Origin of the sequence: Nonomuraea sp. NPDC049709 (assembly GCF_040674815.1) — a bacterium.
Taxonomy (GTDB): Bacteria; Actinomycetota; Actinomycetes; order Streptosporangiales; family Streptosporangiaceae; genus Nonomuraea.
On record NZ_JBFANM010000080.1, the window covers coordinates 1 to 50,531 of the forward strand.

The 50,531-nt window shown below is 72.6% G+C and carries 49 protein-coding genes and 1 pseudogene; 29 read left to right on the forward strand and 21 right to left on the reverse strand.

The features are described 5' to 3' along the window. Nucleotides 1–306 (forward strand): annotated as a pseudogene (locus AB0J69_RS49570) (transcriptional regulator); the annotation flags it as partial. Nucleotides 307–439: 133 nt separating this feature from the next. On the opposite strand, the gene AB0J69_RS49575 reads toward AB0J69_RS49570, so the two are convergent. Genes AB0J69_RS49575 through AB0J69_RS49590 form a run of 4 tightly spaced genes read right to left on the reverse strand, consistent with a single transcriptional unit; the run spans nt 440 to nt 2,785 of the window. Then, nucleotides 440–1,090, reverse strand: a complete 651-nt coding sequence (locus tag AB0J69_RS49575; RefSeq protein WP_364133083.1) for an ABC transporter permease subunit — start codon at nt 1,088–1,090, stop codon at nt 440–442. Then, nucleotides 1,087–1,782, reverse strand: coding sequence for an ATP-binding cassette domain-containing protein (locus tag AB0J69_RS49580; protein ID WP_364133086.1), 696 nt, complete (start codon nt 1,780–1,782; stop codon nt 1,087–1,089). The genes AB0J69_RS49575 and AB0J69_RS49580 overlap by 4 nt, the downstream gene beginning before the upstream one ends. Then, nucleotides 1,779–2,264: a hypothetical protein gene (locus AB0J69_RS49585; protein WP_364133089.1), complete on the reverse strand. Its 486-nt coding sequence runs from the start codon at nt 2,262–2,264 to the stop codon at nt 1,779–1,781. Before AB0J69_RS49585 ends, AB0J69_RS49580 begins: the two co-directional genes overlap by 4 nt. Further along, a complete protein-coding gene (locus AB0J69_RS49590; RefSeq protein WP_364133091.1) occupies nt 2,261–2,785 on the reverse strand; it encodes a sigma-70 family RNA polymerase sigma factor in 525 nt (174 codons plus the stop codon). The genes AB0J69_RS49585 and AB0J69_RS49590 overlap by 4 nt, the downstream gene beginning before the upstream one ends. Nucleotides 2,786–2,975: 190 nt before the next feature. Here AB0J69_RS49590 and AB0J69_RS49595 point away from each other — a divergent pair, with 190 nt between their 5' ends. Next, the gene (locus tag AB0J69_RS49595) at nt 2,976–3,632 is read left to right on the forward strand and encodes a dihydrofolate reductase family protein (RefSeq protein WP_364133094.1); all 657 of its coding nucleotides are present in this window, start codon (nt 2,976–2,978) and stop codon (nt 3,630–3,632) included. A 19-nt stretch (nt 3,633–3,651) separates the two neighbouring features. Here AB0J69_RS49595 and AB0J69_RS49600 read toward each other — a convergent pair whose 3' ends face one another. Continuing rightward, nucleotides 3,652–4,407: a ZIP family zinc transporter gene (locus tag AB0J69_RS49600; RefSeq protein ID WP_364133096.1), complete on the reverse strand. Its 756-nt coding sequence runs from the start codon at nt 4,405–4,407 to the stop codon at nt 3,652–3,654. A 203-nt stretch (nt 4,408–4,610) separates the two neighbouring features. Here AB0J69_RS49600 and AB0J69_RS49605 point away from each other — a divergent pair, with 203 nt between their 5' ends. Together AB0J69_RS49605 and AB0J69_RS49610 are read left to right on the forward strand one after the other, a co-directional pair. Then, on the forward strand, nt 4,611–5,807 hold the full coding sequence (locus AB0J69_RS49605; protein ID WP_364133099.1) for an MFS transporter: 1,197 nt from the start codon (nt 4,611–4,613) through the stop codon (nt 5,805–5,807). 292 nt (nt 5,808–6,099) lie between these two features. Beyond that, nucleotides 6,100–9,243 (forward strand): BTAD domain-containing putative transcriptional regulator, encoded by a 3,144-nt coding sequence (locus AB0J69_RS49610; protein ID WP_364133102.1) that lies wholly within the window; start codon nt 6,100–6,102, stop codon nt 9,241–9,243. Nucleotides 9,244–9,332: 89 nt separating this feature from the next. On the opposite strand, the gene AB0J69_RS49615 is transcribed toward AB0J69_RS49610, so the two are convergent. From AB0J69_RS49615 to AB0J69_RS49625, 3 genes are all read right to left on the reverse strand, one after another. Next, nucleotides 9,333–10,286, reverse strand: coding sequence for an alpha/beta hydrolase (locus tag AB0J69_RS49615; RefSeq protein WP_364133104.1), 954 nt, complete (start codon nt 10,284–10,286; stop codon nt 9,333–9,335). Nucleotides 10,287–10,532: 246 nt separating this feature from the next. Next, entirely contained in the window at nt 10,533–11,576 is a 1,044-nt protein-coding gene (locus tag AB0J69_RS49620; RefSeq protein WP_364133197.1) for a helix-turn-helix domain-containing protein, read from the reverse strand. Between the two features lie 233 nt (nt 11,577–11,809). Next, on the reverse strand, nt 11,810–14,614 hold the full coding sequence (locus AB0J69_RS49625) for a BTAD domain-containing putative transcriptional regulator (protein ID WP_364133106.1): 2,805 nt from the start codon (nt 14,612–14,614) through the stop codon (nt 11,810–11,812). A 244-nt stretch (nt 14,615–14,858) separates the two neighbouring features. Here AB0J69_RS49625 and AB0J69_RS49630 point away from each other — a divergent pair, with 244 nt between their 5' ends. Then, the gene (locus AB0J69_RS49630; RefSeq protein WP_364133109.1) at nt 14,859–15,584 is read left to right on the forward strand and encodes an alpha/beta hydrolase; all 726 of its coding nucleotides are present in this window, start codon (nt 14,859–14,861) and stop codon (nt 15,582–15,584) included. A gap of 11 nt (nt 15,585–15,595) precedes the next feature. On the opposite strand, the gene AB0J69_RS49635 is transcribed toward AB0J69_RS49630, so the two are convergent. Further along, complete coding sequence (locus AB0J69_RS49635; protein WP_364133112.1) at nt 15,596–16,456, reverse strand: TIGR03619 family F420-dependent LLM class oxidoreductase; 861 nt, start codon at nt 16,454–16,456, stop codon at nt 15,596–15,598. A gap of 292 nt (nt 16,457–16,748) precedes the next feature. On the opposite strand from AB0J69_RS49635, the gene AB0J69_RS49640 reads away from it, so the two are divergent. Then, a complete protein-coding gene (locus AB0J69_RS49640) occupies nt 16,749–17,207 on the forward strand; it encodes a LuxR C-terminal-related transcriptional regulator (protein ID WP_364133199.1) in 459 nt (152 codons plus the stop codon). Nucleotides 17,208–17,280: 73 nt separating this feature from the next. On the opposite strand, the gene AB0J69_RS49645 is transcribed toward AB0J69_RS49640, so the two are convergent. Beyond that, nucleotides 17,281–20,727 (reverse strand): phosphodiester glycosidase family protein, encoded by a 3,447-nt coding sequence (locus AB0J69_RS49645; RefSeq protein ID WP_364133114.1) that lies wholly within the window; start codon nt 20,725–20,727, stop codon nt 17,281–17,283. Nucleotides 20,728–20,965: 238 nt separating this feature from the next. On the opposite strand from AB0J69_RS49645, the gene AB0J69_RS49650 reads away from it, so the two are divergent. The 3 genes from AB0J69_RS49650 (at nt 20,966) to AB0J69_RS49660 (ending at nt 23,769) form a co-directional block, all read left to right on the forward strand. Next, complete coding sequence (locus AB0J69_RS49650; RefSeq protein WP_364133117.1) at nt 20,966–21,949, forward strand: AraC family transcriptional regulator; 984 nt, start codon at nt 20,966–20,968, stop codon at nt 21,947–21,949. Nucleotides 21,950–22,051: 102 nt separating this feature from the next. After that, nucleotides 22,052–23,275: a styrene monooxygenase/indole monooxygenase family protein gene (locus tag AB0J69_RS49655; protein ID WP_364133120.1), complete on the forward strand. Its 1,224-nt coding sequence runs from the start codon at nt 22,052–22,054 to the stop codon at nt 23,273–23,275. Beyond that, nucleotides 23,272–23,769, forward strand: a complete 498-nt coding sequence (locus tag AB0J69_RS49660) for a flavin reductase family protein (protein ID WP_364133123.1) — start codon at nt 23,272–23,274, stop codon at nt 23,767–23,769. The genes AB0J69_RS49655 and AB0J69_RS49660 overlap by 4 nt, the downstream gene beginning before the upstream one ends. A gap of 243 nt (nt 23,770–24,012) precedes the next feature. On the opposite strand, the gene AB0J69_RS49665 is transcribed toward AB0J69_RS49660, so the two are convergent. Next, the gene (locus AB0J69_RS49665) at nt 24,013–24,867 is read right to left on the reverse strand and encodes an NAD(P)-dependent oxidoreductase (RefSeq protein ID WP_364133125.1); all 855 of its coding nucleotides are present in this window, start codon (nt 24,865–24,867) and stop codon (nt 24,013–24,015) included. 55 nt (nt 24,868–24,922) lie between these two features. Next, nucleotides 24,923–25,381, reverse strand: a complete 459-nt coding sequence (locus AB0J69_RS49670) for a hypothetical protein (protein WP_364133128.1) — start codon at nt 25,379–25,381, stop codon at nt 24,923–24,925. A gap of 485 nt (nt 25,382–25,866) precedes the next feature. On the opposite strand from AB0J69_RS49670, the gene AB0J69_RS49675 reads away from it, so the two are divergent. Next, entirely contained in the window at nt 25,867–26,496 is a 630-nt protein-coding gene (locus AB0J69_RS49675; RefSeq protein WP_364133131.1) for a TetR/AcrR family transcriptional regulator, read from the forward strand. A gap of 75 nt (nt 26,497–26,571) precedes the next feature. Here AB0J69_RS49675 and AB0J69_RS49680 read toward each other — a convergent pair whose 3' ends face one another. The 7 genes from AB0J69_RS49680 to paaA all read right to left on the reverse strand — a co-directional run bounded on the left by AB0J69_RS49680 (nt 26,572) and on the right by paaA (nt 32,124). After that, nucleotides 26,572–27,420 (reverse strand): 3-hydroxyacyl-CoA dehydrogenase family protein, encoded by an 849-nt coding sequence (locus AB0J69_RS49680; protein ID WP_364133133.1) that lies wholly within the window; start codon nt 27,418–27,420, stop codon nt 26,572–26,574. After that, nucleotides 27,417–28,208, reverse strand: a complete 792-nt coding sequence (locus AB0J69_RS49685) for an enoyl-CoA hydratase/isomerase family protein (protein WP_364133136.1) — start codon at nt 28,206–28,208, stop codon at nt 27,417–27,419. Before AB0J69_RS49685 ends, AB0J69_RS49680 begins: the two co-directional genes overlap by 4 nt. 82 nt (nt 28,209–28,290) lie before the next feature. Continuing rightward, entirely contained in the window at nt 28,291–29,376 is a 1,086-nt protein-coding gene (paaE, locus tag AB0J69_RS49690; RefSeq protein WP_364133138.1) for a 1,2-phenylacetyl-CoA epoxidase subunit PaaE, read from the reverse strand. Between the two features lie 2 nt (nt 29,377–29,378). Continuing rightward, a complete protein-coding gene (gene paaD, locus AB0J69_RS49695; protein WP_364133201.1) occupies nt 29,379–29,852 on the reverse strand; it encodes a 1,2-phenylacetyl-CoA epoxidase subunit PaaD in 474 nt (157 codons plus the stop codon). A gap of 86 nt (nt 29,853–29,938) precedes the next feature. Then, a complete protein-coding gene (gene paaC / locus AB0J69_RS49700; protein WP_364133141.1) occupies nt 29,939–30,856 on the reverse strand; it encodes a 1,2-phenylacetyl-CoA epoxidase subunit PaaC in 918 nt (305 codons plus the stop codon). Nucleotides 30,857–30,871: 15 nt separating this feature from the next. Further along, the gene (gene paaB, locus AB0J69_RS49705) at nt 30,872–31,165 is read right to left on the reverse strand and encodes a 1,2-phenylacetyl-CoA epoxidase subunit PaaB (protein ID WP_364133144.1); all 294 of its coding nucleotides are present in this window, start codon (nt 31,163–31,165) and stop codon (nt 30,872–30,874) included. Beyond that, a complete protein-coding gene (gene paaA, locus AB0J69_RS49710) occupies nt 31,162–32,124 on the reverse strand; it encodes a 1,2-phenylacetyl-CoA epoxidase subunit PaaA (RefSeq protein ID WP_364133146.1) in 963 nt (320 codons plus the stop codon). Before paaA ends, paaB begins: the two co-directional genes overlap by 4 nt. Before the next feature lie 106 nt (nt 32,125–32,230). Here paaA and paaZ point away from each other — a divergent pair, with 106 nt between their 5' ends. From paaZ to AB0J69_RS49755, 9 genes are all read left to right on the forward strand, one after another. Further along, nucleotides 32,231–34,270 carry a phenylacetic acid degradation bifunctional protein PaaZ gene (gene paaZ / locus AB0J69_RS49715; RefSeq protein ID WP_364133148.1) on the forward strand — a complete coding sequence of 680 codons (2,040 nt, stop codon included), beginning with the start codon at nt 32,231–32,233 and terminating at the stop codon, nt 34,268–34,270. Continuing rightward, nucleotides 34,267–35,058, forward strand: a complete 792-nt coding sequence (locus tag AB0J69_RS49720) for an enoyl-CoA hydratase-related protein (protein ID WP_364133151.1) — start codon at nt 34,267–34,269, stop codon at nt 35,056–35,058. The genes paaZ and AB0J69_RS49720 overlap by 4 nt, the downstream gene beginning before the upstream one ends. 147 nt (nt 35,059–35,205) lie before the next feature. Then, nucleotides 35,206–35,715, forward strand: coding sequence for an Lrp/AsnC family transcriptional regulator (locus AB0J69_RS49725; protein WP_364133153.1), 510 nt, complete (start codon nt 35,206–35,208; stop codon nt 35,713–35,715). Nucleotides 35,716–35,905: 190 nt separating this feature from the next. After that, the gene (gene pdhA / locus AB0J69_RS49730; protein WP_364133156.1) at nt 35,906–37,003 is read left to right on the forward strand and encodes a pyruvate dehydrogenase (acetyl-transferring) E1 component subunit alpha; all 1,098 of its coding nucleotides are present in this window, start codon (nt 35,906–35,908) and stop codon (nt 37,001–37,003) included. A gap of 10 nt (nt 37,004–37,013) precedes the next feature. Continuing rightward, a complete protein-coding gene (locus tag AB0J69_RS49735) occupies nt 37,014–38,075 on the forward strand; it encodes an alpha-ketoacid dehydrogenase subunit beta (protein WP_364133203.1) in 1,062 nt (353 codons plus the stop codon). Beyond that, the gene (locus AB0J69_RS49740; protein ID WP_364133159.1) at nt 38,072–39,460 is read left to right on the forward strand and encodes a dihydrolipoamide acetyltransferase family protein; all 1,389 of its coding nucleotides are present in this window, start codon (nt 38,072–38,074) and stop codon (nt 39,458–39,460) included. The genes AB0J69_RS49735 and AB0J69_RS49740 overlap by 4 nt, the downstream gene beginning before the upstream one ends. Before the next feature lie 73 nt (nt 39,461–39,533). After that, entirely contained in the window at nt 39,534–39,794 is a 261-nt protein-coding gene (locus tag AB0J69_RS49745) for a hypothetical protein (RefSeq protein ID WP_364133162.1), read from the forward strand. Between the two features lie 69 nt (nt 39,795–39,863). Next, the gene (locus tag AB0J69_RS49750; RefSeq protein ID WP_364133165.1) at nt 39,864–40,229 is read left to right on the forward strand and encodes a YciI family protein; all 366 of its coding nucleotides are present in this window, start codon (nt 39,864–39,866) and stop codon (nt 40,227–40,229) included. Nucleotides 40,230–40,233: 4 nt separating this feature from the next. Then, entirely contained in the window at nt 40,234–41,508 is a 1,275-nt protein-coding gene (locus AB0J69_RS49755; RefSeq protein WP_364133167.1) for a sigma-70 family RNA polymerase sigma factor, read from the forward strand. A gap of 13 nt (nt 41,509–41,521) precedes the next feature. Here AB0J69_RS49755 and AB0J69_RS49760 read toward each other — a convergent pair whose 3' ends face one another. Next, a complete protein-coding gene (locus AB0J69_RS49760; RefSeq protein WP_364133170.1) occupies nt 41,522–42,274 on the reverse strand; it encodes a glucose 1-dehydrogenase in 753 nt (250 codons plus the stop codon). A gap of 76 nt (nt 42,275–42,350) precedes the next feature. On the opposite strand from AB0J69_RS49760, the gene AB0J69_RS49765 reads away from it, so the two are divergent. Further along, nucleotides 42,351–42,479, forward strand: coding sequence for a hypothetical protein (locus tag AB0J69_RS49765; protein WP_364133171.1), 129 nt, complete (start codon nt 42,351–42,353; stop codon nt 42,477–42,479). A 40-nt stretch (nt 42,480–42,519) separates the two neighbouring features. On the opposite strand, the gene AB0J69_RS49770 is transcribed toward AB0J69_RS49765, so the two are convergent. Next, complete coding sequence (locus AB0J69_RS49770) at nt 42,520–43,581, reverse strand: FAD-dependent oxidoreductase (protein WP_364133173.1); 1,062 nt, start codon at nt 43,579–43,581, stop codon at nt 42,520–42,522. A gap of 70 nt (nt 43,582–43,651) precedes the next feature. On the opposite strand from AB0J69_RS49770, the gene AB0J69_RS49775 reads away from it, so the two are divergent. The 9 genes from AB0J69_RS49775 to AB0J69_RS49815 form a co-directional block, all read left to right on the forward strand. Further along, nucleotides 43,652–44,083 carry a metalloregulator ArsR/SmtB family transcription factor gene (locus AB0J69_RS49775; protein WP_364133176.1) on the forward strand — a complete coding sequence of 144 codons (432 nt, stop codon included), beginning with the start codon at nt 43,652–43,654 and terminating at the stop codon, nt 44,081–44,083. Between the two features lie 11 nt (nt 44,084–44,094). After that, nucleotides 44,095–45,324, forward strand: a complete 1,230-nt coding sequence (locus AB0J69_RS49780; RefSeq protein ID WP_364133178.1) for a GNAT family N-acetyltransferase — start codon at nt 44,095–44,097, stop codon at nt 45,322–45,324. 161 nt (nt 45,325–45,485) lie between these two features. Further along, a complete protein-coding gene (locus tag AB0J69_RS49785; protein ID WP_364133180.1) occupies nt 45,486–45,623 on the forward strand; it encodes a hypothetical protein in 138 nt (45 codons plus the stop codon). Nucleotides 45,624–45,675: 52 nt separating this feature from the next. Next, entirely contained in the window at nt 45,676–47,133 is a 1,458-nt protein-coding gene (locus tag AB0J69_RS49790) for an FAD-dependent oxidoreductase (protein ID WP_364133182.1), read from the forward strand. 14 nt (nt 47,134–47,147) lie between these two features. Then, nucleotides 47,148–47,411 (forward strand): hypothetical protein, encoded by a 264-nt coding sequence (locus tag AB0J69_RS49795; protein ID WP_364133184.1) that lies wholly within the window; start codon nt 47,148–47,150, stop codon nt 47,409–47,411. Then, complete coding sequence (locus tag AB0J69_RS49800) at nt 47,408–48,646, forward strand: MFS transporter (RefSeq protein WP_364133187.1); 1,239 nt, start codon at nt 47,408–47,410, stop codon at nt 48,644–48,646. The genes AB0J69_RS49795 and AB0J69_RS49800 overlap by 4 nt, the downstream gene beginning before the upstream one ends. Before the next feature lie 31 nt (nt 48,647–48,677). Beyond that, nucleotides 48,678–49,055 carry a metalloregulator ArsR/SmtB family transcription factor gene (locus AB0J69_RS49805; protein ID WP_364133190.1) on the forward strand — a complete coding sequence of 126 codons (378 nt, stop codon included), beginning with the start codon at nt 48,678–48,680 and terminating at the stop codon, nt 49,053–49,055. Further along, entirely contained in the window at nt 49,052–50,083 is a 1,032-nt protein-coding gene (locus AB0J69_RS49810) for an ArsO family NAD(P)H-dependent flavin-containing monooxygenase (RefSeq protein ID WP_364133192.1), read from the forward strand. Before AB0J69_RS49805 ends, AB0J69_RS49810 begins: the two co-directional genes overlap by 4 nt. A 229-nt stretch (nt 50,084–50,312) precedes the next feature. Continuing rightward, the coding region (locus AB0J69_RS49815) for a hypothetical protein (protein WP_364133194.1) at nt 50,313–50,531 on the forward strand (219 nt) is incomplete at its 3' end.

The following is a 50,531-nucleotide window of genomic DNA, read 5'->3' on the forward strand; positions in this document are numbered from 1 at the left end:
CTGCGCGCCGCCGCCGCCCGCTACCCCGACGCCGCCGAAGTGGCCGGACTGGTGGCCGAGCTCCGGGCCGGCAGCGCGGAGTTCGCCCGGCTGTGGGCCTCGCACGACGTCTCCCCCGCGCCGAGCCTGCGCAAGACCCTGCACCACCCGCTGGTGGGGCCGATCACCCTCAACTGCAACGGGTTGGACGTCTCCGACCGGGACCAGCACGTGGTGATCTACACAGCCGACCCGGGCTCCCCGGCCGAGGAGGCGCTGCGGCTGCTCTCGGTGATCGGCACCCAGCGGATGAACGCGCCCGGCTGACCTGGCTACGACAGCATGGCCACGCCGACGAGGAGCACCGCGGCAACAAGCACGACGACCGCGAGCAGAGCCGCCCGGCCGAATCTGCGTCGAATGAATCGGGGGTTGTGGGCCATGCTCAGGTCCCTTCGCTTCAGGCGCGCCGTCGGATCGCCAGGTAGGCGACCCCGGTCAGGATCAGTGTGAGGACGAGGTAGGAGGCTGTTTCGATCCACTGTGTGGGCCAATAGGGCAGCTCGAGGTGGCCGCGCAACGCCCGGCCGGCGAGCTGGCTGATGCCGGCCAGCAGGACGGACAGCGGCATGGCGATACGGGTGTGCCTGGTCACGGCGCCGAGCGCCACGCCGAGTGCCAGGGCGAACAGCACTCGGGCGAACGGCACCGGGCCGTGGCTCTCGTAGTACGGCCAGGCCATCGGATCTCCCCCGGCGGGGGGCAGCGCCCAGGCCAGCAGCGCGGCGAGCACCGCCGCCGCGGCCAGAGCGCCGGTGGCCGCGGTGGCCAGGACCGCGGCCAGCCAGCGTCCGCGCGTCAGGCTCTGGGTCCAGGCCAGCCTGTGCGTGCCCGTCTCGATCTCGCGGGCGATCAGCGGTGCGCCCCACACCAGGCAGATCGCCCCGGGCAGGAAGCCGGCCAGCTGCCGGGTGAGCCCGGACAGGTCGGGCTCCAGGCGCTCCACGACAACGGTCACGCCGTACATCAGCACCACGCCGGCGACGGCGGCGGCCTGGGCGCGCTGGCCGCGCCAGGCCGCCCACAGCGGCCCTGCGACCGGCCCGGTCATCGGGCCGGCTCGGGGTTGCGCAGGTGATCCAGTACGAGGTCCTCCATGGTGGTGGCCGGGTGGGCGGCCAGCAGATCGGTGAAGCCGCCGCACAGCCGGACCTGGCCGGCGCCGAGCAGGATCAGGTGATCGCACACCCCGGTCAGGTCGGCCAGGATGTGCGACGACAGCAGGACGGTGATCTCCAGCTCCCGCACCGCGTCCATCGCCTGGATGCGGGCCAGCGGATCCAGCTCGGCCAGCGGCTCGTCCAGCACCAGCAGGTCGGCCCGCTTGCCGACCGCCAGGGCGAGGGCCACCAGGGTGCGTTGGCCACCGGACAGGCGGTCTGCCCGCTGCCGGAGGGGGATGTCGTAGGCGAGCAGGAACGAGGTGGCGGCGTGCCGGTCCCAGCGGGGGTTGGTCGCGGCGCCGAAACGCAGCAGATCCGCGACGCTCCACCGCCGGTAGAGCGGCTTGTCCTGCGCCACGAAGGCCACCCTGGACACCTCCAGCGGCCTGCCGAAGACGCGCACCCGGCCGGTGGTGGGCGCCAGCAGCCCGGTCACCAGGTTCAGCAGCGTGGTCTTGCCCGCCCCGTTCGGCCCGACCAGCGCGCACCGGGCCCCGGCGGGCAGCTCGAAGGTGGCCTCCCGGAGCGCCCAGCGCTTGCCGTACCGTTTGCCCAGCTCGTCGGCTTCCAGCGCGTTCACGCCCGCTCCCCGCCGCTCAGCTCGCGCTTGCGGCGCAGCAGCTCGGCCCGGCGCGCGTGCGCCCGCACGACCAGCACCAGCGACGCCGCGACGAACCCGCCCCCCACCGCCAGCGCGGCACCCAGGCCGGTGCCGCGCTGCGCGGCGATGCCCGCCACACCCACGGTCGTGACCAGCGACGCGATCAGCGCGATCCAGGCGGCGATCACCCGGTCGGTGGCGAACAGCACCACCCTGCGCGTCAGCAGCCAGCCGCCGTAGCCGGCCCAGGCCAGGCAGAACACGGTGAACAGCGCGAACGCCAGATGGGTACGGCCCGGCAGCGGACCCGGCTCGCTCCACCACAGCGCTGCCACGAACACCACGCCGGCCAGCCCGGCCAGCAGCGCCGCCACGGCGCGCACCCGCCGCCACGGTGAAAGCGACGGCTCGAGCCGCTCGATCATCTCCTGCGCCGACAGGCGCGGCTCCTCCTCGATCATGCCCGGTATCCCCTTTCCTCCAGGTGCTCCCGCAGCATCCGGCGAGCCCGATTGAGCCTGGACTTGACCGTGCCGACCGGGACGAGGCAGATCTGCGCGCACTCCCCCACCGACAGGTCCTCCAGGTAAAACAGGACGAGAATCTCCCGCTCCAGAACCGGGAGCCCGGCCAGGGCGGCGATGAGCTCGGCACGATCCACCATGGCTTCGACAGGGTCCTCGATCGGCAGCTCGCCGGCCGCCGCGTGCTCGTCGGCCCGGGCGTACTCACCGCGCAGGCGGTCGGTCACCGAGCGGCGGGCGATCGTGAACAGCCAGGGCGCGAACCGGCCGGGCTCCCGCAGCCGGGGCAGGCCGCGGACCACGGCCAGCCAGATCTCCTGGGTCACATCGTCGGCCCGCTCGGCATCCAGCATCCGCCGCACATAAGTCCACACCGGCACCCGCCATCGGGCCACCAGCTCCGCCCAGGCGGCCCGCTCACCCAGCTGGGCACGGACCACCAGCAGCTCATCGGTCATCTCATCCCTTCCGTCACCCTGCACAGTCGGGCGAGAGGCCACCGAGGTTCACGGGCACCCACATCATCGTGCGGACCGCCGCCAGCCCCGGGGGCAGAGAAGACGTGCCGCTGTGCCGGTCGCTGTCCGATCCGGGGCGGCGGCTCCGACGTCCCGGGAAAGTCGGGTATCCGGAAGGGAGCCACCGGCCATGGGCAAGGTCATCGCGAGCGCGACGGTCTCGTTGGACGGGTTCATCGCCGACGAGTCGGACCGGGTAGGTCCGCTCTTCGACTGGTACGGCAACGGGGACGTCCCCTTCAACGGCGGCGACCCGGAGCGGGTCTTCCACGTCTCGGCCGCCAGCGCCGCCTACCTGGAGGACACCTGGTCGCGGATCGGGACGGCGGTGATCGGCCGTCGCCTGTTCGACCTCACCAACGGCTGGAGCGGCCGCCCCGCCGCCGGCGACGCCGTCTTCGTGGTGACCCACGAACCGCCGACGGACTGGCCCTACCCCGACGCGCCGTTCACGTTCGTCACCGACGGCCTGGCCGGCGCGATCACCCGGGCCAAGGCCGCCGCCGGGGACAAGGACGTGTCTCTGACCGGCGGTGACCTGCTGGGCCAGGCCCTGACCGCCGGCCTGGTGGACGAACTGCAGGTCGACCTGGTCCCGGTGGTGTTCGGCAAGGGCATCCGGTTCTTCGGCGGGTACGGCGGCCCGCCCGCGCTCCTCGGCAACCCGGAGATCGTCCAGGGCGACCGCGTCACCCATCTGCGCTACCACGTCCACCGTGACGCTGATCGCGTCGCAGGTGGCGCCCTCGGCGAGCGCCCGGCGTACGGCGGCGTCGACCTGGCCTGATCGCCGGGCGGAGGGGGCTTCAACCACCGGCCTTCGACACCGCGAACGCGAGCAGGAACCCGGCCAGCGTGATGAGGCCGGTCATCTGGTGCGCGTCCTCGAACGCCTCGGGGATCATGGTGTCGGCGATCATGGCGAGGATCGCGCCGCCGGCCAGCGCGATGATGCCCGCCAGCACGGCCGCCGGCGCCTGCCCGAGGAGCGTGTACCCCGCCAGCGACGACAGACCGCTGATCAGGGCGATCCCGCTCCACAGCCCGAACACGTACGCCTTGGACCGCCCGGCCCCGCGCATGCCGGCCGCGCTGGACAGACCCTCGGGCACGTTGCTGATGAACACCGCCGCCACCGTCACCGTGCTCACCACACCCCCGCCGAGCAGGCTCGCCCCGATCACCAGCGACTCCGGAACGCCGTCCAGCACCGCGCCCAGCGCGATCGCCGAGCCGGACCCCTCCTGCTCCCGCTCCGACGGCTGCCGATCACCGGAGCGCTTGCGGTGCCTGGCTCCATGGCGGGCCAGCAGGAGGTTGCAGACGGTGTAGAGGACCGCGCCGGACACGGCCCCGGCCACCGTGGGCACCAGTCCCGCCCGCTGGTGCGCCTCGTCGATCAGCTCGAAGGACACGGCGGACAGCAGCACGCCGGCACCGAACGCCATCACCGACGCGATCAGCCGCTGCGGCATTCGCACCGCGTACCCGGCCAGCGCGCCGAGCACCAGCGCGAACCCGGCCAGCAGCCCCCACCCACCCGCCTGCAACCATTCCGGCATGATCAGGCGGTTGCCCTCGCGCCGCCCACTCCAAACCGCGCCATCTCTCGCCTCCGGACATACGCAGGAACTCGCCTGATTTGTCAGACACGATCTATTTCATCACCTATCTCCCTACTAACATTCATCTGTACGCCTGTATCGCTCGGTGAGGGTCGATGCCCAGATCTGCCGACCATCTGCACCTTACGGAGACCCTCTGCATGGACCTCGCCACGCGCCGTCGCCGGCAGGCACTGTTCCTGTTCTTCTTCCTTCCGGGCATCGCGATGTCGTCGTGGGTGACCCGCACCCCCGACATCCGCGACCGCCTGGAGGCCTCCACCGGCCAGATGGGGTGGATCCTGTTCGGCCTGTCGCTCGGCTCCATGATCGGCATTCTCTGCTCCGGACGTCTCACCTCGCGGTACGGGACCAGACCCGTCATCGGCGCCGGCACCGCGCTGGTCGTCGTGAGCCTGGCCGTCATCAGCGCCGGCGCTCTCGTGTCGTCCGTGCCGCTGGTCATGGCGGGCCTGTGCGCGTTCGGCGCGGGCATGGGAGCCGGTGACGTCGCCGTCAACGTCGATGCCACCGACGTCGAGCGCATCACCGGCAGGACGACGCTGCCCACCTTGCACGGCTGCTTCAGCCTGGGCACCGTGGTGGGCGCCGGCACCGGCATCGCGGCCACCACCGCCGGCCTGCCGGTGCACTGGCATCTGGCCGCGATCACCCTGATCTCCGCCGGGATCTTCCTGTACGCCGTCCGCTTCGTCCCCGCGGGCACCGGCGCCCTCACTCCCGGCCCGGCCGGGCCGGGCACCGGCCACTCGAGGCCGAAGGTCTGGAAGGACACCAGGCTCCTCCTGATCGGCGCGATCGTCCTGGCGATGGCCCTGGCCGAGGGGGCCGCCAACGACTGGCTGCCGCTGCTCATGGTGGACGGGCACGGCCTGACCACCGCGTCCGGTTCCCTCGTCTACACGGGTTTCGCCGCCGCCATGACCCTGGGTCGCTTCGGCGGGACGTTCTTCCTCGACCGCTTCGGCCGCACCCTCGTCGTACGCGCCAGCGCCGTGTCGGGGGCGCTCGGCCTGCTCCTGGTGATCTTCTCGGACAACGCCGTGCTGGCCGGGGCGGCCGTGCTGTTCTGGGGGCTCGGCGCGTCGCTGGGCTTCCCCGTCGCGCTGTCGGCCGCGGGAGAGACCGGACCGGACGAGACCGCCCGGGTCAGCCTGGTGGCCACGATCGGCTACGTCGCCTTCCTCGTCGGCCCGCCCGGCCTCGGCTTCCTCGGCGACCACTGGGGCCTGCGCCCGGCCATGCTCGTCGTGCTCGCCTTCGTCGCCTCCGCCGCCTTCCTGGCCTCCGCCGTCGACACCCGGAGCCGCGTCCAGGCCGCCGGTCAGCGCGCGTAGGCGAAGGGGTACGCGCCCGTCACGCGATCGGCGACCGGCTCGGGGCTGAGGCGGACGTTGCCGACGGTCGTCGGCGAGACCCCGGCCTCCCGCGTGAGCTGGCGCATACCGGGACGGCGGCGGCCCGGTCGAAGCGTCCCCGTTCACCGCGGCACCGTGTCCGGCCCGCAACCGACCGTGCCCCTGGTGAGATCGCGCCCCGGAGGAGCGGCGGCCGAACTCATGAGCAGGTAAAAGGGACGGAGACAGTGGCGATTAGTCGTTGACGCCACTGTTCGGCACAATTGCCGATGTGCGAGTCGAACTGCTGGGACCCTTCGAGGTCCGGAACCGCGATGGGGCCATGGTGGAGGTGCCTGGGATTCGGCTGCGCGCGCTGCTGGCCGCCCTCGCCCTCGAACCCGGCCGGATCGTCACGCGTGCCAGGCTGGTGGACTGGATCTGGGGCGAACGCCCGCCCGCGGACGAGGTGAACGCCCTGCAGGCCCTGGTGTCCAGGCTGCGCAGGGTGTTGCCCGACGGTGTGATCGAGGCGGATTCCGGCGGGTACCGGCTGGCCGTGGCTCCTGACGCCGTGGACGTGAGCCGGTTCGAACGCCTGATCGGCCAGGCCCGTGCCGCCGACCCCGCGGAGCGGGCGGAGCTGCTGCACTCGGCCCTGGCCCTGTGGCGCGGCACGGCCATGGCGGACATCGCCCTGCAGGACAGCGAGGCGTTCGACGCCGTGGTCGCGCGTCTGAACGACCTCTACGTCGCCGCGCTCGGGGATCGGGTGGACGCCGACATCCGCCTCGGCCGTGGCTCGGAGCTGATCTCCGAGCTGACCGACCTGGTTGCCACATATCCGCTGCGAGAGGGGTTCGTGGCGGCCTTGATGCGGGCGCTCGCCGAGGCGGGGCGCGGCAACGAGGCGCTGACCGTGTACCAGCGGACGCGCGAGCGGCTCGCCGAGGAGCTGGGCGCCGATCCGTCGGCCGAGCTGTCCGCGCTGCACACCGCGTTGCTGCGCGGCGAGCTGGGCGAGCGGGCGGAGAGCCGCCGGACGAACCTGCGCGCCGGGCTGACGAGCTTCGTCGGCAAGGACGACGACGTCTCGACGGTCGCCGGCCTGGCCATCAAGCACCGGCTGGTCACCTTGACGGGAGCGGGTGGCTCCGGCAAGACAAGGCTGGCCACGGAGACCGCGCGGACGATGCTCGCACAGCTACCGGACGGGGCGTGGCTGGTCGAGCTGGCCTCGGTACGGGCGGGCGGCGAGCTGGCGCAGGCCGCCCTCACCACGATCGGCCTGCGTGACCAGGCGGTGCTCGGTGGTGCGCGGGGCGGGGAACCGATCGACCGGCTCATCGCCGCGCTCCGGGAGCGCACCATCCTGCTGATCCTGGACAACTGCGAGCACGTGATCGACGAGGCCGCGGCTTTCGTGGATCGGCTTCTGGGCGAATGCCAGCGGCTGCGGATCCTGGCCACGAGCAGGGAACCGCTCGGGATCACCGGGGAGGTGCTCTGGCAGGTCGAGCCGCTCGCGCTGCCCGCGACGGGAGCGGACCCCGCCGAGGCCGGCTCCTCGCCCGCGGTGCGGCTGCTGCGGGACCGCGCGGACCTGGTGCGCAAGGACATCGGCTCCGACGCGGGCACCCTGGCGACCATGGCGCGTATCTGCCGGGCGCTCGACGGGATGCCGCTGGCGATCGAGCTGGCCGCGGCACGGCTGCGTACGATGTCCGTCGATCAGCTGGCCCATCGGCTCGACGACCGGTTCCGCCTGCTGACCGGCGGCAGCCGTACGGCGCTTCCCCGGCACAAGACGCTGCGCGCGGTCGTGGACTGGAGCTGGGATCTGCTGACCGAGGCCGAACGTGGCGTGCTGCGGCGGTTCTCGGTGTTCTCCGGCGGGGCGAGCCTCGAAGCGGCCGAACGGGTGTGCGGGGACGCGGCGTTCGGCGGGGAGCAGGTGCTCGACGTGCTGACCGCGTTGATCGAGAAGTCGCTGCTGCTCGCCGACGAGGAGGGCATGCCGCGCTACCGGATGCTCAACACCATCAGGGAGTACGCGGCCCACCGGCTCGACGAAGCCGGCGAGACCGAGCCGGTGCGCCGGGCGCATCTCGCGTACTTCACCGAGCTGGCCGAGACGGCCGATCCGCACCTGCGTACGGCCGAGCAGCTGACCTGGCTGGCCACGCTCGATGCCGAGCACGACAACATCAACGCGGCCCTGCGCGGGGCGATCGCCGAGGGATGGGCCCAGGAGGCGATGCGGCTGGTCGGGGCCGTGGGCTGGTACTACTTCCTCAGCGGGCACCGGGCCGAGGGCACCGAGCTGAGCATCGCGGCGACCTCGCTGCCCGGTGAGGTGTCCGATGAGGTGCGGGCGATGGCGTACGGCATCGCGGCCGTGTTCGTGACCTCCGGGCCCGGCCGCGATCAGTATCAGGCGCGAGAGTGGATCCACGAGGCGCACCGGCTCATCGAGCGCGGCGGGTATCGCCACCAGATGCTCGTGTTCGTCCGGCCGCTGGAGCGGATGCTGCAGGGGCCGGCGGAGTTCCTGCCCGCGTTCGAGTCGCTCATCGACGACGACGATCCCTGGGTGCGGGCGCAGGCCAGGCTCACCCGTGGCCGGTTGCGGCTCACGCTCAGCGCCGACGAGACCGACGTGGACGTCGACATCGAGACCGCCCTCGCCGAGTTCCGCACGCTGGGTGACCGGTGGGGGATCTCGACGGCGCTGACCTTCCTGGCCGATCGGGTCGCCATGCGCGGCGAGTTCGCACGCGCGTGCGAGCACTACGAGGAGGCGGCTACGGCGCTGACCGAGGTGGGCGCGACCGAGGACGTGGTCAGCGCGCGGTCGCGGCAGGCCCAGCTGTACTGGCTGCTCGGCGATGAGCGCTCCAGCACCGCCGCCATGGCCGAAGCGCAGCGGTGCGCGGGCTGGATCGCCTGGCCGGAGGTGCTCACCGACCTGGCGTTCTCGAAGGCGCAGCTGGCGCGCTGGCGCGGCGAGCCGGACGAGGCGCACCGGCACCTGGCGACGGTGGAGACGCTGATGGGCGACGAGGAACAGTGGCTGTTCTTCCGCGCCAAGTTCCACGACCTGAACGGCTACCTCAGCGAGGATCTCGAGAAGGCCGGCGTTCATCGGAGCGAGGCGTTGAGCGCGGCCACGGCGACGACGTACCCGCCGCTGATCGCCGAGGTGTTGATCGGGATCGCGGATCTCGCGGTGCGCCGAGGACAGTACGAGCAGGCCGTACGTTTGCTCGCGGCGAGCGACGGCGTGCGCGGTATGCCGGATCGTTCGCATCCGGACGCTTCCAGGATCGCCGCGGACGCGCGGAGCCGCCTCGGTGAAACCGGGTTCACCGAGGCGACCCGTGCCGGACAGCAGCGGGATTGGCGCGAGCTGGCCGAGACCACCCTCGCTGGGTGAGCGCCGCGCGCCCCCGCCGGTGCCGCTGACCCGGGCGGCCTCCGCGCGAGGTCAGCCGGGTGAGGTGGACGGGGCCCGCGGGTCCCGTCTCAGCTCTCGGCGAGGGCGCGGCGCAGCGTGCCGATGGCCAGCTCGATCGCCGACTCGGCCGCATGCGTCTCGCGCAGCGCGTTGAGCATCACGAAGTCGTGGATGATGCCCAGGTAGCGCACGGCGGTCACCGGCACTCCCGCGGTGCGCAGCCTGTTGGCGTACGCCTCACCCTCGTCGCGCAGCACGTCGGCCTCGGCGGTGATGATCAGTGCTGGGGGCAGCCCTGCCAGCTCCTCCAGCGAGGCCCGCAGCGGGGAGGCGGTGATCTCGGCGCGCTGGGCCTCGTCGGTGGTGTACTGGTCCCAGAACCACTGCATGCCGTCGCGGCGCAGGAAGTAGCCCTCGGCGAACTGGTGGTAGGAGCCGGTGCCGAAGGACGCGTCGGTCACCGGGTAGAACAGCACCTGCTGCCGCAACGGCAGCCCGCCGCGCCGCTTGGCCATCAGCGTCAGGGCGGCGCTCATGTTGCCGCCGACCGAGTCGCCGGCCACCGCGATCCTGGAGGCGTCCAGGCCCTTGGCGGCGCCTTCGGTGACGATCCACTGCGCCACGGTCCAGTTCTGCTCGATCGCCACCGGGTAGCGGTGCTCGGGCGACGGGTCGTACTCGGGGAAGACCACGGCGGCGCCGGCTCCGGTGGCGAGCTCGCGCACCAGCCGGTCGTGGGTGTGGGCGTTGCCGAACACCCAGCCGGCGCCGTGGATGTAGATGATCACGGGCAGGTCGCCCGTCCGGCCGGCGGGCCGGACGATGCGGGCCTTGACCTGGCCGGTGGGGCCGCCGGGGATCGTCACCCACTCTTCGTCCACGGCGGGCTTGGCGATGGGCCCGGACTGCACGTCGTCGACGGCCTTGCGGCCCTCGGCCGGCGGGATCTGGAACAGGAAGGGCGGCCGTGCGGTGGCCTCGGCGAAGGCACGCGCGGCAGGTTCGAGGACAGGCTGGTTCATGGATCGCTCCAAAGGTGAGAAGGGGTGTCGTGAGACGCGGCGTACGGACGTGCTGCCGCGTCACTTGATGAAGCCGAGCAGGGCCCTGATCGACCTCGGTGGCGTGGGTCCGCAGCAGGCCGTGCGGGGCGCCCTCGATCTCCACGACCGTCGCGGCCGGCGACAGGCGGTGGAAGCCGCGGGCGGTGGGCTCGATGGGGCAGGATGCGGCCGGGCGTTCGTGACCTGCGCCGCCCGGGATGCCCCTCACGTTATGGGCGATCCCTTGCCGTCTGTTGTCCTGGAACGCCCTGCTTGTTGCCCGGAAATGCCACGAGGGACCGGCCCCGGCCCGCCGTCTCCATCGGCGACACGAAGGCTGCGCCACTCCCGAGGGGAAACCCCGTACACCGCGCGGAAGGCACGGCTGAAGTGGGCGGGGCTGACGAACCCCCATCGCTGCGCCACGACCGACACCGTGGGCGCCCTCCTGCCGCGGCGGGCCAGCTCGCGCCCGCACTCCTCCAGGCGCCGGTGCTGGATGAGCCGGCCGACCGTGATCCCCTCGGCCTCGAAGACCCGGTGCAGGTGGCGGATGGAGATCCGGAGTGCCCGCGCGATGCTCTCCGGCGACAGATCGGGATCGCCCAGATGCTGGTTGATGTGCTTGCGAACCCGCAGGACGAGGTGGGCACGGGCGGTGTCCGCCTCCGGGGTGGGCCGGCCGGTCCGCTCGGCCACCAGCGTGGAGAACAGGTCGACCACGTTGCCCGCCAATCGATCCGCCACGGCCGGCGGGTAGGCGTGGGCCGAGGCGGCCAGCGCGGCCAGGAAGGGCACCAGCATCGAGCCGAAGCCGTCCGCGGTGCCGATGGCGGTGCCGGTGACCTGCCGGATGTCGGCCTCCACCACGCCCAGCACGCGGCGGGGCAGCTGGAAGACATGCGTGGCGAACCGTTGCGGATAGCTGATGGAGTACGGCCTCGCTGTGTCGTACACCACCAGATCGCCCGCGCCCACCTCGGCCCGCCGGCCATCCTGGATCACCGTTGCCGTGCCCGACACCTGGACCCCGATCCCCACGAACGCCTCCTCCGACGAGCGCGCGATCAGCCTCGGCGTGCGGCTTATCCGCTTGGCGTCGGCCTCCATGGTCGAGACCCGGAGATACCCGAGGCGGTCGGTCGCGATCCGGCCGTCGAACGGCCCGTCGCCCTGCGGGACGACGGCCATCGGCACCAGTGCCCTGCTCACCGCGTCGTTCCAGTAGGCGGCCTTGTCACGGTCGGGGACGGAGGCGGTGGTCACCACCCTGCTCAACCCGCTCTCCCCTCACCAGGAGCGACACGCACCCGCGACCGGCCCGGCGGCGTGACGAGCGCACACGGCGAAAGGCGGATGGGCAAGATGGGCGAGGGCGGCTTGGCGCTCCGTATCCCGGCACGACTCATCGCACGAGCAGACATGAAGTAGGTCCTTCCTAGGCATGCCGAGCCTAGGAAGGACCCTGTGGACGAACTGTGCGAGATCTGTGACCGGGCTGTTCAGAGAGCCGCCAGCTTGGTCCTGATCTCCTCTGCGGCGGAATGGCGCAGGTCGGTGAGAATCGTCAGGGCGGCCTGCCACGCCTCACGTGCGGCCTCCGGCTCTCCGGCATCCAGATGCACATCCCCCAGTCGCCCGAGCGACGATGCCTCGGGGTAACGGGTGCCCGTGCTGTTGCGCAGCTCCACAGCGCACCGATAGGCGATGATCGCCTGCTGGAACTGGCCGAGCCGGTGCCGGCCGTAACCGACGCTGTCCCAGGCCGCGGCCTCGCCCCGGCGAAATCCCAGTCGCGCCAGTCGCTCGACCGCGCTCGTGCAGTGTTCCAGGCCCTGCTGGTAGTGACCGAGCTGCATGTGGTACCAGCCGACGTCGTTGAGCGTGGTCGCCTGCCCGCGAGCGTCGCCGGTGACGGTGAACAGCTCAAGCGCCTGCTCAGTGAGGGCCAATGCCTCCGCGGTCCGTCCCTGCCGGTGGAGTTCGTACGAGACGCTGCGCATGGCCTGCGCCTGCTTGTCGAGATCGCCCACTTTGCCGAACAGTTCAAGGGCGCGGGAGGCGTAATCGAGCGCCTCGTGCGTGCGCCCCAGATCCCTCGCCGCCCCGCCCAGGTTGTGATACCCGTGAGCCTGCGCGCCGGGGTCCCCCAGCCGTTCGGCGGCCTGGACCGCCGTCCGATGAGTGGCCAGCGCCTCCTCCCGGTATCCCCTCCGCTCAAGGAACTCCGTCAGTGCCCAGGCGAGTTGCCAGGCGTGCCTGTCGAACCCCGACCGCGCCGCCGTCTGGATGGCGGCCACCAGCACGCGATGCTCAGTACGCAGCCAGGTCTCCGCCCGCTCCTCATCAGTGAAGCGGGTCTCCGGTACGCCCCGCACGGGCGGCTCCACCGTGATCCCCTTCATCAGTGGCGCGATCGCTCGGTGGGCGGCATGGGCCGTGTGCAGGTAGTGGTCCAGCACCCGCCGCAGGGCCTCCCGGCCCTCGCCCTCCTCGGTGAGTTCGGCGGCGTAGGCGTGCAGGAGGTCGTGGAAGGCGTACCGCCCGGGCGAGGTCTCGGCGAGGAGGTTGGCCGCGACCAGCTCGGCCAGGAGCGGCTGCGCCGGAGCGCCGGCGAGCGCGGCGGCCGCGTGGAGGCCCACCTCGCCGCGGCCGGGGTGCACGGCGAGCAGCCGGAACAGCCGGGCCGCGCCCTGGCTGAGCGTCCTGTAGGACCAGGAGAAGACGGTCCTGGCGTCGATCGCCGCGTCGGGGCCGGCGAACGCGTGCAGGCTGCCGTCCGCGTGGCGCAGCTCGGCCGCGATGGACGACAGCGTGAACGCGCGGTTCCCGGCCGCGCGGGCCGCCACGATCGCCAGCGCCAGCGGCAGCCGCGCGCACCGGGCGATGATCTCCTCGGCCGCGTCCGGCTCGGCCGCCACCCGGGCCTCGCCCACCCGCCGGGCCAGGAAGTCGCGTGCCTCATCGACCGGCAGCACGTCCAGCACAAGCGCATGCGCGCCGTGCATGGCGACCAGCCCGAGCAGGTGGCTTCTGCTGGTGACCAGCACGAGTGCGCCCGGCGTGCCCGGCAGCAGTGGGGTCACCTGCGCGGTGTCGCGCGCGTTGTCGAGCAGGATCAGCATCCGCCGCCCGGCCAGCGAGCTGCGGAACAGCGCCGCGCGCGCGTCCAGGCCCGACGGCACGCGCTCGGGCGGCACGTCGAGGGCTTCCAGGAATCCGCGCAGCACGTCGGCCGGGGCGAGGGGCGCCTCATCCGGGTCGAAACCGCGCAAGTTGCTGTAGAGCTGGCCGTCGGGGAACCGGCCGGCGAGCCGGTGCGCGACGTGGATCGCCAGCGTGGTCTTGCCGATCCCGGCCATGCCGCCGATCGCGCTGATGAGGACGGTCCGATGCGCGTCGGACACCCGTTCGAGCAGCTCCGCGACCTGGTCGCGGCGCCCGCTGAAGGTCGCCAGGTCCACGGGCAACTGCGCCGGCACCACCGCGGGAAGCCTCGGCGCGGCGGGCTGGGCAGGCTGCGCGGGAGGAGCGGCGGACTCGGACAGGACGGATTCGTGCGCCGCTCGCACCTCCGCACCGGGGTCGACGCCCAGCTCGTCCGAGAGCCGGTCGCGGAGGGCGTGGAAGGCCGTGAACGCGGCCGCCTGCTGCCCGGTGGCCGCGAGCATCCGGATCAGCCTGGCCTGCAACGACTCGTCCAGCGGATACGCCTCAGCCGCCCGCTGCACCGCCACCAGTGCCCGCTCCCCCGCACCGGCGCGCAGCGCCACGTCCGCGGCCTGGCGCACCGCGCTCACGTACTCCCGCTCCAGCGCGACGAACGCCGGATGGGTGCGAACGTCCACCTCCACGTTGGCCGCCACCGGCCCTCGCCACAGGTCGAGCGCCTCCACCAGCAGCCGCACGCACAGCTCGGCGTCTCCCGCCGCGTCCGCGCGCCGGGCCTGCTCCACACCGCGCCGGAAGACCAGCAGGTCCACGCTGCCGGATGCCGCCTCCAACCGGTATCCGCCCCCGCTGCGCACCAGCAGGGTGCCCTCCGAACGCGGCGGCAGCTCCGGGTCGAGCAGCCTGCGCAGCCTGCCGACGTACCGCTGGACGATGTTGACCGCGCTAGCGGGGGAATCGGCCCGCCAGAGCACGTCCACGATCTCCTCGACGGTCACCGCCCGGTCCGAGCCTGCCAGCAGCAGGGCCAGCAGGGCTCGTTGTTGTGGGGGGCCGAGCTCGAGTTCCGACCCGTTCCGCCAGGCCCGTACGGGCCCGAGCAGTGCGAAACGAAGATCACAACTGGACCGCTCCATACCACCCCGCCCCGCGATGCGGCCACCGCCTCCCGAACACCGCACCACAGGGTACAGCCGCACATAACCGGAGGTGGGCACGGGTGTCGCGGCAACGAATCCTTCCGAAGAGCTCCCAAGGGCACTGACCGGCCAGAAGTGAGGCACTGGCGGGCAAGGCGCCCCGGTCGATCACCTCTACTGTTCCGTCCACCCTTCCCGCACGAGCTGCCCCCAGGGAAAGCCGTCAACAGAGAGAGTTCTCATGTCCCGTCCTGACAGCCCGACCGTCGTCCTGGTCCACGGCGCGTTCGCCGACGCGTCCAGCTTCGCCCGCGTCATCCCCGGGCTGATCGCCCGCGGCCTCGACGTGGTGGCCCCCGCAGTGCCCAACCGCAGCCTGCTCGGCGACTCCGCCTACATCGCCTCGATCGTCCGCCGGCTGCCCGGCCCGGTCATCCTGGTCGGCCACTCCTACGGCGGCGCGGTCATCACCGTCGCCGGCATGGAGGACAACGTCAGGGCACTGGTCTTCCTGGCCGGCTACGCCCTGGAGGAAGGCGAGAGCCTGGGCGAGCTGCAGGGCCGCTTCCCCGACTCCGACCTCGGCGGTGCCCTCGTCTACACCCCGTTCCCGATCGAGGGGTCCACCGAGCCGGGCACCGACGTGTCGGTCCGGATCGACAGGTTCCCGGCGATCTTCGCCGCCGACGTCGACCCCGCCCTCGCCTCTGTCCTCGCCGTCTCCCAGCGCCCGCTGGCCGCGCGGGCCTTCGCCGAGCAGGCCCCGGCAGCCGCCTGGAAGACCAAGCCCTCCTGGGGCCTGGTCGCCACGGCCGACCGCACCATCAACCCCGACGTCGAGCGTTACGGCTACGAACGGGCCGGCATGACCACCGTCGACGTGCGGTCCTCACACCTGGTGATGCTCGCTCACCCCGACCGCGTCACCGACCTGATCCTCGACGCCGTCCACGCCACCGCTCCCTGATCCACCCGGGGTCAGCCGGCGCCGGGCAGAGCGAACCGTTCGGCGAACGCCGACATCTCATCACGCTGGTGTTCCGGTTCCGCCGAGGTGGGGCTGACCACGATGCGGGTCACGCCTTGCGCGGCGAACTGCTCGACCCGTTCGGCGGACATGTCGATCGACCCCCACCGGGTGTACTCCAGCCGGCCGGGGTCACGGCCCGCCTCCGCGGCGGCGGCTCGGGCCAGCTCCCATTGGATCGCGCGTTCCTCCGGGGTGAGCGCGCCGCCCGGGAAATAGCCGTCGCCGCGCCGCCCGGCGCGTCGTGCGGCCGCCCGGCTCGACCCGCCGACGTGGATCGGCAGGCGCGTGGCCGCGTACGGCTTCGGGTAGCTGGTCACGTCGTCGAAGCCGAAGAACTCGCCGTCGAAGCTGACGCCCTTCTCATCGCCTTCCCACAGCAGCCGGAGCACGTCGATGGCCTCGTCGGTACGGCGGCCGCGGCTGCTGAAGTCGACCCCGGTCGCCCTGGCCTCGCCGGGCAGCGTGCCCAGCCCCACGGTGAGCAGCCGCATCCGCCCCTTGGACAGCACGTCGATGGTCGCCAGACGCTTGGCCAGGACCACGGGGTGGTGGTACGGCAACAGCAGCACGGCCGTGCCGAGCAGGATGCGCCGGGTGGCGGCCGCGACGAAGGCCAGGCAGTCGAGCGGATCGGGATAGGGCAGGGACGGCGGAAACTCGAAGGGGCCGAGCGTGGCGCCGGGATACAGCGCGATGTGCTCGGGCAGGTACAGCCCGTCAAAGCCGCAGTCCTCAGCATGCCGGGCACAGGCCACGAACCGGTCGGGGTCGAGCCCGTCGGCTGTCGAGTAGCTGATGGCAAATTTCATCGTCATCCTCGGAGATCAGAGTTCGCGGTCACGGTACATCCCTGACATAAGCGTCAAGGCAAACGCCGACCGCCCATCACGGCCTTCGCCACCTCGATGCCTCCGCCGGTGCTGAACGAGCGGGGGCTCGTCGACGCCGTCCGCGCCCTCGCCCTGGACAGCCCGCTCGAGACCACCGTCAGCGCCGGCGTCGAGCTACGCCTGGACCCCGCCGATCGAGTCCGCCGCGTACTTCGGGGTGGCCGAGCTGCTGACCAACGCGGTCAAGCACGCCCGGGCCGGCCGGGCGCGGATCTCCATCTCCCGCGACGGCACCGGTGTCTCCGTCGAGGTCGAGGACGACGGCGCGGGAGGGGCCGGCGTGCGAGCCGGCGGCGGGCTTGAGGGGCCGCGCCGCCGGCTCGCGACCTTCGACGGCACCGCGGAATCACCAGCCCCGCGGGCGGTCCGACCCGGGCGCGGATGGCGGTGCCATGCGCATCGTCGTAGCCGGAGACCTGTACCTCCTGCGCGACGGGATGATCCGCCTCCTGCGGGCGTACGGGCACGAGGTGGTGGCGACGGCGAGCACGAGGTGCTCGCCCTCATGGCCGAGGGATTGTCGAATCAGGCCGTCGGCCGGCGGCTGTTCCCCAGTGAGAGCGCCATCGCCAAGCACACCACCTCCATGTTCGGCGAACTCGGCATCACCGACGACGACCACACCAACCGCCGCGTCCTCGCCGTCCTCACCTACCTGAACGGGCCCTGACGCCGGGGACGGGAAACCGCTCGGCTCCACACCGCGTCGGCGTGTCCCGGCGAGGCGCCGGTGCCGGCGACGGTCACTTCCCGCCGCGTACGACCTGGATGGTCTTCGAGGTCGTGACCGGCGCGAGCGAGCTGTCGTCGGTGTAGGCGCGCATCGACTCGTTCGTCACCGATACGGTCACCGTGCCACGGTTCAGCGCGGTGAGCGTCCGGGTCCGGGGGTCGAGGATCGCGACCTTGCCCTTGCGGCGGGCCGCGTCGACGGCCGCCTTCCCGCTGCCGATCGCCAGGTTGGACGAGCCGCTCCAGTCGACCGACATCGGATACCGCAGCGGCACCACACGCGTGCCCGCCGACACGCCCTCCGGCTGCACGATGCTGCCCGAGAGCTGCGCCGTCCCGCTCACCTCGACCGAGTCCGGGGCGTCGAGCGTGATGGACTGCGCGAAGGCGCGCACCTCCGCCTCGATCCACTGCTGGTCCGCGTTCCGCCGGGGGTCGACGGACCAGTCGACCCACCCGGTGAAACCGCCGCGGTCCGGCGTGCCGTACGGGTTCTTGCCGGACGACGGCAGCACCATGTACGGGACGCCCTCCAGGCGGTGGACGTCGGCGATCTGGGCGTGGGACCCGACCATCGCGGCACCCTTGCCCGAGGAGCCACGGAAGTCCGTGAGCAGGTTCTCGATGAGCGCGACCTCGTCGCGGTCACCGAGCTGGCTGGACTTCGCCTCGGCGGGGTCGTCCACCGGGTGATGGGCGAACACCAGGACGTTGCGCACCGACCGGTCCTTCTTGGCGTCGGCAAGCGCTTGCTGCACCATCGGGAGCTGGTCCCACGCCGTCCCGCGCAGCGACCCGAGGGAGCTGGCGAGCAGGATGAACCGGGTGCCCTTGTGGTCGAACGTCCGGTACGGCTGTCCGAACTCGTTGCTGAAGTTCGTCAGGTCGGACTGGGTGTTGTTGAGGCCGTAGGACTCGTGGTTGCCCGGCACGTAGTAGCACGGGATCGAGCCCGCCTTCGGGTCCGGCGTGCTGTCCTCCGGCGGCTCCTGGCCGACCGGGACGAGAGCGCACCCGGCGTCGGTGAGCACCTGGCGGGCGAGCGCGAGGTCCTGCGGCAGGCCACGGTCGGTGATGTCGCCGTTGAGGACGATCAGGTCGGGCCCGGTCTGGCGGATCCGCTTGATGGCGGCCGTCGCGACCTGGGACAGCGCCGGGTTGTCGGCGGTGAACTGCACGTCCGACAGCGTGGCGAACTGCCACGTGCCGGGGCCCTGGAGCAGCGAGCCGTCGTCGGAGACGAGCGGGTCGGGCCGCAGGTCGGGCTGGGCGGGCAGGTCGATCGCCGTCGGGACGTCGGCCTCGATGCGGTCCAGGACGAACGTGCCCGCCTTCTGCTGGGCGACGCTCGTGTTGATGCCCTGGAAGCCCGAGATCGAGATCGGGAACGCCGCGCTCGCCGGCAGCGTGAACGTCGCGTACTGCCAGTCGTCGCTCGCGGTCAGGGCGGTGCCGTAGACACCGGTGCTCTTGCCGTTCGCGTCGTAGTAGGCCAGGTACGTCAGGCCGTTCGGCACGCTGATGCTCGACCTGATCCGCGTCCGCAGGCGCAGCGGCTGGCCGGGCACCGGGACGCGCCGGGCCGCCGACACCGCCGCGATGCCCACGTTGCGCATCGCGGTGAAGTCGACCCGCAGCCCGTCGGGGTCCGCCGAGAACGTCGTGGCCGCGGTGCTGTTGTTGCGCCAGCGGGCGAGCACGTCGTCGTCGAAGTCGTAGACCGTCGTGGTCTGGACGCCGACCGAGATCGGCAGCTGGACCGACCTGCCGCCGGCCGAGACCGTGAGGATCGTGCCCGCGGCGCTGAGCGGGGTGATCTTCAGCTTGCCGTCCGCCGGCTGGATGTCGACGACGCCGCGGTCGTAGTCGAGCGAGAGGTCCTGCGGGTCGATCGGGGCCGTGTAGCCCTGGTCGTCGCGGCCGGTCACGGAGACGGTGACCGCGTTGGCGGGGGTCGCGTCGGCGATCGACAGGCGCTGGGACGACAGCTCGACGCTGTCGACCGGGTTGAGGACGGTGACCTCCGCGCGCGCCTTCTGATGGCCCACCCGCGCCTCGACCTTGATGGAACCCTTCGGCTCGGCCGGGGCCGCGAGCGTGCCGCCGCTGACGGACGCTCCCCGAGCGGACCACCGCACGGACTTCGGGTCGACCTCCACCGGCGTCTGGTGGTCGTCGACGCCCTCCGCGAGGAGCGTACGGTGCAGCCCCGGGAAGACCTTCACGCCACCGTCGGCAGACGCCGCACCCGGCGCCGGCTTGACGAGGAGCTCGTGCAGCTTGCCGTCGCCCTTCGCGACGAACACCCCCACGCCGTTCGGGTCGTTGCGCTCGTGGCCGTCGGACGGGACGTTGCGGACGGTCGCGCCGTCCTCGCCGAGCGCGCGGGCCACCATCGTGGTCGAGCCGCCGCCGTCGAGGTTGACCGCGGTCTCCACGCCCATCGCGACGAGGTCGCGCGCTTCCTTGTCGATCCCGACGCCGCCCTTGCCGGTGCCGCCCGGGCCGTCCCAGGTGGCGAGCACGAGCGTGCGGCCGCCGTCCTTGAAGCCGAGCGCGGTGCGCGGGGCGATCGAGGGGTCGAGGCCGCCTACGGCCTGGCCGCCGGAGACGATGGTGCCGCCGTGGCCGAGCGCGAACTTCATCTGCTTGGCCACGTCGTCGGCGAGCTCGTAGCTGAGCGCCACCGGGTCGCCGGGCCGCAGCGCGCGGATCGCGACCGCCGCCGCGTCGCGCCCGACGAGCACGAAGCCGCCGTCCGGGATCGTGCCCGAGCCCGCGGGACCGTTCGGCGTGACCGACACGACCGAGCCGTTCTCGACCAGCACCTCGGCGATCTGATCGGTGCCCACGCCCCCCAGGCCGCGGTTGCGGCTGTAGTCGCCCCACGCGGAGGTGAACGCGATCAGGCCGTCCGCGGGGACCCCGCCGCCGTTCGCCGCGTTGATCGACAGGACCCGATGGTCCGCGCCCGCGAAGTTCGCGGTCGCGTCGACCGTGAGGTCCACGAGCCGGGCTATGCCGTCGCCGCCGACGCCGACGTGCTGGCGGCCGCCGATGTCGGCGGTCTTGCGGAGCTGCCCGTTCTGGACCTCGCCGCCGAGCGCCGCGTTGGAGTTGCCGATGTCGAAGAACTCGCCGTTGACGCCCGCGACGGCGCCGGCCTTGTTGGCGGCCACGCTGAGCGGCCCGCCGAACGCGACCGGTCCGGCGGTCAGCAGGTCCGTGCCGACCGCGCTGTTGGACAGGTCCACCGACAGGAAGTGCGCGTCGTACCAGCCTTTCTGGTCGAGCGCCTTCACGTGCTGCAGGTCGATCCCCGGACCGATCCGCTCGGCCGTGTTGATCAACGGGATTCCGCCGGTGACCGGCGCGGGCCGGCTGTCGTCCGCGTACGCGGCGGCAGGTAAGGCCGCCAGCGTGGTCGCCGCGGCGAGCGCCACGATCAGTGGCGTCATATGACGATGGTTCAAGACCATCAATTTCATGGGAACCTCGGGTCAAAGGATGATGCGGAGGCGACGCCCCCGCCTACGCCCCAGTTCGATCAAGGGCAGCACACGATTCAAGAGATCGTCCGAGACGCGCGGATGACGCCACCGCGAGCATGCGATGAACCCTGCCGGAAGAGGCGGGGCGCTCTGCTGTGCGTCCTTTTACGTGGAACGCCGAGATCGCGAACGACGATCATCTGGTGTGCTCCTCAGCAACCGTGCTGTCTTCGCCAGCTCCGATCTCGACGAGGTCCGCGGCGAGGTCGCCAAGGTGTTCTGCCCGCACCGGCTGGACCTGGCCGGGGACGCGGACCTGCTGTCGGCCCGGTTCAACTCCGTCCAGCTCGGCTCGGTCCGCATCAGTTACCTCGACTACGGGGCCGACGTGCGCATCGAACCAGGCGACCTCGACACGTTCTTCCTGGTCATGTTCCCGCTGGCCGGGCGCAGCCTGATCCGCGCCGGCGACAAGGAGATCGTCTCCACCCCGTCGCTGGCCGCGCTGCCCTCGCCGACCCGCCACCTCAACATGCGCTGGGCCGCCGGCTGCCCCCAGCTGCTGGTCAAGTTCGAGCGCGCCTCGATCGAGCGCTCGCTGGAGCAGATGCTCGGCGAACAGCTCGACGACCCGATCGTCTTCGACCTCGGCATGGACCTGACGACGGGCTGGACCCGGTCCTGGCGGGACATGGCCGACCTGCTCGTCAGGGAGGCCGAGCGCGACGACGGGCTGACCGGCCACCCGCTGGCCATCGCGCACCTGGAGAACGCGCTGATCACCCTGCTGCTGACCATGCAGCCGTCCAACTACCAGGAGCGGCTGACGGCGCCCAGGCCGCCCGCGCTGCCGAAGGTCGTGCGGCGGGCGATGGAGTTCATCGAGGGGCACGCCCACCTCCCGCTCACCACCACCGACATCGCCGGTGCCGTCGCGGTCAGCAGCCGCTCCCTCCAGGAGGGTTTCCGCGCGCATCTCGGGCTGACCCCGATGGCCCACCTCAGGCAGGTACGGCTGGCGCGGGTGCACGACGAGCTCAGGACGGCCGACCCGGCCAGGGCCACGGTGACCACGGTGGCCGCCCGATGGGGCTTCCTACACCAGGGACGTTTCGCCGCCCAGTACCGCGAGAGGTACGGGCAGCCGCCGTCGGAGACGTTGCGCAGGGGTTCCGCGTCAGGTGGATGAGATCCGCGCTCAGCGGATGGCCCGGGCGGGCGCGCCGACCGTACCTTTCTTGTCAGGCGCCGATCAGAACCTCCACTCCTGACACACAAGGGACACACCACCATGCGCGACATCCTCGTCGTCGGTGCCGGCCAGGCCGGCCTGCACCTGGCCATCGGCCTGCTCCAGCACGGCTACGACGTCACCGTGATCTCCAATCGCACCCCCGAGTCCATCCGCGACGGCCGGGTGATGTCCGGCCAGGCCATGTTCGGCACCGCCCAGGCCCACGAGCACGAGCTCGGCCTGGACTGGTGGGCCGGCGTCTGCCCGCCCATCGAGGGCATCGCGCTCACGGTGCCGAGCCCGGAGGGCGGCAAGGCCCTCGACTGGGCGGCACGGCTGGACGTCCCGGCCCGCTCGGTCGACCAGCGGCTGAAGATGCCGGCCTGGCTGGGCGAGTTCGAGCGGCTCGGCGGCAAGCTCGTCCTGCACGACGCCACCCCCGAGGACCTGGAGAGCTACGCCGCCCGGTACGACCTGGTGCTGGTCGCCGCCGGGAAGGGACAGATCGCCTCGCTCTTCGAGCGGGACCCCGCACGCTCCCCGTACACCGCCCCGCAGCGCGCGCTCGCGGTCACCTACGTCAACGGCCTCGCCCCCCGCCCCGATCACTCGGCGGTCTGCTTCAACCTGCTCCCCGGCGTGGGCGAATACTTCGTCTTCCCCGCCCTCACGCACACCGGCCCCTGCGAGATCATGGTGTTCGAGGGCGTGCCGGGCGGTCCCATGGACTGCTGGGGCGACGTGCGCGGCCCCGCCGAGCATCTCGCGCGCAGCCGCCGGATCCTGGAGACCTTCTTCCCGTGGGAGGCCGGGCGCTGCGCCGGGATCGAGCTCACCGACGCCAACGCGGTCCTGACCGGCCGCTTCGCCCCCACGGTGCGCCGTCCCGTCGCCGTTCTGCCCTCCGGCGCGCCGGTGCTCGGCGTCGCCGACGTCGTGGTGCTCAACGACCCGATCACCGGGCAGGGCAGCAACAACGCCGCCAAGTGCGCCGCCACCTACCTGCGGGCCATCGTGGAACGGGGCGGGCAGCCGTTCGACGCGGACTGGATGCGGCGCACCTTCGACCTCTTCTGGACGCAGGCCCAGCACGTCACGAACTGGACCAACGCCCTGCTGGCGCCGGCCGAACCCCACCACCTGGCGCTCCTGGGCGCCGCGGGACAGCATCCGGAGATCGCCTCCCGATTCGTCAACGGCTTCGACGACCCGGCCGACTACGCCGAGTGGTTCATGGACGCCGGCCGGGCCGAGACCTACCTGAGCAGGGTCGCGGCATGAGATCGCTCCGTGAGGCCTTCGGGCAGTTCGCGACCGGGGTGGCGGTGATCACGACGGTGACCGCCGACGGGGAGCGGGCCGGCGTGACCGTCAACTCCTTCACCTCGGTCTCGCTCGATCCGCCGCTGGTGCTCTTCTGCCTGTCGAACCGGGCGCCCAGCGCGCCGCTCTTCCTGCGGGCCGGGCGGTTCGCCGTCAACGTCCTCGCCGCCGACCAGGACCACCTGTCCCGGCGCTTCGCCACGCCCGCGGCCGACAAGTTCGCCGGGGTGGAGCTGCTCGGCACGCCCCTGCCGATACTCGCCGGGACGCTGGCCAGTTTCGTCTGCCGCACGGAGCGCGTCCACGACGGCGGCGACCACCACATCGTCGTCGGGGCGGTGGAGCGCTACCAGCGGGCCGAAGGGGAGCCGCTCGTCTTCCACTCCGGCCGCTACCGGCAGTTCTGGTCCGAGCTGGCCATCGGCGGGAGCCGCGTGGCCAGCCGCGTCTGACGTCCTGGAGCGGTCCCGCGCCCGAACCTCTGCGGTCAGTACGCCCGGCCCCGTGACGTCGGCGAGATGTTGTGGTTGAGGTGGAAGACGTTGCCGGGTCGTACCGGTCCTTGAGCGCCGTCAGCCGGGCGCGTTTGTCCTTGGGGTACGCGCGCCGCACGCCACTGCGACCGCCCGGATGCCGGCGGACGGGGCGGGTTCCGTCCAGGGTTTCCTCGCGGCGTCGGCGTGGGTGTGGGCGTGTCAGGCGGTGTCCTGCTTCATGGATTCGGCGACGGCGGCGATGTCCTCGCGGCCGTGGCCCGATTCGACCGCCCGCCGCAGCGTGTCACGCAGGACGCCGGGCAGCCGAGGTTGCCGGTCGCGCTCGTCGGCGAGCAGGCCCAGGTCCTTGAGCGCGAGTTCGAGCGGGAAGCCGGCCGGGTAGGCGCGGGCGCGGATCTCCTCGGCCTTCTGCATCGCGTACGGCATGCGGAGCGGGCCGTCGTCCAGCACCTGCAGCACCAGGGAGGGATCCACGCGCAGCTGCTCGCAGGCGAGCAGGGTGTCGGCCATGGCCACCACCGACGCCGTCATCCAGCTGTTGACGATCAGCTTCACCCGGGAGGCCTGCGCCCCGGTGCCCACGTGGACGGTGTGCGAGCCGAGGACATCGAGCACCGGCCGGGCGTGGCCGAGCGCCTCCTTGTCACCGGAGACGATCAGCGTCAGGGTGCCGTGCGCGGCCGGTTCGCTGCTGCCGGACACGGGGCTGTCGATCATGCGCCGCCCGGCCTCGGTGGCCTGCCGGAGCAGCCGCTCGGCCCACGTGCCGCCCACCGTGCTCATCTGCAGCCAGACGGCCTCGGCGGGCATGGCGGGCAGGAACCGGGCCGCCAGCGAGGCCACCACGTCGCCGGTCGGCAGCGTGGTGAGCACGGCGTCGGCGTCGCGCACGGCCTCCTCCACGCTGTCCGCCGCGGTCACGTCCCAGGGCGCGAGTGCCCGGACCTTGTCCGCGGACCTGTTCCAGGCGCGCACGTCCAGGCCCTGCCCGGCCATGCGCCGGGCCATCGCCGCCCCCATCAGCCCGGTGCCGAGCACTGCGACAGTGGTCATCACATTCCCTCCGGTACGGGTCCCCGCACGGCACGGCGGCGGCCATGATGTCGGGTCAAGCGCAGCTCCGTACGACCCAGCCGGACCTTCTCCATGACGACCTCCCCATCAGGGACTTCCCCTCTGCGACCTGTGCGCCGCGGCCATGGAGGCAAAGACCGATCATGCAAACGGCAACAGAGGCACCAGCCCTACGGAAGGGCGTAGACCTGGCCGGCTGGGCGCCTTCGATGGAGCGGACGTAGGTCGCGGCGACATCGCCGAGGTCCACCGGCAGGAACCCGGGAAAGGAGGCCCCGTACTTGTCGACGTCTTCGGTGAAGATCGTCGAGGAGACGGCGTTGATCCGCTGGGGTACGATCTCGATGGCCGCCGCCCGTACGAACGCCGTCGGCTGTGGGAGCACGCCCACCGCATCCTCGACCAGGTGGACACCGCGCTGACCGAGGCGGTCGACGGGACGCGGCCGCGCTCCATCCGGGTGGCCTTCGCCTGGTCCGCGCTGGACAGCCACACGGTTCCCCTCCTTCGCGCCTGGCGGGACCGCCACCCCGACACACCCGTGCACGTCCGGCGCGTGGACGACCCCGAGGCGGCGGTACGGCGGGGCGAGGCCGACGTCCGAGCTGTGGCCCGGCGCCCGGCGGCCCCCGACCTTTCCAGGTGCCGGGCGTGGACGAATGGCTCACCACCATCGCCACCGGGGAAGCCGTCGGGTGACCACCGCGGGCATCGGCTACAACCACCCCCACCCGGGCATCCGCTACCTGCCCCTGTCCGACGCCGCCCCGGTGACGGTGTATCTGGTGTGGCCGAGCAGCCCCTCTCATCCCGCGACCGACGCCTTCCGCCGGCTGGTGCAACGGCAGCTGGAGTCCTGGCAGCGGCCGACGGGCTCTCTACCCGGTGCGGGCGCTCCTTCCCGGGGTACGGCGGCGGCCTCGCCTGCTCGTGCGGCCCCCACCACAGGTGCGGTGCGGCGCGTGAGATGCTGCATTTGTGACCACGACTGAGCATGCTGAACCGGCCCCACGCCGCCGGCGGGGCCGACCCGGCTATGACCAGTCCGCGATCCTGCGCGCCGCGATCGAGATGTTCAACCGCCGCGGCTACGACGCCACCAGCATGGGTGACCTGGCCAAGGAGCTGGGGCTGACCAAGCCTGCCATCTACCATCACGTCACCAGCAAGGAGCAGCTGCTCGGCCAGGCACTGGACGACGCGCTCGACGAGCTGACCGCCGTCGTGACCCAGGCGTCGCGCGACCAGGCCGGCGTCAGCGCCTACGAGCGGCTGCGCGAGGTGCTGCGGCGCAGCGTGGAGGTGCTGGTGGCGCACCAGCCGTCCGTCACGCTCCTGCTGCGGGTGCGCGGCAACAGCGAGGTCGAGCTGGCGGCGCTGGAACGGCGGCGCTGGCTCGACGACCGGCTGGCCGCGCTCGTGGCGGACGCCGTCGCGGAGGGCGCGCTGCGCGACAGCGTGCCGCCGGCGCTGGTGAGCCGGCTGCTGTTCGGCATGGTGAACTCGCTGGTCGAGTGGTACCGGCCGGACGGCGCGTACGATCTGGCGATGGTCGCCGACGCGATCACCGCCATCGCCTTCGACGGCCTGGCCAAGCACGAGGCCTGAGCCGCCCGGGTTCGGCACCGGTCCATCCCTGGCCGGCCCTGGCGCCTGTCCCCCGACCGTGGTGAGCGGGCGGTGTCACCAGGTGTAGAAGCCCTGCCCCGTCTTGCGCCCGAGGTGCCCGGCCGCGACCAGGTCGCGCAGGATGCGCGGCGGCTCGAAGCGGGGCCCGAGTTCGCGGGCCAGGTGCTCGGCGATGGCCAGGCGCACGTCGAGGCCCACGATGTCGGTGGTGCGCAGCGGCCCGGCCGGGTGCCGGTAGCCGAGGGTCATCGCGGTGTCGATGTCGGCCGCGCTCGCCACCCCCTCTTCGAGCATGCGCATCGCCTCCAGCGCCAGGCACACCCCGAGCCGGCTGCTGGCGAAGCCCGGCGAGTCGGTCACGGTGATGGGCGTCTTGCCCAGGGCCGTCACCCAGCTCCGGGCCTGGGTCAGGAGGACGGGCTCGGTGGCGGGCGCGGCGACGATCTCGACGAGGTCGCTCACCGGGACGGGGTTGAAGAAGTGCAGGCCGAGGAAGCGGCCGGGCGCGGCCAGGCCGGCGGCGAGCCCGGTCAGGGACAGGCTGCTGGTGTTCGTGGCGAGCACCGCGCCGGGGGCCCGCTTCTCGGCGACGGCCAGCACCTCGGCCTTCAGCGCGGCGTCCTCCGGCACCGCCTCGATGACGAGCTCGCAGCCGGCCAGGCCGGCGGGATCGGTCGTGGTCCGCAGCCGGGACAGGGCCGTGCCGGGCGGTTCGCCGAGCGTGCCCCTCTCGGCGGCCTTGGCCAGGCTGCCGTCCACGCGGGCGCGCGCGGCGGCGGCCGTCTCGTCGTCGTTCTCGACGACGACCACGGAGCTGCCCGCGACGAGGAAGGCGTGCGCGATCCCGGCGCCCATCCGGCCGCCGCCGTAGACGCCCACGATGCGGGGCAGGTCAGCGTTCATGAAGTGCGTCCTTTCCGGTTACGGCGGTCCAGGAACGCCGTCATGCGTGCGTGTTTGTCCTCGGTCTCGAACAGGACCGCCTGCGCCACGTCGTCGATGAACGGGTGCGCGTCCCGTGGGGCGTGGAAGACGGCCTTCATCAGCCGGGTCGCCAGCGGCGCCTGCGCGGTGACGCGGTCGGCGAGCCGGTGCCCGGCGGCGAGCAGGTCGCCGGGATCGGCGATCTCGTTGAGCAGCCGGACGGCGTGCGCCTCGTCGGCCGTCAGTACGCGGCCCGCGAGCAGGATCTCCTTGGCCAGCGGCTCCCCCACGAGCTCGGCCAGCCGCCAGGCGGCCCCGGCCGCGGCCAGGATGCCGAGACCCGTCTCCGGGTTGCCGATGCGGGTGCGCGGCGTGCCGATGCGGAAGTCGCAGGCGTAGGCGAGCTCGGCCCCGCCGCCCAGGGCGTACCCGTCGAGGAGGCCGATCGTCGGCAGCGGCAGCCGGTGGACACGGTCGAAGATCTTGGAGTTGATGCCGCGCAGCGCGTCGTCGCGGCCGCGGTCGCGGAGCTGAGCGATGTCGGCGCCGGCCGCGAAGGTGCCGCCCTCGCCGATGAGGAGGACGACCTTGGGGTCGTCCTCGACGGCGGCGCAGGCCTGGTGCAGCGCGGCGACCAGCTCGCGGTCGATGGCGTTGCGGACCTCGGGGCGGTTGAGCCGCCACACCACCCGGTCCTCGGCCTCCTCGACGAGGAGACCCGGCCCGGCGCTCACCGGCGCACCGTCCTGGTGGCCGGGGCCGCTCATGGGCGCTCCACCGGTGTCCGGACGGCGGAGACGACGAAGGATTCGGGCACGTGACAGCTCCTGTCATCGAGGGTGCGGTGGTTCAGGCGTCGTAGTCGACGGTGACGTTCTCGCCGACCGGGTACGTCTGGCAGGTGAGCACGAACCCGGCGGCCACCTCGGACGGTTCGAGCGCGTAGTTGCGGCGCATGTCGGCCTCGCCCGCGCGCACGACGGCCCGGCAGGTGCCGCAGACCCCGCCCTTGCAGGCGAACGGCAGGTCGGCGCGGGTGGCCTGGGCGCCGTCGAGGAGGGTCGACTCCCGGGAGACCGTCGAGGTCGTGCGCAGGCCGTCGAGGACGGTGGTCAGCTCGGTGGTGGCGCCGGGCGGGAGCCCGCCCTCGGCCCGCCTCGGCGGGGGCGGCGGGCAGTCGGCGTAGAACAGCTCGACGTGTACGCGTCCGGCGGGGACGCCGAGCTCGGCGAGCACGGGTCGCGCCTCCTCGATCATCTGCAGCGGCCCGCACAGCCAGACGTGGTCGAACACCTCGGCGGGGACGAGGCCGGTGAGCAGGCGGCGCAGCCGGTCGCCGTCGAGCCGGCCGGACAGCAGCTCGACGTCGCGCGGCTCGCGCGAGAGCGTGTGCACGACCTGGAGCCGGGGGCCGTAGCGGTTCTTCAGGTCGCCGAGCTCCTCGGTGAACATGACGGTGCGGCTGGTGCGGTTGCCGTACAGGAGCGAGACCTGCGCGCCCGGGTGGGTGAGCACCGTCGAGGCGACCGACAGCATCGGGGTGATGCCGGAGCCGGCGGCGACGCACAGGTGCCGCTCCCCCGGCTCCGGGTCGGCCTGCCAGGAGCCGGTGGGCGGCTGCACCTCGATCCGGGTGCCCGGCGTCACCTCGCGGACGAGCCAGGAGGAGAACAGGCCGCCGGGGATCTCGCGGACGCCGATGCGCGGTGCGGCGCCCGCGGGGGCGCAGATCGAGTAGGAGCGGCGGTGCTCGCGCCCGTCGATGACGCGGCGCAGGGTGAGCGACTGCCCGGCCCGGAAGGCGTACGCGTCACGCAGCTCGCCGGGGACGGCGAACGTGATCGCGGCGGCGTCCTCGCACAGCCGGTCCACCGCCGCCACGGTCAGCGGATGGAAGACCGCGGCCCTGGACGGCGCGGGCGCGAGCGTGGTCATGTTCAGATCTCCTTGACGTGCTCGAACGGTTCGAGGCAGCCGGTGCAGCGGTAGAGGGCCTTGCAGGCGGTGGCGCCGAACTCGGAGGTGAGCCGGGTGGCGGCCGAGCCGCAGCGCGGGCAGGGCGGCGCGGGGCGGGCCGGGCCGAGCGTGAGCGGGACCGGTCCGGCGCGCCGGGGGGCCGGGCCGGGGGCCGACAGCCCGGCGGCGCGCAGGGCGGCCCGGCCGCGTTCGGAGATCCAGTCGGTGGACCACGGCGGGTCGAGCACGATCCGCACCTCCACGCGGTCGAACCCGGCGTCGTTGAGCCGGTGGACGAGGTCGTCGCGCATGGTGGCCATGGCCGGGCAGCCGGTGTAGGTGGGGGTGATCGAGGCGATGACGACCTCGGCGCCGCCGGCGTCCCGTGTCACCTCGACGCCGCGCAGCACGCCGAGGTCGGCGAGGGTGAGCATCGGCATCTCGGGGTCGCGCACCTGCCCGGCGACCTCGGCGGCCCGACGCCCGGCGTCCGCCGTCCCCGGCTCGCGTGCCCGGCCGGCGGCCGGGTGGTGCCGGGCGTTCACCAGCGCCCGCTCGGGTGGGCGCGGGCGACCACCTGCATCTCGGCGAGCAGCCGGCTGAAGGCCTCGGTGTGCACGCCGTCGCGGCCCGTCCGGCCGCCGACGCCCGCCAGCGGTCCCCGCTCGGGGCGGGTGACGCCGCTGACGGCGAACACCTGGTCGAGGACGGCGTCCACCTCCTCGCGCAGGGAGGCGGGATCCACGCCGACCCCGGCCCGGTCCAGGGAGCGTTCGAGGGGGTGCGGGGCGACCAGCTCTGCCTGCAGCGGCCACAGCGTGTCGAGGGCGGCCAGGAGCCGGCGGTGCGACTCCTCGGTGCCGAGCGCGAGCGTGCGGAACCAGCGCCCGGCCCAGTCACGGTGGTAGGCGACCTCCTTGACGCCCTTGGCGGCGACAGCGGCCAGCACGTGGTCACGGCTGGCGCGCAGCCGTTCCAGCAGCGCGAGCCGGGCCGTCGAGAACAGCAGCAGGCGGACCACGACGTGCGCGAAGTCGCCGTTGGCCACCTCGGCCAGGCGCACGTTGCGGAAGTCGCGGTCGTCGCGGAAGAAGGCGAGCGCGTCCTCGGGCGGCACCGGGGAGCCCTCGGGCAGCGCGGGCACGACGCCCGGGTCGGCGGCGGCCGCCCGCGCCAGGAGCAGGCGCGCCTGCCCGAGCAGGTCGAGGGCCATGTTCGCGAGCGCGATGTCCTCTTCGAGGTCGGGGGCGCGGCTGCACCACTCCGACAGGCGCTGCGACATGATCAGGGCGTCGTCGCCGAGCATGAGGCAGTATGCGGCCAGCTCGGCGGGGTCCACGCCGTCGGGCGTCGTGGCGTCGACGCCGGCCAGCGGGTCCTCGAAGTCGGTGCCGAAGGCCCACTGGGACGAGTCGCCCCCGAGCAGGCCGTCGAAGATGCTGCCGGGTTCGTCGCTCATGATGGTGCGGGTTCCTCACATGTGCGGGACGTCGTCGGGGATCTCGTAGAACGTGGGGTGCCGGTAGACCTTGTCGCCGTTCGGCGCGAACAGCGGGTCCTTCTCGTCCGGGCTGGAGGCGGTGATGGCGTCGGCCCGCACGACCCAGATGCTGACGCCCTCGTTGCGCCGGGTGTAGACGTCGCGGGCGTGCCGCAGGGCCATCGCGTCGTCCGGGGCGTGCAGCGACCCGACGTGTACGTGGTTGAGGCCGCGCTTGCCCCGGACGAACACCTCGTACAGCGGCCATTCCCGCCGGTCGGCGCTCATCGGGAGCCCTCCCGCGCGGTGCGGTCGGCGAAGGCGGTGGCGGCCTCGCGTACCCAGGCGCCGTCGTCGTGCGCGGCCCGGCGGTGGGCCAGGCGCTGCGCGTTGCACGGCCCGTCGCCGCGGATGACGGCGGCGAGCTCCCGCCAGTCGGGCTCGCTGAAGTCGTAGTGGCCGCGTTCCTCGTTCCAGCGCAGGCCGGGGTCGGGCAGCGTCACCCCGAGCGCCTCGGCCTGCGGAACCGTCATGTCGACGAACTTCTGGCGCAGCTCGTCGTTGGAGTTGCGCTTGATGCCCCACGCCATCGACCGCTCGCTGTTGGGCGACTGCGAGTCCGGCGGGCCGAACATCATCAGCGAGGGCCACCAGAACCGGTCGACCGACTCCTGCACCATGGCGCGCTGGGCGTCGGTGCCGCGCATCATCGTCATCAGCAGCTCGAAACCCTGCCGCTGGTGGAACGACTCCTCCTTGCAGATGCGGATCATGGCCCGGCCGTAGGGGCCGTAGGAGGTGCGGCAGAGCGGCACCTGGTTGCAGATGGCGGCGCCGTCCACGAGCCAGCCGATGGTGCCGACGTCGGCGTAGGACAGCGTCGGGTAGTTGAAGATCGAGGAGTATTTCTGCCGGCCGCTGAGCAGCAGGTCGGTCAGCTCGGCCCGGGAGACGCCCAAGGTTTCGCACGCGGAGTACAGGTAGAGCCCGTGTCCCGCCTCGTCCTGCACCTTGGCCAGGAGGATCGCCTTGCGGCGCAGGGACGGCGCGCGGCCGATCCAGTTGCCCTCGGGCTGCATGCCGATGATCTCGGAGTGGGCGTGCTGGGCGATCTGGCGGACGAGCGTCCTGCGGTAGGCGTCCGGCATCCAGTCCCGGGGCTCGATGCGGTCGCGGCGGGCGATCGTCGCGTCGAACCCGGCCTGCAGCCGGGCCTCCAGGTCCGGTGCCGCTGGGGTGGTCGTCATCTTTCCTCCGACACCTCGAGCTCATTTACTTATCGCTCGGTCAGTAATAAGGTCGCACAGGGAGGGGTGCCCGCGCAACAGGTCACGCCCGCGGAAAGGAGACAGTGTGAGCACGCTGCTGGAGAGCTATGCCGCCGGACGATGGTTCCGCTCGTCCGACGACGGGGAACCGCTGCTCGACGCGGCCACGGGTGAGGAGGTGGCGCGCATCTCCAGCCGGGGGCTGGACGTCGCCGCGATGGTCCGCCACGCCCGCGACACCGGTGGACCGGCGCTGCGGTCCCTGACGTTCCACGAGCGGGCCGCGCTGCTCAAGGCGCTGGCCAAGCACCTGTCCGAGCGCAAGGAGGAGCTGTACGCGCTGTCCGTACGCACCGGCGCCACCTCCCGCGACACCGCCATCGACGTGGACGGCGGCATCGGCACCCTGTTCAGCTACGCGAGCAAGGGCGTGCGCGAGCTGCCGAACGACACCATCGTCCTGGACGGCGGACTGGAGCGGCTGGGCAAGGGCGGCACGTTCGTCGGCCAGCACGTCTACACGTCCCGGCCGGGCGTGGCGGTGCAGATCAACGCCTTCAACTTCCCCGTCTGGGGCATGCTGGAGAAGCTCGCCCCGGCCTTCCTCGCCGGGCTGCCCTCGATCGTCAAGCCCGGCAGCCAGACCGCCTACCTCACCGAGCTGGCCGTGCGGCTGATCGTGGAGTCGCGGATCCTGCCCGAGGGCACGCTCCAGCTCGTCGCGGGCAGCGCGGGCGGGCTGCTCGACGAGCTGACCGTGCAGGACTCCGTGGCCTTCACCGGCTCGGCGCACACCGCGGGCATCCTGCGCCGCCACCCGAACGTGCTGGACGGCGGCGTCGTCCTCGGCGTCGAGGCCGACTCGCTCAACTGCTCGATCCTCGGCCCCGACGTGCGGGCCGACGATCCGGAGTTCGACCTGTTCGTCAAGGGCGTCGTCACCGAGATGACGGTCAAGGCCGGGCAGAAGTGCACGGCCATCCGCCGGGTGCTCGTACCCGGCGCGCTGGCCGGCCAGGTGGTGGAGGCGCTGGCCGCGCGCCTGGCGAACGTGAGCGTCGGCGACCCGCGCAACCCGGACGTGCGGATGGGCGCGCTGGCCGGCCTCGGGCAGCGCGAGGAGGTGCGCAAGGCCGTCGAGGCGCTGCGCGCGAGCGCCGACGTGGTCGTCGGCGACCCCGCGGGCGACGCCCTGCTGGACGGGGACGCCACGCGCGGCGCGTTCATGACCCCGCTCGTGCTCCGGGCGCGGCCCGGTGCCACCGAGCCGCACGACGTCGAGCCGTTCGGCCCGGTCAGCACCGTGCTCGCCTACGACGGCCTGGACGAGGCGGTCGCCCTGGCCGCGCGGGGCAGGGGCAGCCTGGTCGCCTCGGTCGCCACCCACGACCCGGACGTCGCCCGGTCCGTCGTACTCGGGCTCGCGCCGTGGCACGGCCGGGTCCTCGTCCTGGACAGGGACGGCGCCAAGGAGTCCACCGGGCACGGCTCGCCGCTGCCCGTCCTCGTGCACGGCGGCCCCGGGCGGGCCGGCGGCGGCGAGGAGCTGGGCGGGGTACGCGGCGTGCTGCACCACATGCAGCGCACCGCCGTACAGGCCTCGCCCGACCTGCTGACCGCCGTCACCGGCCGCTGGACGACCGGCGCCGCCCGCGCCGAGTCCGGTGTGCACCCCTTCCGCAAGTCGCTGGCCGACCTGCGGATCGGCGACACGATCGCCTCGGCGCCGCGCACGGTCTCGCTCGCCGACATCGAGCACTTCGCCGAGTTCACCGGTGACACCTTCTACGCCCACACCGACCCCGAAGCGGCCGCGCGCAACCCGCTGTTCGGCGGCATCGTCGCCCACGGCTACCTGGTCGTCTCGCTGGCCGCCGGGCTGTTCGTCGATCCGGCCCCGGGGCCCGTGCTGGCGAACTTCGGCGTGGACACCCTGCGTTTCCTCACCCCGGTCAAGGCGGGCGACGCCATCGCCGTGACGCTGACCGTCAAGCAGATCACGCCGCGCAGCGGGGCCGACTACGGCGAGGTCCGCTGGGACGCCGTCGTGACCAACCAGGAGGGCAAGGCGGTCGCCACCTACGACGTCCTCACCCTGGTGGCCAAGACCTGGGACGCCCCGTGAACGGGGCCGCGGTCCTCGTCGAGCGCGACGGCGCCGTGGCCGTCGTGACGCTGAACCGTCCCGAGCGCCGCAACGCGCTGGACGGCAAGACCAAGACGGCGCTGCGCGGCGCGCTGGAGGACGCCGCCGCCGACGGATCCGTCCGGGCGGTGCTGCTGACCGGTGCGGGTGGCGCGTTCTGCGCCGGTCAGGATCTGGCCGAGCACGCGGCGGCGCTGCGCGCCGACCCGGCGCACGCGTTCGACACCGTCGAGGAGGACTACGCGCCGGTGGTCCGGCTGCTGGCCACGATGGACAAACCGGTCGTGGCGGCCGTGAACGGCACCTGCGTGGGCGCCGGGCTGGCCCTGGCACTGGCCTGCGACCTGCGGGTGCTCGCCGAGGACGCCGTCCTCGGCACGGCGTTCAGCGCCATCGGGCTGACGTGCGACTCCGGGCTGTCGGCGACACTCACGCGGGCGGTCGGCGAGTCGCGGGCCAGGGAGCTCGTCCTGCTCGCCGAGCCCTTCGGCGCGCGGCAGGCGGTGGAGTGGGGGATCTCGGGGCGCGTGGTGCCGCCGGATGACGTGGGCGAGGTGGCGCGGGAGCTGGCGACCCGGCTCGCGGCCGGGCCGACCGCCGCCTACGCCGAGTCCAAGCGGCTCATCGCGCGGGCCGGGGACGGCGACCTCGCGACGACGCTGGCCGCCGAGGCGCGGGCCCAGGCACGCCTGGGAATGACCGCCGACCACGCCGGAGCGGTCGAGGCGTTCCTCGCCAAACGCAGACCCACCTTCGAGGGCCGCTGACCACTCCTTCCCCGGCACGGTGAACGAACGGCCTCGCTCGTCTCAGGACGTTCGGCAAGGATCGGGCGGCCTCGCGAGGCCATTCGTTCTCCGTTCCCGGCACCATGAGCGACAAATGGATCCCCGTAGCGGCATGAGGTAGACCAGATGTCAACGGACAGGAGCACGGGCGAGGACTGGCCGGGGCCGGCCGCCGCCGCGCTGGACGAGGTGGACCGCGCGATCATCGCCGAACTGCGGCGCGACGGCCGCATGTCCGTGCGGACCCTGGCCGAGCACGTGCACATCTCGCGCGCCAGCGCCTACGCCCGCCTGACCAGGCTCATGGACGACGGCGTGATCACCGGTTTCACCGCCGAGATCGCGCCGGCGAAGGCGGGCCTGGGCACCAGCGCGTACGTCTCCATCACCATCGAGCAGAACTCCTGGCGGCAGGTGTCGGCGCGGCTGCGCGAGATCGCCTACGTCGAGCACTTCGCCATGGTCGGCGGCGACTACGACGTGCTGGCCCTGGTCAGGACGCCGGACAACGCGGCGCTGCGGCACGTGGTCCTGGAGCGCATCCAGGACATCCCCGGCGTGCGCGCCACGCGGACGTGGCTGGTGTTCGACGAGGCCCGCGGCCCGGGCGCGAACTGGAGCAGGGGACGGGAGTGAGCCGGAGCCGCAGCGGCAGGCTCGGCAAAACGTCCGGCACGCCCCGACCGAGCGCCGCGTTGTATCAACGTTTGGCCGCTGTGAAGGCTGTTTGAGGCCATTTGTCGCCTATCAGGCCTGATGTCTTGAACAGATGGCTCATGACACGGACGCTTCTCTTGTCGCACGTCCAGAGAAAGCGAGCGTCGCCATGTCCCATCCTCAGGTGGTCGACGGTCTTCTACCCGCCCCCGTCCCGGTGCGCTTCGTCGCCGAGGACGGCACCGCCGCCGGCCCGCCCGCCGGTTACCGGGCACCCGCGGACGAGCAGCTGACCGAGGCCTACCGCCGGATGGTCCTGGGCCGCCGCTTCGACCGCCAGGCGACCGCGCTGACCAAGCAGGGCAGGCTCGCCGTCTACCCCTCCAGCCGGGGGCAGGAGGCCTGCCAGATCGCCGGCGTGCTCGCACTGCGCGCGGACGACTGGCTGTTCCCCACCTACCGCGACTGCGTGGCCCTGGTCGCCCGCGGTCTCGACCCGGTCGAGGTGCTCACCCTGCTGCGCGGCGACTGGCACTGCGGCTACGACCCCGCGGCCACCCGCGTCGCGCCCCAGTGCACGCCGCTGGCCACCCAGACCGTCCACGCGGTCGGCATGGCCGAGGCGCTGCGCCGCACGGGCGAGGACGCGGTCGTGATGGCCTTCATCGGCGACGGCGGCACCAGCGAGGGCGACTTCCACGAGGCGCTCAACTACGCGGCCGTCCTGCGCTCCCCCGTCGTGTTCTTCGTGCAGAACAACAAGTACGCGATCTCGGTGCCGCTGGCCAGGCAGACCGCCGCGCCCGCGCTCGCCTACAAGGGCATCGGGTACGGCGTGCGCTCCGAGCAGGTGGACGGCAACGACCTCGTCGCGGTGCTGTCCGTGCTGACCGAGGCCGTACGGCACGCCCGCGAGGGAGGCGGCCCGTTCCTGGTCGAGGCGCACACGTACCGCATGGAATCGCACACCAACGCCGATGACGCCACCCGCTACCGCGACGCCGAGGAGGTCGAGCGGTGGGAGAGCGCCGACCCCCTGGCCCGGCTGGAGACCTACCTGCGCGGCCGGGGGCTGCTCGACGCGGCGGGCGTCACCGCGGCGCACGAGGCCGCCGAGGAGTTCGCCGCCCGCGTCCGCGACGGCATGAACGCCGACCCGGAGACGGACCCGCTGGAGCTGTTCGACCACGTCTTCGCCGACCTCACGCCGCAGTTGCGCGAGCAGCGCGAACTGCTGGCGGCCGAACTGACCGGCACGGAGGAGTGACATGACCACGATGTCGAAGTCGAAGTCGAAGTCGGTGTCCGCGTCCGCCTCCGCGTCCATGTCGATGTCGATGGCGCAGGCGCTCAACGCCGCCCTGCGCGACGCGCTGCGCGAGGACGAGAAGGTGCTCGTCTTCGGCGAGGACGTCGGCCCCCTGGGCGGGGTGTTCCGCATCACCGACGGGCTGACCAAGGAGTTCGGCGAGGAACGGTGCTTCGACACCCCGCTCGCGGAGTCCGGGATCGTAGGCCTGGCGGTGGGCATGGCGATGGGCGGCTTCCGCCCGGTGGTGGAGATGCAGTTCGACGCCTTCGCCTATCCGGCCTTCGAGCAGATCGCCTCCCACGTGGCCAAGACGCGCAACCGTACCCGGGGCCGGATGTCGCTGCCGATGGTGATCCGCATCCCGTACGCGGGCGGGATCGGCGGGGTCGAGCATCACTGCGACTCCAGCGAGGCGTACTACGCGCACACGCCGGGCCTGAAGGTCGTCACGCCCGCCACGGTCGAGGACGCGTACTGGCTGCTGCGTGACGCCATCGCCGACCCCGACCCGGTCATCTTCATGGAGCCCAAGCGGCTGTACTGGGCCAAGGACGGCTTCTCCCCCCGGGAACGGCGGGCCTCCGGGTTCGGGCGGGCGGCGGTGCGGCGCGCGGGCCGCGACGCGACGCTCGTCGCCTACGGCCCCGGCGTGCCGGTGGCGCTCCAGGCCGCCGAGACGGCCGCCGCCGACGGCGTCTCCCTGGAGGTGGTGGACCTGCGGACGATCGTGCCGTTCGACGACGAGACGGTCGTGTCCTCCGTACGCAGGACCGGACGGTGCGTGGTGATCCAGGAGGCCCAGGGGTTCGCCGGGGTGGGCGCCGAGATCGCGGCCCGCGTCCAGGAGCGCTGCTTCCACTCGCTGGCCGCGCCCGTGCTGCGCGTGACGGGGTTCGACATCCCCTACCCGCCGCCGAAACTCGAGCACTCGCACCTGCCGGACGCCGACCGGGTCCTCGACGCGGTCGACCGGCTGCAGTTCGACGACCGGCCCGACGTGCTGCACCTGAGCGGGGAGGCGTCATGACGGCCACGGCCGCGCGGCGGGTGTTCCGCCTGCCCGACCTCGGCGAGGGACTGGCCGAGGCCGAGATCGTCGACTGGAAGGTCGCCGTCGGCGACACCGTCGAGATCGACCAGATCGTGGTGGAGGTCGAGACCGCCAAGGCGGCGGTGGAGGTGCCGGTCCCGTACGCGGGCACCGTGCTGGCGCTGCACGCCCCGGCCGGCGCAGTCCTGTCGGTGGGCGAGCCCCTCATCGAGGTCGGCCCAGCGGGCCTGAAGGGTGACGGCGCCGACGTGCAGGATCCGGCGGCGGCGCGGTACCGGGAGGAGGAGCAGGCCGGCTCCGGGAACGTCCTCATCGGTTACGGAACCGGCCACGCTGCTGGCACCCGCCGTCGCCGCCGCGGCCCCCGTCCCGCCGACGACCGCGCGACCGGCTCGCGCCCGCCAGAAGAGCCCGCAGGCTCGCGTCCGCTCGCGGAGCCCGCTGCCCCCCGGCCACTCAAAAGGAGCGCGCCCGCGAGCGCGCCGCAGGCGCCGCGGGTGATCTCCCCGCTGGTCCGCAGGATCGCCCGCGAGCACGGGATCGACCTCGCCGACATCACCCCCACCGGCCCCCACGCCGTGATCCTGCGCCGCGACGTCGAGCAGGCCATCGCCGCCCGGACCCCCGCTCCCTCTCCCCCGGTGGAGCAGGAGAGGGAGAAGGGGCTGGTGGCGGAGCGCATCCCGCTGCGCGGCCTGCGCCGGGCCGTGGCCGAGAAGCTGAGCCGCAGCCGCGCCGAGATCCCCGACGCCACGACCTGGGTTGACGTGGACGCCACCGACCTGCTCGCGGCCAAGGACGCCCTGCGCAGGTCCCGCCCCGAGCTCGGCATCGGGCTGCTCGCCCTGCTGGCCCGCATCTGCGTGGACGGCCTGCGCCGCTTCCCGGAGCTGAACTCCACGGTGGACACCGACCGGTCCGAGATCGTCCGGTACGGGCACATCAACCTCGGCTTCGCCGCCCAGACCGACCGCGGGCTCGTCGTCCCGGTGGTCCGCGACGCGCACCTGATGACGACCGCCCGGCTCGCCGCCGAGCTGACCCGGCTCACCGGCCTGGCCCGGGCGGGCAAGCTGCCGCCCGAGGCGCTGACCGGGGGTACGTTCACGCTCAACAACTACGGCGTCTTCGGCGTGGACGGCTCCACCCCGATCATCAACCACCCCGAGGCCGCGCTCCTGGGCATCGGCCGCATCATCGACCGGCCCTGGGTGAGCGGCGGCGCCGTCACCGCCCGCAAGATCACCCAACTCTCCTTCACCTTCGACCACCGGGTCTGCGACGGCGCCGCCGCCGGCGGATTCCTGCGCCACGTGGCGGACTGCGTCGAGAACCCCGCGATCCTGCTCGCCGACGCCTGACCCAGGAAGGCCCCCTGGTCCAGCTGCGCCCGTCCCTGGCCGGCCCGCAGTCCTACGCGGCCCGCAGTCCTACGTGCCCAGCCGCAAGCTGCCCGGCCGCGAGCTGCCCGTCGCCGCCCGGCACGGCGTCACGCCGGACCACGTCGCCGCCGTCGCCGCGCTCCAGGAGCACGAGGAGGTCACCCGGCGCGCCGCGCGCTCCGTCGCCGAACGCGACCGGGTCACTCGGGAGCCGCGCGCGCTCGGCTACGGCCTGCCGGACTCGCCCTTCCGCACCGCGGCCGAGGACTCCCGACCCGGTCAGCGGCGCCAAAAAGTGGCGGAGATACGGTGAGGTGCATCGATTCGCGACCGCCTCGTTCGTCGTATGGGTAGTCGGGCCGACCGGGCCCACAGCGATGGGATGTCTGAGATGGCGAAATACCTGCTCCTCATCTACGGAGACGAGCAGCTCTGGCAGGCGAGGACGCCAGAGGAGATCAAGGACCTGAACGCGGGTCACGCCGCCTTCGTCGCGGCGGCCGGCGACGCGGTCCTCGGCGGCCACGAACTGGAGCCGTCCACCACCGCGACCTCCCTGCGCGGGACCGTCAGCGGGCGGCCGACCCCGACCGACGGGACGTTCCTGGAGACCAAGGAGGTGCTGGGCGGCTACTACCTGGTGGAGGCGCCGGACCTGGACGCGGCGATCGCGCTGGCCGAGCGGTTGCCGGAGGTGTCCGCCGCGCACAGCGGGGTCGAGATCCGGCCTGTCCGAGAGGCGAGCTGACCGCGTGACCGGACACGAGCGCGGTCCCGCCGCTGACGTTGACGTCAACGAGGCGGTCGCGCAGGCGCACCGTCGCGAGTGGGCCAGGGTGCTCGCCGCGACGGTGCGCGTCGTGCGCGATCTCGACCTGGCCGAGGAGTGCGCGCAGGACGCGTACGCGCGGGCGCTGCGCACCTGGTCCACCACCGGCGTTCCGGACCGGCCGGGCGCCTGGCTGACCACGGTCGCGCGCAACCGCGCGAAGGACCTCCTGCGCCGGGAGTCCGTGCTCCGGTCGGCGCTGCCCTCGCTCGTCGTGGACGACGTCGTGGCCGGTCCGGACGACCATGCCGACCCGCCGGTGGTCGACGACGACCGGCTACGCCTCATCTTCACCTGCTGCCACCCGGCGTTGTCCCGCGACGCGCAGGTGGCGCTGACCTTGAGGTTGGTGTGCGGGCTGTCCACGGCCGAAGTGGCCCGGGCGTTCCTGGTCCAGGAGTCCGCCATGGCCGCGCGGATCACGCGGGCCAAGAAGAAGATCAGCGCCGCCCGGATCCCGTACCGGGTGCCCGCGCGTACCGACCTGCCCGAGCGGGTCAGCGCGGTGCTGGACGTGGTGCATCTGGTGTTCACCACCGGCTACACCGCACCGGCCGGCGCCCAGCTCGTACGCCAGTACCTGGTGGACGGCGCCATCCACCTCGCCCGCACCTTGTACCAGCTGTTGCCGGGCGACGGCCAGGTCGCCGGTCTGCTCGCGCTGATGCTGCTCACCGACGCGCGCCGGAACACCCGGCTGTCCGGCACCGGGGAACTCGTCCTGCTCGCCGACCAGGACCGGACGCGGTGGGACACCCGGCTGATCGCCGAGGGCACCGCGCTGGTGGCGCGATCTCTGGGACAGGCGCAGACCGGGTACGGCGTGCAGGCCGCCATCGCCGCCGTCCACGCCGAGGCCGCGACCTGGGAGGACACCGACTGGACGGAGATCGTCGGGCTGTACGACGTGCTGCGGCGCCTTTGGCCGTCCCCGGTGGTCGAGCTGAACCGGGCCGTCGCGATCGGTTTCCGCGACGGCCCGCAGGCCGGCCTCGACGCCCTCGCCCCGCTGCTCGACGAACCGGCGCTGGCCACCTACGGCTACCTCAGCGCCACCCGCGCCGACTTCCTGCGCCGGCTGCGGCGCCGGCAGGAGGCGACCGCGGCCTACGAAGAGGCCCTGGCCATGACCGACAATCAGGTGGAACGCGCCTTCCTGGCCGGGCGGCTGGAGGAGGTCCGCACGCACTCGGCCTGAGCTCCGGCACCTTTCAGGCCGCCGACCAGCCGCCGTCCACGGGCACGATCGCGCCGTTGATGAAGGAGGCGGCGTCGGAGGCGAGGAAGAGTGCGGCGTCGGCCATCTGCTCGGGCTGGGCCAGGCGCTCGCCGAGGGCGAGGACGGGGCCGAGGCGGGCGGCGCCGGTCGGGTCGAAGGTGGCGCCGGTGGCGATGTTGGTCATGGTGGGGCCGGGCAGGATGGCGTTGCAGCGGATGCCGTCCTTGGCGTACGCCCAGGCCACGCTGCGGGTCAGGCCGACCACGCCGTGCTTGGAGACGGTGTAGGCGGCGCCGGCGGCCCCGCCCCGGATGCCGGCCTCGGAGGCGGTGTTGACGATCGCGCCCCGGCCCTGGGCCAGCATGTGCGGCAGCACCGCGTGGGTGACCAGGAAGGTGCCGGTCAGGTTGACCTGCAGGACCCGCTCCCACTGCTCGACCGGGATGTCGGCGGGCAGGGCCATGGTGTCCATGATGCCGGCGTTGTTGCACAGCACGTCGATCCGCCCGTACGCGCTGATCGCCGCCTCCACCAGGGCCGACACCGAGGCCTCGTCGCTGATGTCGGCGGCCAGGGGCAGGGCCGCGTCCCCGATGGCCGCGGCGGTCTCACGGGCGCTGGCCTCGTTGACGTCGCTGGTCACGACGCGGGCGCCGGCCTTGGCGAAGGCGACGGCCATCGCCCTGCCGATCCCGGAGCCCGCACCTGTGATGAGGACGGCGGAGTCGTCGAAGGTCGTGGTCAAGAGTTCGTCCTTTCGGTCGGAACGATCGCCCCCGCCGATCTGGAGGAGGCGACGGAGGGCGGTGATGGTGTCATGAGTGGCGTGGCACGCCCCGCGCGTCGACCGCACCGAGGGCGCCCGGCTCACCGAGGTCGCCCGGACGGCCGGGGTCGGGCAGGGCAGCCGCTACCGGCGCTTCCCCGGCAGCGTCGGCCTCGTGCCTTGACCGCGTTGTCCGGCGGCCGGGTCCGAGACCCTTCCGGCGGTCAGCGCGATGCGGCGTGCCGGGCGGCGCGGTAGCCGAAGACGACGGCGGGGCCGATGGTGGAGCCGGGGCCGGGGTAGGTCCGGCCCATGACCGAGGCGGTGGTGTTGCCCGCGGCGTACAGGCCGGGGATGGCCGTGCCGTCCTCCCGCAGCACGCGGGCGTGCTCGTCGGTGAGCAGGCCGCCCTTGGTGCCCAGGTCACCCGGATAGACGCGGACCGCGCGGAAGGGGCCCTTCTCCAGCGGGGCGAGGTTGGGGTTGGGCTTGACCCGGGGGTCGCCGTAGTAGTTGTCGTAGACGGTCCGGCCCCGCCCGAAGTCCTCGTCGACGCCGCTGCGGGCGAAGCCGTTGAAGCGCTTGACGGCCGCGCCGAGCCGTACGGCATCGACGCCGATCTTCGCCGCGAGCGACTCCAGGGTGGGGGCCTGGACGAGGAGCCCGGCCCTGCTGCACTTCTTGGCCTGCCCGAGCAGGGCGGTGTTCAGGTAGCGGCGCGTGTGCCGTACGTCGCTGATCAGCCACATCGGGCCCGGCACGTTGTGGGCCAGCATGTCGTGCCCGACGTCGATGTAGGACGCCGACTCGTTGGTGAAGCGCTCGCCGTTCGCGTCCACCATGATCGAGAAGGGGAAGGACCGCTCCGAGACGAGGATCGCGCGGCCCACCTTGCCGCCGGGCCGGTCGGGATAGTAGTCGGGATAGTCAGGGGATCGCCGCCACCGGACACCGTGGCGGCCGAGGAAGGCCACCACCTCGGGGGCCGTACGCACGAAGGCCTTCCTGCGCTCGGGCGAGGAGGCGGGCCCGGCTTCGGCTATGACCTCGTCCATGTACCGCAGGGCCTCCTCAGCCGAGTCGGGGACGCCGTCCCGCAGCATGAGCGGGTTGGCCGGCATCCAGAGCCCGCCTCCGGAGACGGAGGTGGTGCCGCCCCATTTCGAGGTGCTCTCCACCACCAGGACGTCCAGCCCGTCATCGGCGGCGGCGATGGCGGCGCTCAGCCCCGCCGCGCCGGAGCCCGCGACGAGCACGTCGACGGTGCTGTCCCATGGATCGGTCATCGCAGTCCCCTTCGGCCCGGACCTCTTCCGCAACCGGACAAGTATGTCCGGTTGCGCTGTAGTCTGTGCGATGACCGGGCGCCAGGTCAATAAGGATGGAACGCCCGAAGCCCCCCGGGACCGGAGGGCATTGCGCGACGCCGGATTCATCTATTATCGTCGATTGTCGATGGACATCTCAGCTACCCCGCTGGACCGGGCCGAGGCCGAAGAGTACGCGAGCTGGTTCAAGGCGCTCGCCGACGCCACCCGCATCCAGATCGTGTCGTTGCTGGCCAGACAGCGATCCCCGATGACCGTCGGCGAGATCGTCGCCGCCTCGGGCGTGGGCCAGTCGACCGTGTCACACCACTTGAAGATCCTCGCCGAGGTGCGGTTCGTCCTGGTGGAACGGCAGGGCACCTCGAGCCTGTACCGGATCAACGACAACTGCGTGAGCTGCTTCCCCACCGCGGCCGACGTGGTCATGGGCAAGCCCGTACCCGCACCCAAATGCGATTGAGGAGACCCGCCATGGCGCACGACGAGATCATCGATCTGTACTCCGGCCTGGCACGGGCCGCCGCCGGCGGCGAACGCATCACGGACTGCGGAACCGACGCCTTCGAGCAGGGAGGTTTCGGCGCGGCGGGGTACGACGACACCTCCGCGCTGCCCGAGGGGGCGGTCCGGGCCAGCCTGGGCTGCGGGAACCCGGTCGCCGTGGCGGAGCTGCGGCCCGGCGAGACGGTGCTCGATCTGGGCTCGGGCGGCGGCATCGACGTGCTGCTGTCGGCCCGCCGGGTGGGTCCGTACGGCACCGCGTACGGGCTGGACGCCAGCGACGACATGCTGCGCCTCGCGCGAGACAACGCACGGGAGGCCGGCGTCACGAACGTCCGGTTCCTGCACGGCACCATCGAGCGCATCCCCCTGCCCGCGCACGCGGTGGACGCTGTCATCTCCAACTGCGTGATCAACCTGTCGGACGACAAGGCCGCCGCGCTGGCGGAGGCGTTCCGGGTGTTGCGGCCGGGCGGCCGGTTCGGCGTCAGCGACGTCGTCACGGACGGTGAGGTCGCGCCCGAGCGGCGGGCGGCCGTCGAGCAGCGCGTGGGATGCGCGGCCGGAGCCCTGTCCGTGGACGACTACCGCTCGCTGCTGCGGGCGGCCGGGTTCACCGGCCTGCACATCACGCTCACCGCCGACCACGGGGACGGGGTGCACTCCGCCATCGTCCGGGCCATCAAGCCCGCCATCGGCCCGGGCCTGGAGATCCGCCCCATGCGCGACGCCGACGCCGCCCAGGTGCTGGCCATCTACCAGGCCGGCCTCGACACCGGCCAGGCCAGCTTCGAGACCACCGCACCGAGCTGGGAGGGCTTCACCGCGGGCAAGCTGCCGCACCTGCGCTACGTGGCCGTCGACACCGGGACCGGCGAGGTCGTCGGCTGGATCGCCGCCTCGGCCGTGTCCACCCGGCCCGTCTACGCCGGGGTCGTGGAGCACAGCGTCTACGTCCACCCCGGTTGCCAGGCCCACGGCATCGGGCGCGCCCTGATGACCGCGTTCATCGCCGCCGCCGACGACGCCGGCGTCTGGACCATCCAGTCCGGCGTCTTCCCGGAGAACACCGCCAGCCTCTCCCTGCACCAGGCGCTGGGCTTCCGCGTGGTCGGCACCCGCGAGCGCATCGGCCGCCACCACGACACCTGGCGCGACGTGGTCTTCATCGAACGGCGGAGCCGCATCAGCGGAGTCTGAGCCGGCCCTGGCGCAGCTGGAGAACACCCCGATCACTGAGCCATGCGCAATCCGCACCCCAGCCGCCTCCCAGCTTAGGCGGACATCTAATTTGACAATCCTCTAATCAATCGGGCATGCTTCCAACTACTTCGAAAAGCGTCTAAACAGGAGGGGTTGCGATGCGCGCTCTACTGCGCCGGTTGCGCCGGGACGACACCGTCACCTTCGACGAGATCCACGGCGAGGTCTGCGACTCCGCCTGCCGGGCGAGCGTGCGCATCGACCGCGCCCGCACCACATACCTGATGTACCGCTGATCCCCTAGCACACCGACTGGCCACCAGCGACCCGAATACGAGCGAGGTAATCATGAGTGACGGATGCTGCGGCACCACCACCTCCCTGGAGGCGACCTCCCTGGAGGCGACCTACCTGGAGGCGACCTACCTGGAGGCGGAGCGACCGAACGGGGCCGGTGACCTGCCGGTCGTGGTCATCGGCGCCGGCCCGGCCGGGCTGGCCGCCGCCGCCCACCTGGCCGGGCGGGGCCTGGACTTCCTGGTCCTGGAGGCCGGAGCGCAGGCCGGCGCGTCGGTCGCGCAGTGGGGCCACGTGCGGGTGTTCAGCCCGTGGAAGTACAACATCGACGCCACCGCCCGCCGCCTGCTGGAGGCCGACGGCTGGCACGCCCCCGACCCCGACTGGCTGCCCACCGGTGCCGAGCTCGTCGACGACTACCTGGCCCCGCTGGCCAAGCTGTTCGCCGACAAGGTCCGGTTCGGTGCCCGCGTCAGCGCGATCAGCCGGCTCGGCTACGACCGGGTCCGCACCGGCGGTCGCGAGCACGCCCCGTTCCTGATCCGTCTCGACGACGGCACCGAGCTGCAGGCCCGCGCGGTCATCGACGCCTCCGGCACCTACACCAGCCCGAACGTGCTGGGTGCCAGCGGTCTGCCCGCCCACGGCGAGAACGAGGTGGTCGTCGACCACGCGCTGCCCGACGTGCTCGGTGCCGACCGCGACCGCTACGAGGGCAAGCGTGTGCTGGTGGTCGGCGCGGGCCACTCGGCCGCCACCACCCTGCTCGCTCTGGCCCAGCTGGAGCACACCCCGATCACGTGGGCGATCCGCGCCGGCAACGCCACCCGCACCTATGGCGGCGGGGCGGCGGACGCGCTCCCGGCCCGCGGCGCGCTCGGCACCCGGCTGCGCGCCCATGTCGATTCCGGCCGGATCCGGCTGCTGACCGGCTTCTCCACCCACCGGGTGAACGCCACCGGAGAAGGCGTCGAGGTGGTCAGCCGTGACCCGTCCGGCCACACGCAGGCGGTCACGGTGGATCGGATCGTGTCGGCGACCGGCTACCGGCCCGACCACTCCATCGCTTCCGAGCTGCGCCTGGATCTGGACCCGGTGCTCGGCTCCACCCGCGCGCTCGCCCCGCTGATCGACCCCAACCAGCACTCCTGCGGGACCGTTCCCGCGCACGGCGTGGACGAGCTGGCCCACCCCGAGCCCGGCTACTACGCGGTCGGCGTCAAGAGCTACGGCCGCGCCCCGACGTTCCTCATGGCCACCGGCTATGAGCAGGTCCGCTCGGTCGTAGCCGCGATCGCCGGGGACTGGCAGGCGGCCCGAGACGTGCAGCTCGACCTGCCCGAGACGGGCGTGTGCTCCTCCAATCTCGCCGAGGCCCAGGAGCAGCGCGTCGGCCTGGCCACCGGCATCAGCGGCGGCCTGCTGTCCACCCCGCTCCCGCTCGCCACGGTCTCCACCGGCGCCCCGGTCAGTGCCGGCGCCGAGACCGGCGGCGGCTGCTGCGGCTGAAAGGGACACCCCGGATGTCCGACGGCTACCCCACCGCCGCGCAGAAGGAGGCGCTGCGCCTCATCTGCGACCATGAGCTGATGCCCGCCCCCCGGCCCGCCGACGAACTGGTCGCCGCCCGCGGGCCCGGCACCAACCCCGGCCACGCGCGTGCGCTCACCCGGATGGCGGGAACGCTCGCCTGGCGGCTGCAGGCCCAGGGCTTCATCGCCGGGACCCGTGCGGGCGGATGGGCGACCACGGCTGAGGGCCGTGCATTCATCGCGTGTCCGGCATGAGTTCCAGCACCGAGACCGCCGCCCCCGAACTCGAGGGCGGCGGTTCGCCGCGTTCCGTCCATGGATGGCGGATCGTGGCCGCGCTGGCCGTCACCCAGACCATCGGCTACGGCGTGCTCTACTACGCCTTCTCCGTCTTCCTCACCCCCATGGCCCGCGACCTGCACGCCACCGACGCGCAGATCGCCGCCGCGCTCACGTTGTCCGTCCTGATCGCCGCGGTGTGCGCGCCGCTGGTCGGCCGCCGGCTGGACGCCCGCGGCGGGCGCGCTCTGATGACGGCCGGGTCGCTGCTGGGCACCGCGGCGGTGCTGGCCTGGTCGCGGGTGGAGAGCCTGCCGCAGTTGTACGCGGTGTTCGCCGCCATCGGCATCGCCTGCTCGATGGTGCTGTACGAGGCCGCCTTCGCCGTCATCGTCGCGATCCACGCCGGCAACGAGCGCGGCCGGGCGACCGGGCTGCTGGCGCTCACCATCGTGGCCGGGTTCGCCTCCTCGATCTTCCTGCCTCTCACCGGTCTGCTCGTCGAACACTACGGCTGGCGCACGGCGCTGGTGATCCTCGCGCTGATCTACGGGGTGGCGGCGATCCCGCTGCACGCCCTCGCCGTACGGCGCCACCCTGCCAAGGGCAGGGCGCAGGCGTCCGCCGCGGCCGAGGAGCGGGCCGGGATCGTCAAGGCGGCCACCCGCAGGCGGCCGTTCTGGCTGCTGGTGATCGCCTTCACCGCCAACGGCGGCGCGGTCGCCGTGATCGCGGTGCTGCTCATCACCTACCTGGTTCACCTCGGCCACTCGCCCGTCCTGGCCGCCACCCTGGCCGGGTTGCTGGGAGTGTTGTCGGTGACCGGAAGGCTGATCACCACCGGCCTGCAGACCCGGTTGCCCGCCGCCCTCATCGCCGCCGCGATCTTCGCCCTGCAAGGGGTGGCCGTGCTGCTGCTGCCGCTGGTCGGTCACGGCGCGGCGGGCGCGATCGGCGCGGTGCTGCTGTTCGGGCTCGGCTTCGGCATCGCCTCCATCACCCTGCCGCACCTGCTGGTGGAACGCTACGGCACCGTCCCCTACGCCGGCCTGGCCGGCCGCATCGCGGCCTTCTCCGTCGCCGACAAGGCCCTGGCCCCGCTCGGTGCGGTCGCGCTCGCGCAAGCGGCCGGCTACGGCTGGGTGATGGGCGCGGTGGCCGCCGCCTGCGGGATCGCGGCGTGCGCGCTGGTGGCCTACCACCGCGTATAATTTAGACCGCTGTCGAAGTAAGGGGTTTCGGATGACCGCCGTCACCGTCCAGTGTTGCGCGCCGATCGCGCGGGAGCCGCTGAGCGAAGGCGCCGCCACCGAGCTCGCCATCATGCTCAAGGCGGTCGCCGACCCGGTCCGGTTGCGGCTGCTGTCGATGATCGGCTCCCATGCCGGCGGCGAGGCGTGCGTGTGCGACCTGACCGACGCCTTCGACCTGACCGCACCCACGATCTCGCACCACCTCAAGGTGCTGCGCACCGCGGGGCTGATCGACGGCGAGCGGCGCGGCACCTGGGTCTACTACCGCATCATCCCCGAGGCGGTGAACAAGCTGGGCGCCCTGTTCGCTCCGCTCACCGACCCCGCGCCAGACCGGCCGGTGGACGTCGAGCTCATCGGCGTATGACCGAAGGTCCACGTGCTGTCGATGTCGCGGTGATCGGGGGCGGCCAGGCGGGCCTGGCCGCCGGCTACTACCTGCGCCGCGCCCGCGCCGACTTCGTCGTCCTCGACGCCCAGGATGAGCCCGGTGGGGCGTGGCGGCACGCCTGGCCGTCGCTACGGCTGTTCTCCCCCGCCCAATACAGCTCGCTGCCCGGCCGGATGATGCCCGTGCCGCCCGGCGGCGGCTACCCCGGCGCCGCCGACACGGTGGCCTACCTCGCCGACTACGAACAGCGCTACCAGCTGCCGATCGTCCGGCCGGCGACCGCGCGTGCCGTACGCCGCGGCCAGGAGCGGCTGCTGGTCGACACCGACGCCGGCACCTGGCAGGCCCGCCACGTGATCAGCGCCACCGGCACCTGGTGGCGGCCCTACGTCCCGCACCACCCCGGCTTCGCGGACTTCATCGGGCAGCAGTTGCACACCGTGAGCTACCGCGGCCCCGAGCCCTTCCACGGGCGGCGGGTCGTGGTCGTCGGTGGCGCGAACTCCGCGGCGCAGATCCTGGCCGAGGTCTCCACCGTCGCCGACACCACCTGGGCCACCCTGCGCCCGCCCCGCCTGCTGCCCGACGAGATCGACGGGCGGGCCCTGTTCACCCTGGCCAGGACCGCCGGCGGCGTCGGTTCCCTGGGGGACATCGTGGCCGTCCCGTCCGTACGCGAGGCCCGCGACCGCGGCGTCCTCAAGGCCCAGCCGATGTTCGACCGCATTACCACCACCGGCGTCACCTGGGCGGACGGCACCGGCCTCGACTGCGACGCGATCATCTGGTGCACCGGCTTCCGCCCCGCCCTGGGCCACCTGGCGCCGCTACGGCTGCGCGGCCCGGACGGGCTCATCCCGGTCGAGGGCACCCGCGCCGCCGGCGAACCCCGCCTGCACCTGCTCGGCTACGGCGACTGGACCGGCCCGGCCTCCGCCACCCTGATCGGCGCGAGCCGTACCGCCAGAAACGCCGTCACCGAGATCCTGGCGGCAACCCCGTAGCTCGTCCGGCGGCCCGGTCGAGGTGGAGGCCGGTCACCCTCCCCGGTTTGGTCGCTTGGACGATCGCCGAGTACACGTCCTCGCCGGCCGGTTCGCCGCGTTGATTAGATCAGCCTCTATCTTGACGAACTTCAAATCAGCATGGGAGCATGGCCGCTGTTTAGATATCTATCTAATCATCAAGGTGGAGCGCTCACCTCGTCGCACCCAAGCAGAAAGGACGATCACGATGACGAACGAGACACCCGGCGGATTCATCGGCAGCCCTGACGAAGCGTTCGCCCCGGCCGCCGCCGGAGGCTGTTGCGGCGCTCCGGCCACGCAGGCTGCCACGCCCGCAGAAGCCGGCGCCACCACGGCGGCCACGGCCTGCTGTGGCAGCAGCCCGGCGCCCGCCGCGCAGGCGAGCCAGGGCGGCTGCTGCGGGCAGGCGCCGAGCCCCCGCCCG

Excerpts from the sequence above, each read along its gene's own strand:
- AB0J69_RS49810 (WP_364133192.1), top strand. The coding sequence starts at position 49,052 with ATGACCGAAGGTCCACGTGCTGTCGATGTCGCGGTGATCGGGGGCGGC.
- AB0J69_RS49600 (WP_364133096.1), bottom strand. The coding sequence starts at position 4,407 with ATGCCGGAATGGTTGCAGGCGGGTGGGTGGGGGCTGCTGGCCGGGTTC.
- AB0J69_RS49780 (WP_364133178.1), top strand. The coding sequence starts at position 44,095 with ATGGCGCACGACGAGATCATCGATCTGTACTCCGGCCTGGCACGGGCC.
- pdhA (WP_364133156.1), top strand. The coding sequence starts at position 35,906 with ATGTCCCATCCTCAGGTGGTCGACGGTCTTCTACCCGCCCCCGTCCCG.
- AB0J69_RS49605 (WP_364133099.1), top strand. The coding sequence starts at position 4,611 with ATGGACCTCGCCACGCGCCGTCGCCGGCAGGCACTGTTCCTGTTCTTC.
- AB0J69_RS49740 (WP_364133159.1), top strand. The coding sequence starts at position 38,072 with ATGACGGCCACGGCCGCGCGGCGGGTGTTCCGCCTGCCCGACCTCGGC.
- AB0J69_RS49785 (WP_364133180.1), top strand. The coding sequence starts at position 45,486 with ATGCGCGCTCTACTGCGCCGGTTGCGCCGGGACGACACCGTCACCTTC.
- AB0J69_RS49660 (WP_364133123.1), top strand. The coding sequence starts at position 23,272 with ATGAGATCGCTCCGTGAGGCCTTCGGGCAGTTCGCGACCGGGGTGGCG.
- AB0J69_RS49800 (WP_364133187.1), top strand. The coding sequence starts at position 47,408 with ATGAGTTCCAGCACCGAGACCGCCGCCCCCGAACTCGAGGGCGGCGGT.
- AB0J69_RS49655 (WP_364133120.1), top strand. The coding sequence starts at position 22,052 with ATGCGCGACATCCTCGTCGTCGGTGCCGGCCAGGCCGGCCTGCACCTG.
- AB0J69_RS49750 (WP_364133165.1), top strand. The coding sequence starts at position 39,864 with ATGTCTGAGATGGCGAAATACCTGCTCCTCATCTACGGAGACGAGCAG.
- AB0J69_RS49770 (WP_364133173.1), bottom strand. The coding sequence starts at position 43,581 with ATGACCGATCCATGGGACAGCACCGTCGACGTGCTCGTCGCGGGCTCC.
- AB0J69_RS49775 (WP_364133176.1), top strand. The coding sequence starts at position 43,652 with ATGACCGGGCGCCAGGTCAATAAGGATGGAACGCCCGAAGCCCCCCGG.
- AB0J69_RS49635 (WP_364133112.1), bottom strand. The coding sequence starts at position 16,456 with ATGAAATTTGCCATCAGCTACTCGACAGCCGACGGGCTCGACCCCGAC.
- paaC (WP_364133141.1), bottom strand. The coding sequence starts at position 30,856 with ATGAGCGACGAACCCGGCAGCATCTTCGACGGCCTGCTCGGGGGCGAC.
- paaA (WP_364133146.1), bottom strand. The coding sequence starts at position 32,124 with ATGACGACCACCCCAGCGGCACCGGACCTGGAGGCCCGGCTGCAGGCC.
- AB0J69_RS49805 (WP_364133190.1), top strand. The coding sequence starts at position 48,678 with ATGACCGCCGTCACCGTCCAGTGTTGCGCGCCGATCGCGCGGGAGCCG.
- AB0J69_RS49590 (WP_364133091.1), bottom strand. The coding sequence starts at position 2,785 with ATGACCGATGAGCTGCTGGTGGTCCGTGCCCAGCTGGGTGAGCGGGCC.
- AB0J69_RS49665 (WP_364133125.1), bottom strand. The coding sequence starts at position 24,867 with ATGACCACTGTCGCAGTGCTCGGCACCGGGCTGATGGGGGCGGCGATG.
- paaE (WP_364133138.1), bottom strand. The coding sequence starts at position 29,376 with ATGACCACGCTCGCGCCCGCGCCGTCCAGGGCCGCGGTCTTCCATCCG.
- AB0J69_RS49645 (WP_364133114.1), bottom strand. The coding sequence starts at position 20,727 with ATGACGCCACTGATCGTGGCGCTCGCCGCGGCGACCACGCTGGCGGCC.
- AB0J69_RS49575 (WP_364133083.1), bottom strand. The coding sequence starts at position 1,090 with ATGACCGGGCCGGTCGCAGGGCCGCTGTGGGCGGCCTGGCGCGGCCAG.
- AB0J69_RS49625 (WP_364133106.1), bottom strand. The coding sequence starts at position 14,614 with ATGGAGCGGTCCAGTTGTGATCTTCGTTTCGCACTGCTCGGGCCCGTA.
- AB0J69_RS49790 (WP_364133182.1), top strand. The coding sequence starts at position 45,676 with ATGAGTGACGGATGCTGCGGCACCACCACCTCCCTGGAGGCGACCTCC.
- AB0J69_RS49585 (WP_364133089.1), bottom strand. The coding sequence starts at position 2,264 with ATGATCGAGGAGGAGCCGCGCCTGTCGGCGCAGGAGATGATCGAGCGG.
- AB0J69_RS49685 (WP_364133136.1), bottom strand. The coding sequence starts at position 28,208 with ATGAGCGGCCCCGGCCACCAGGACGGTGCGCCGGTGAGCGCCGGGCCG.
- AB0J69_RS49595 (WP_364133094.1), top strand. The coding sequence starts at position 2,976 with ATGGGCAAGGTCATCGCGAGCGCGACGGTCTCGTTGGACGGGTTCATC.
- AB0J69_RS49795 (WP_364133184.1), top strand. The coding sequence starts at position 47,148 with ATGTCCGACGGCTACCCCACCGCCGCGCAGAAGGAGGCGCTGCGCCTC.
- AB0J69_RS49725 (WP_364133153.1), top strand. The coding sequence starts at position 35,206 with ATGTCAACGGACAGGAGCACGGGCGAGGACTGGCCGGGGCCGGCCGCC.
- AB0J69_RS49630 (WP_364133109.1), top strand. The coding sequence starts at position 14,859 with ATGTCCCGTCCTGACAGCCCGACCGTCGTCCTGGTCCACGGCGCGTTC.
- AB0J69_RS49680 (WP_364133133.1), bottom strand. The coding sequence starts at position 27,420 with ATGAACGCTGACCTGCCCCGCATCGTGGGCGTCTACGGCGGCGGCCGG.
- AB0J69_RS49615 (WP_364133104.1), bottom strand. The coding sequence starts at position 10,286 with ATGAACCAGCCTGTCCTCGAACCTGCCGCGCGTGCCTTCGCCGAGGCC.
- AB0J69_RS49735 (WP_364133203.1), top strand. The coding sequence starts at position 37,014 with ATGTCGAAGTCGAAGTCGAAGTCGGTGTCCGCGTCCGCCTCCGCGTCC.
- paaB (WP_364133144.1), bottom strand. The coding sequence starts at position 31,165 with ATGAGCGCCGACCGGCGGGAATGGCCGCTGTACGAGGTGTTCGTCCGG.